The sequence below is a fragment of the Nitrospira sp. CR1.1 genome, assembly GCA_014055465.1.
Lineage (GTDB): Bacteria > Nitrospirota > Nitrospiria > Nitrospirales > Nitrospiraceae > Nitrospira_A.
In genome coordinates this window covers 1-57,671 of record WIAF01000006.1, presented here as the reverse complement: position 1 = coordinate 57,671, position 57,671 = coordinate 1, and the positions used below count along the sequence as shown (strand labels likewise).

The following is a 57,671-nucleotide window of genomic DNA, read 5'->3' as shown; positions in this document are numbered from 1 at the left end:
TCGCCATCGTTCAGGGGGAACCGGGATTTCGCTCTGCTCCTGGCCGACCGACGCCTCCCCTTATGCGAGGGCAGGCGGTCGGATCAGTCCGCTCTGGTGTGCCCGGATCAGCAATTTCTGGCGATTCGAGACACCGAGTTTGTCGAAAATACTCGTGAGGTGATGTCTGACCGTAATACTTGAGATGCACAGGCGATCCCCAATGTCTTTGTTGGACAGTCCTTCGCTCACCAACTGTACGACCTCCTGCTCCCTGTCCGTGAGTCCGTCCAGACGTTTAGGTAAGTTGGACTCGCGGGGAATCAGGGTAGGAAGATCCATCGGGGTGCGTAGGTTCTGTCGACCGTCATGTCTTTCGATACTCACACCCACGTTCTCCTCCGGCTTGGTGAGGTGGGCGATCGTGGTAATGAGCACCGTAGCGGGCTGTACCTTGAGCACAATCCCGTCGATACCGAAAGCGACTGCTTGACGGGTGCGCTCGATATCATCCAATCCGCTCAACAGAATGATCTTGATGGAAGGACGGGCGGCCCGAATGTTCCTCACGAGGTCTGGAATGCCCAGATCATTCTCTGTGTCCAGAATAGCGAGATCCGGATACTCAGTAGCCAGGATCCCATTCAGGTCTACCCCGTGACCTGTTTGGCCGACGAGCTTGATCCAAGTTTCTGCTTCAACGATCCGCTGCAAACCGAGACGCAGGAGGTAGTTGCTGCTGAAAATTGCCACCACTGTTTTGGCCACTGTTTCTCCGCTGTCGTTCATCACACCCCCTGACCGGCTCGCACTTTGTGTGGACTCTCGAGCTGGCTAGAATTATATACGTACAACATAGTGCAAACGTTACGCAGTGACCGCTAGGTTGAATACGTGATTGCGGGCACCTTCGACGGCGCATATTCGCATACCCACCGGGTGGCAGGCAATCGGTAAATTCCAGCACGCAACTGCCCCCAAAGGCTTACCCATATTCACTTTGCGCCGATTTCATGCCATCCTTACCGGAGCGCCCTGGACTGTACAATAGTGTGCGCACGTCAAAGTACTAGGATGTGAGCTGGTTTCATACCTAGGGTGCGTTGGTCTGATACGCGACCATGGGGAGAAATCAATGAGATAGCAATGGTTGCATTTTTCTGCACATTGTTGCCTGAGCATGTGAAGCCGGTTCTGACAGCACAAATGTATGGCAGGAAATTCTCTAGCAGAACTCCTCATCGGCACCAATGTCCGATGCGCCAGGACAAAGAAGCGTTTAAAAGAAGTGCGCGTTCATGGGACTCAGAGGGCGAAGCTATGGTAACTGCCTCCACTTTTGATTCTCGCGTCACAGTGCCGCTGTCTGAAGGGCCCTGCGCCGACGTTCATTGGTATGCCGTCAGCACACGTTCCCGGCATGAAAAAATGGTGCGGGACCGACTGGCGGGTATTGGTGTTGAACCGTTTCTCCCCTTGACAAGGACATTGAACCAGTGGTCGGACCGGAAAGTCTGGACAGAGAACCCGCTCTTTTCCGGCTACTGTTTCGCCAGGTTTTCACTCATGAACAGTCATGCCATTCTTCAAACGCCGGGCATTGTTCGAATCGTAGGTTCGGTCAGGCCGGAGCCCATTCCTGACGAGGAGGTGAAGGCAATCATGAAGTTGGCGGAAAGTGCACGTTCCTTAGAGCGTCATGATTACTTGACCGAAGGGGCTTGGGTGGAAGTGGTGCGAGGTCCTCTGACAGGGCTTCGAGGACAGTTGCTGAGAAAGGGAGGCCACGATTGTCTCGTCATTCGCGTGCACCTCATCCAGCAAGCTGCTACCGTCCACATCGATATGCGTGAAGTGATCCCAGTGCAATGAACCCTCCAGTCGTCTTTCTTTTTCAAGTTTCTTGGATGAAAGATAAGAAGATCTAGGAAGCCGCCATGGCGAAACCACAATTTACCCAAGATCAAATACTGACAGTCGTTCTTGAGATAAATGCGGAGCATGCGCTGAAGGATTTCGCGAGAAAGCATGGAGTGTCGAGGTCCACTTTGTATCGGTGGCGGGCAAAACTTGCGGATAAAAGAAAACCTTTGAGGGATCACCTTCGTTCATTGGAGATTGAAAACAGCCAGCTCAAAAGCCAAATTGCCGAGCTGTCGCTCGAGTACGCTTCACTTCGGACAGCCTTGGTGAGGGATTTATGAAGCGAGGAGACGGTGTTGATTGTCGCACCCTTGTTTGCCCTGCAATGAGGGAACTGCTCAAGTTCGGAGGGCTACAATGCGTTTCTTATATGCCGTAGTGGTAGGATTGTCGGCGGTTTTTTCAGTCGGGACTGCATTGGCACAGTCAAAGGCCAATGCGCCGGTGAAGACCGGGATTCAAGTTGCAGAAGCCTCGTCTTCGTCGGGCGGCGCCGGGCTTGGCGATAAGGTGGTTAATGCCACATCTCCGACGCAAGTGATAGAAAAACTTTCGAACATTGTCTCCGAAGAGTTTACCATCGGGGCAGAGGACGTTCTGGAAATTACTGTGTGGAGAAACCAGGATCTTTCGAAAACGGTTCAGGTCCGCCCTGACGGTCGGTTTTCCATGCCGGTAATACGCGACGTTGTGGCGGTGGGAAAAACACCCTCACAGCTTGCTGATGAAATCACTCGTAAGCTCAGAGAATATGTCCAGAATCCGGTCGTAGCGATCAGCGTGAAAGAGGTGAATAGTTATAGCATTTTCGTGCTCGGGGAAGTCGTCAAACCCGGCAAGTACCCCCTCAAGAGCAGGACGACATTGCTGCAGGGAATTACCATCGCCGGAGGCTTTACGCCGGTTGCGGCCAGGAATCAGGTGGTGGTATTTCGATTTGGGGAGAATGGAACAGGGATGCAAACCCTGACGTCCAGCTACGACGATATCGTGCTTCGCGGAGGGATTGGTCAAAACCTAGAGCTGCGAGCCGGCGATACGCTCGTTGTGCCAAGCGAAGCCATGGTTGTTTTTCCGGGTCATTCTCAGTAACAGGCGGGTGCCACAACGGGAAAGGATGCACTAGTCGTGATGCCGAGAGCAGCTCATCCAACTCTTCTGTTCTGGCTAGGCCTTTTCCTCACCCAGGTTCTATCAGGGTGTGCGTCAGGAGTGCTCGTCGAGCGCGAATATCCCACTCCTTCCGGATTCCTGCTTGGGCCAGAGGATGTGTTGGATATCACCGTGTGGAAGAATCAGGATCTTTCCCGTTCCGTGGCGATACGGCCGGACGGCCTGATCTCCCTACCGATCATCGGAGATGTCCAGGCGGCGGGGTTAACTGCAGACGCGTTAGCTCAACGGATCGCGGAACGTTTGAAGCAATTTGTCGCCAGTAATCCCGCCGTCTCTGTCAGCGTCAAGGATCTGAATAGCTACTCCATCTTTGTCCTGGGAGAAGTAGCGAAACCGGGTAAGTACCAGCTGAAATCGTACATTACCATCTTGCACGCGATCTCCATGGCCGGAGGCTTCACGGAATACGCCAAGAGAAACAAACTGCAGGTTGTCCGTACAACGCCAAACGGGGACCACAAGCTTCATGAAATTCATATTCCCGTCCGATATGACGATGTGGTGGCCGGGAAGGGTGAACCGGGCAACCTGGTGCTGCTATCGGGCGATACGGTCGTGGTTCCGTAGACGCCTGAAGGGGGATCCGTTCAGAGTCTGGCTGGCGACGTTGTTGGTCTCTTGGATCGCCGCTGGTTTCGGCGGCCTCGGCCCCCGAGTCGCCTCTGCCGAAACACGGGTCATTCCGTCCGTCAGCGTCACGGAGCGGTATGATTCCAATGTTTTTTTTGCTCCGTCCGCATCTGTTCCGGGGCTGAAACGATGGGATTTCGTGACGGCTGTGACCCCCATGGTGCAGGTGGTAGACAAAACACGAGAGGTCGAGACCACTCTCAATCTCGGCGGCAGCGGCAATGTCTTTGTCAATAATTCGAAACTGAATTTTTTTTCCGCGCAGGTCAACGGCTCAGTCAAGCTGGACGGGTTGGTTGGACAACTCATTCCCGGCTTGAGGCTCAGCATCTCCGATTCATTTGCCTTCACGCCAGAACAACCGAGCTTTGTTCAGGCTGGAATAACGTTGCCCACCGAGAATGTGTTTGCTAGAGGCATTCAAACGGTGCGTGCCAATCAGATTACGAATGCCACTTCCGTTGTCGCGTCGTATCCCATATCGCAGTCACTCAGCGTCCGCGGCGACTATGTGTATTCCATCTTTCGTGTAGGAAACATAATTTTTGAGCAATCCAGTGATGTTCCGGTGGTGTTTTTCGATACCGACTTTCAGCGCTGGTCTATCGGGCCAAGCTACCGGCTTCCGCACGGAGATCAAGTGAGCCTCAATTTCCAGACGACGACCGCTGATTTTAGACAGAAAGGCATTTTGGGAGGACAAGCCTTGAGTCAAAGTATCACGGCTCGAGGTCTCGAAGCGGAATATTCAACGGGTACCAAAAACTGGTCGGCGGTGGTAAGTGCCGGAACGACATTTCTCGAAGACGGAAGCGGTGGATTATTTTTCTTTTCGGGTAAGCTGGCTCTGTCCAGGCAGCTCAACCCTTCTACGCGAGTGTCACTCGACGTATCCAGGCAACTCGCTCCCGCATTTTTTGGTACGAGTGGAGCGCTGATCAGCACGGTGGTTGGAGCCAGCGTCAGCCGAGGTCTCGGCGATTCTTTCTCCGTGACCGGCAGTGCCAATTATGCCCTTAACCAGGCCACGCCCGTCGAGGTCGCGCGATTCGAGTCCTACTCAGGCACGGTCCTCATCAACTACACAGGCTGGCGGGATATCACACCATCTCTCTCTTATCAATATACTCATTTTGAAGTAAGCCAATCGGGTTTCGGATTTCTGGTTAACCGAAGTGTGGCCCTGTTGTCGCTCACGACAAAGTGGAAATAAGTCACTCGCACGAACTCCAACAGATTGTCTGATTAGCCGTTCCTCGCCCGGGGGGCTGTTAATCGACGCTTCGGACCATCAAATCGTTTGAGAAAGAAGTGCAGCCATGAGCTCATCGACAGAAACCCTTACAGCTGTGCCAAGAATCCGCCTGCAGCCATCGAATGGGTGGCGCGCACTGAATCTGCGGGAATTTTGGCAGTATCGCGAACTGCTCTACTTTCTCAGCTGGCGTGATATTAAGGTCCGATACAAGCAAACAGCCCTGGGTGCTTTATGGGCTATTCTGCAACCCTTCCTGACTATGCTTATATTCAGTTTGTTTTTTGGGAATCTTGCGAAGATGCCGTCGGATGGCATTCCCTATCCCATCTTTGCTTTTGCGGCCTTGGTCCCCTGGACGTTTTTTTCCAACGGGCTCACGCAATCGGGAAATAGTCTGGTACAGAGCGCCGGCATGCTCAAGAAAGTGTATTTTCCTCGCTTGATTGTTCCGATCTCCAGCATTCTCTCCGGTGTCGTGGATTTCCTGTTCGCTTTCCTGGTCCTCATCGGACTGATGTTCTGGTACGGAATCGCCCCGACAGCCAATGTCGTGTGGTTGCCTTTTCTCCTGCTATTGGCGTTTGGGACGGCTTTGGGTGTGGGGTTATGGTTGTCAGCGATGAATGTCCAGTTTAGAGATGTGCGCTACACGATTCCTTTCCTCGCTCAATTTTGGCTCTTCGCCACCCCCATCGCCTATCCCAGTAGTTTGCTCTCGGAGCCCTGGAGAACAATCTATGGCATCAACCCCATGGTAGGGGTCGTCGAAGGTTTCCGGTGGGCGCTGCTTGGAACCACAAGCGCTCCCGGTCCGCTTATCATCGTGTCAGCTTTGACCATGCTCACGATTCTTATCACGGGCATGTTCTATTTCCGGCGAATGGAAAGCACCTTTGCCGATGTGGTCTAGAAGGGCTTCATGAGCAAATTAGCCATCTGCGTCGAATCACTCGGTAAACAGTTCAGAGTCGGGACAGCCACCGGGTCTTACGGCACCTTCCGGGAAAAGCTGGTGGAGCTCGTGGGGGCCCCATTTTATTGGCTTGTCAGCCTTCTTGGTGGGAATCGGCAGGATGCCGGGACTGGCGAAGAGATCCTCTGGGCGTTGAAAGAAGTGTCGTTTCAAATCAATCGTGGGGAGGTGGTCGGCATCATCGGTCGGAACGGCGCCGGGAAGAGCACGTTGCTGAAGATCCTCTCCCAGATCACTGAGCCGACCGAAGGCTATGTGGATCTGTATGGCCGGGTCGGCTCCCTGTTGGAGGTCGGGACCGGTTTTCACCCAGAGCTCACAGGACGAGAAAATGTCTTCTTGAACGGCGCCATCCTGGGGATGTCTCGATCGGAGATCGAGAGGAAGTTCGACGAGATCGTCGCGTTTGCTGAAGTGAAGCGATTCATCGACACCCCCGTCAAACACTATTCCAGCGGTATGTGCGTTCGTCTGGCCTTCGCTGTTGCCGCCCATCTTGAGCCGGAAATCCTGATCATTGACGAGGTGCTTGCGGTCGGGGATGCGAGCTTTCAGAAAAAATGTCTCGGAAAAATGGAGGGAGTGGCGAAGGAAGGACGCACGGTCTTGTTCGTCAGTCACAACATGCTGGCGGTTCAGAATCTGTGCTCGCGAGTGATCTGGCTACACGATGGAAAGATCGTGCAAGATGGAAAGCCGGCCGACGTTGTCTCCAACTATCTGAGGATGTCCGCGTCGATGCTGACGGAACAGGTGTGGAACGACGTGACCCAGGCCCCAGGGAATCACAAAGTCCGCCTCCGCAAGATCAGCGTGCGAGGGTCTGATCGTAACAGACCGGACCAGCTCGGCATCGATCAGCCCTGCGAAATCGAGGTTGAATATTGGAACCAGCGCCCGCAGGCCGTGCTCCATGCCACGCTACATGTCTACACCGAACAGGGAATTCTCGCATTCACCACCGGGTCGGCGGAACAAGCCGCCACGGAAGACGGCGCAATGCCTGCGGGGCTCTTTCGCAGCGTGTGCCATTTGCCGGCCAACCTGCTGAATACCGGCGTTCACAGGATCGTGCTCCTGATCGTCGAAAACCGAAGCAGGGTGACGTATCGCCTTGAAGACGCTCTCTCCTTTGAGATGGTCGAGCTCAGTAAGCGCCACTTCGGATGGCAAGGTCGAGAGCCGGGTGCCGTTCGCCCTGTGCTCAGATGGACGACCATTCAGGTCCAAGCAGGCGAGCCCGTCAATATGACGCCCATGCCTCATTGAGGGGGACGCGGCAGGAGCGAAATTTCGCACCGGATCCTGAGATCCATGGGTACAGTGTCCCAGCGACAGGGATGCGACAATCGTGCAGCGCGCAGGTCAGTCGGTTGCCTCAATTCATCTCCACGTTTTCGGTCAGAAACATCGGCTGTGCCGCTGCCGCGCAACATGAATCACGTGATTCCTGAGTTTCCATGCCAGGTGAATGCCAGAATTGGGTTTACCTCTACAGGGTATGGTCATGCGGGTTACGCTGCATCCTTGGCGGGATTTGGCACCCCGCGCCATCTCCGACGCTCTGACGGGTGGATCCTCGAGCGGCAGATTCCTGGCACACCGTATCGAGATGCGATCGGCCCCTATCCGTTGTTCAGCTGCCGGGATTGGTCTCAACTTGCGCTGGACCTTGATGAAATCGGAACGGACCTGGTCAGCCTCATGGTTGTGCCTGCTCCGTTTGACAGGTATTCCCGCCCGCTCCTTGAGCAGTGCTTCGAGCAGGTAACTCCGTTTAAGTCGCACTATGTGACCGACCTTTCGCAGCCGCTGGAGCAGATCGTCAAGAAATCTCATCGGGAGACGGTGGCGCGCGCGACAAAAAAAGTGCAAGTGGCGCATTGTGTGGAACCGGTCGCGCAGCTCACGAAATGGATTGAACTGTTCGACGTGCTCGTCAAGAGGCATCACATCACCGGCATTCGCGCCTTTTCGCCTGACGCCTTTGCCAAACAATTAGCCATTCCCGGCATGGTGATGTTTGAGGCACGAGCGAATGGGGAAACCGTCGGACTTGATCTGTGGTATACGCAGGCAGACGTCGCCTATGGACATCTGGTGGCATTCAGTGAGCTCGGGTATGAATTGCGCGCGTCGTACGCCACCAAATGGTTTATGCTCAATCACTTTGCTGGGAAGGTGAGATGGGTCGATCTCGGAGGGGGCGCCGGCGTAAGTTCGAACGCGACCGACGGCCTTTCTATCTATAAAGGCGGGTGGAGCACCGGAACCGTGCCCGCATATCTCTGCTGCCGAATTTTTAATCATTCTCTGTACGATTCATTGTCCTCGGCATGCGGCGCCAGCGGCAGCAGCTATTTCCCGGCCTATCGAGCGGGCATTCCGTTCTGATTGTTCTCCATTCAAGAGGGCGCTGTCAGGACGGCATAGCCGCCGAGCTGCCTTTCTGAATCCTATAGGCTCTGATTGGTGCAACATTTCACGCACCCTGGGCCGTCGCACTACTCCCAACATCCTACCTGCCGGACAGTTCAGCGAACAGACGCCGTCAGAGACGGCGTGAACGGCGGGGGCCTGATATACAACCATAGGGAGGCCGGAAGGAGGATCCATAATGTCGTCCCGAGTGTCTGTTGATGTAGCCAGGTCGCTGCCGACCGCAGAGGAGTGTATTGCCTCAATCGAGCGCGATGGCTACTGTTATGTGCCGCAGATGTTCTCGCCCGAACAGGTGTCCATGGCACTGGAGCGGATTAAGTATTGGTTCGACAATACGCTGTCGTCCCAATCCGAGCGGATGCCGTATCTCAACAAAGACCAATCGATGGTGTACAACCTCCAGAGCAAGGACCTCGTTCTTCTTCGGATGGTGCTTGGCTGCGAGCTTATCGAGAAGGTTCTGATGCAGTTTCTGAATGACCGGTGGTTTACCTCAATCCCATCGGACGCGCCTAATTACATCCTACGATCCTTTCTTGCCCGAAGCAGCAATCACCAAATGCCCTTGCACATCGACTCGTTCATCCCCTATGCGGGTCCTCATGTTTTCATCATGCAGTGCGCGATCCCGCTGGAAGATCAGACGGAAGACAACGGGTGTACCGTGCTGATTCCGGGCTCTCACCTTTCGGGGAAATACTGTTCGCAAGACGCGTTCCCTTCCGCCGTGTCCATCAAGGCTCGCGCGGGAGATCTCGTCTTTTGGGACAGCCGAATCTGGCATGGAGCGCGTCAAAACACGAGCGGAGGGACGCGCTGGGCCATGATTGCTACATTTTGCCGTTGGTGGATTAAGCAGGCTTTCGACATCCCGGGCAATCTCCCCCAAGAACTCTATGATCAGTTGACCGAGCGCGAAAAAAGCGTGCTCGGGTACTGTTCAGTTCCTTATGACAACGAAAAGCACGGCATCGATATGAAGCGGAGCTATTCGTTGCTGCCTCAACAGGTGGTGGATTACCGCAGGTAAGCACATCAGGACAAAGAGGAAACGTACTATGTCAAAAGATCTAACAGTCACTTATGTCTCGCATGCTTGTCTCCGAATCGACGGCGAGTTTGGCTCGCTGTTGTGCGATCCCTGGTTTTTGAATGAGCCTGTGTACGACTACGCTCTCTGGAAGTTTCCCCCCGCGGTGATTCCACCCGAAGTCTTGCTGAAGGATCTCGATTATCTCTACATCACGCATTCGCACGAAGATCACTTTCATATCCCCTCAATCAATCGTATTCCCCGTGACATCCAGGTGTTGCTCCCTGAATATGCCAACCGGCCTTGCTTGCGCGCCCAACTGGTGGAACGCACCATGCGGGAAATGGGCTTTCACCGCATCAGGAAAATTCAGCCGTGGGAAACGATTCACCTTGCTGGAATGACACCGTTTACGGTCGTTCCTTCGGCGAAATCGCGGGCTCACGATTGGGAGAATTCCGGCTTCGTGATCGACCATCCCGGAACGCGTCTTATCAACATGAACGACAACTGTGATGACGAAGAGCTCTGTTCGGAGATCCACTCTCACTGGCCGACCTTTGAGATCGGCTTTGTCCAAACCTCCAGTGCAACGGTGTTTCCGGCCTGTTACCGTATGCCCCCGGAAGCCAAGGAGGAAGCCGCGCGGAACAAGTGCGAGACGTTCACACTGCACAAACGGTTAATCGAGATGCTTCATCTCCAGCGCATCGTCCCTTTCGCGGGGGACTTCGGCTGGTATGACGATCGGTACTTCAGCCATAATTGGCAGGGCCGGTCCACACCGAAGATCCTGGAGAATTGGATCCGCGATAACTATCCCGATCGGGATGTCGCCACGCTCTATCCATCCGACACCTGGTCCATCTCCACGGGTATTGTTCGCAATCATCCCGATGTTGATTGGGGGCAATATCTGGATTTCGTCAAAACGTGCAAGCAGAAACTTCAGAAGAAGGTGGATTACTACAACGCATGGATTGATGCATCGGATCGGAACAACCTGCTTCAGCGTTCGCGTCTGCATACGGAGACTATCAACAAGCATATTACGCAAGATGGCATTGTTTTCAGCGGCCGTTTCCGCGTCATCGTGGAGGGGGGCAACTCGAACTTTTCATTTGTGTTGAAAGCCAATCCTCAGGATGGATTTGCCATTGATTGGGAAGATACTGAACCTGTCGATCAGTCGATTTATGTGCCCGAGCGCCTCTGGGCGGCCATTCTAGAAGGCAAGATCATGTGGGGCATGTATCAATGGACGACCGAGATTAAGGAGCATGTGCCGTACAGACTCGATCTTGGCCGTTTCTGGTATTGGCTCGAATACAATCTCGATTTGGGTAACAAGAACTCCCAGGCCATCATGAACCCCAAGTTGTTCCCCTACTTGACCGGCCCCACGATTCGGCCGGAGTGGGGAACGGTTGAATTCGAAGATGATTGGGAGTTCCCATGGCTCAATCGAGAAGTAGCCTCGGGACAGGAGTCGGCGCACCAAAGCGCCTAGGTCCTGTTAGAGTCGGCAGACCGAAACAGCTGCTCCGTGCGCTGTACCTGTGGCCGTGCTAAGGAAGTGGCGCCGCTGGGAGCGGCGCCACTTCCCATCAACTGTGGGCGCTCCGTCGGTCATTCTAGGCGCCGACGGACGCCTCATCACCTTGTGTGGGGTCGTAGCATGGGTGGACGAGACAAGCGATTTATTTTCGTCGTTTCAACTTCGGGTTCGGTGATGAACCAGGTCCTGGCAAGCAAGGTTCTGCGCGCTGTGGTCCATTCCGTGGTCGCGGATCGACCATGCCAGGCTGTGGCGGAAGCGCAGGCTTGGGGACTGCCCGTGGCATTGTTTGAGGAAGGCTCACCGGAGACGTTCTGCTCCAGGTTGGCCCAGTACATGGAGGAGCACCACATCGACTATGTCATTTCCTTCTACACTCACTTCTACAGCAAAGCCTTCCGTGATGCCTATCGGGACCGCATTCTCAATTTTCATCCGTCGCTGTTGCCGGCGTTCAAGGGAATGGACGGATTTGGCGATGGGGTGGCCTATCACACGAAGATCATCGGGACGACCGTGGAGTTCATCAAGGATGTGATGGATGAAGGCAAGGTCATTATGCAGACCGCATGCACCGTGGATCCTGGATTGAGTCGCGCGGCGTTGCGTCACTGTATTTTCGTTCAACAATGCAAGACGCTCCTGCAGGTTGTGAAATGGCTGATTGACGACCGTGTGCGGGTGGATGGAGACCGGGTGACGATTGTCGAGGCCGGGTATCATGACCTCGAGTTTGTGCCAGCATTGGAGTGGCGGGAAGCGCTCGACCTCCAAGTGGCTCTCCCTTTTGGAGTGGCAGGGACGGCCACTCTAGTGACAGGTCGGTGAAGCACTATGCCTAAGCCGATCAGACCGGAGATTCGCTCCGATGTGATGGGGGGGGATGTCACGCCATATTCATGCCTGCTCTGCGGGGCCATAGAATGGGCCGAGCTGGTCGAGCCGCATCCCCGTCAGTCCGTTCGGGTTGACGGAGTGGTTGAGCCGCGGCCGCTCGGGAGGCGTCAGTGCAGAGGCTGCGGGGTCGGCTTTCGAATACCCAAAGAAGACCTGGAGGTGATGTACCGGCAGGACTTCGCATTGTACAGCAACCGGCCAGGCGCCGACGGGTTCAATCGTCAGCGGCATCCTGCGCTCGTCGATCTGATTGCTAAGTCGATACAGCCTCTCCGGCCTCGTCGAATTCTCGAAGTCGGATGCGGAGACGGCAGCACGTTGAGCGTCATACGGGAACTGTGGCCCGACGCCGAAACGGTGGGCTTGGAACCATCCCGCCGTGCCGCAGAAGCCGCACGAGCAAGAGGCCACTGGGTCATCGAGGGGATGGCGGAGTCGTCGTTGGATGAGGAGGCCGAGCAACGTTTCGATCTCATCTTTAGCATCCAAGTCATCGAGCACACAGCAGACCCGGTGTCGTTTTTAGCAGCGCAGGCTGACTATCTCGCACCCGGCGGAGTCGTGGTGACCATTTGCCCCAACGGGGCGGTGCCCCATGCAGAACTTATCCATGTGGATCATTTGTTCTCATTTAGCCCGTGTCATCTCGCGGCCGTGACGGCCCGGGCTGGGCTGATCCGCCATGGTGGGTATGAATTCTTTCTTGATGAGGCATGCGAATTCAATCAACTCGTGGTCGCAGGCAAAGCCTCGGATTCCAAGCCGGCCGAAATCGGCCTCCTCCCGCCAATCGGGCAGGATGAGGTGGACCGGCTGGAAGAGGCGCGGAACGCGTATCTGCGTTGTTGGTCCCGTCTTGAAGGCGAGCTGAGCAAACGGGCCGAACAGTGCGAGGCTCTCATTTGTTTTGGTACCGGTGGTTGGTCTGCCAATTTAGCCGGGTACGCGCCGGCCATATGGGAGCGTGTACGAGCGTCTACGGTCGATAACCCCGCGACAACTACCTACATGAATAAACCCGTCGTCGATTACACGAGCGTGCAGAAGCTGGAGCCGGACGCCGTCATTGTGGCAGTCAATCCTTGTCGACAAGAGATGGTCTCCCGACGACTGCGCCGGGACGGGTATCACACTATTCAGTGGAATGATCTGATCAAGAGATAGACTCGCGCTTACGGGTGCGGTGTCGTGACGAAAGGGGAGAACTGATGCAGGCCATAGCTTCCACTAGCGCTACTCTTCGAGCTACTTTCAATGATCAGGGCTATGTCCTCGTAAAAAACCTCATTCCTGAGGCCATCGGGAATCGAGTGTTGGAGGATCTGAGGCTTGCGACCACCCAGCTGCTGCAGTCCCGTGGGCTCCTCACTCCGGAGCTTGATCGTGGGGAGCTATTGGAGTTGCTTAAGGCGGTGTTCAGGTTCGACCTTAACCTGTATCTCAGCATTCTGCGTTTGGGCAGTAAGTTGCAGTCGGTCCATGCGTTGGCCTTGCATGAACGACTCATTCACCTGCTCAACGAATTGGGCTGCAAGGCGAGTGTCCTGCCCTGCGGAGTTGCTATCCATCTCGTGGCCGACGAGTTAAAGATTCCGGGTGGGTACTTCGGATGGGGTGCACACCAAGACTGGTCGTCGGCTCAAGGCAGTTTGGATCAACTGGTGTTGTGGACGCCGCTCATGGATGTGGGTAAAGACTTTTATCCCGTCGAAATCGTACCCGGGAGCCATAAGCTGGGCGTGTTACCCGGAGATCGGCAGAATGCCAATAACAGGGGGGCATTGATTACCATTCAGCCCGGTCTAGTGGACGAGAAGGATTTTATACCCGTCGAGATGAAGCGTGGTGATGTCCTGATGTTCTCGGGACTTCTGGTTCATCGGACCGGTAACGGGATTCGCAAAGGACTCCGCATCGCCTGCGGGGCACGTTTCGACAATGTTGAGGAACACACGTTTGTCGATCGTGGCTATCCCTGTGCCTTTCGCCTTCACGCCGAAACGCAGATCTTGCATCCGGGCTTCCCCACTGCTGACCAGGTGCATCGGCTGTTTCTGTAACCAGGCAGATGCGACAGCGCATACACCCAGTTGAGTTGAAGGAGGTGGGCATGAAGACATGGGGAGATCTGGCCATTTTCGGGGGGAAGCCGGCGTTCGAGAAACCACTCCATGTGGGGTACCCCAACATCGGAAATCGCGCGGCTCTGTTCGAGCGCATCAATGACATCCTGGATCGACGATGGCTGACCAATATGGGACCGTACAGCCAGGAGTTTGAGCGACGTATTTCGGAGATGCTCGGTGTCAAACATTGTATCGCGATGTGCAACGGCACGGTTGCGCTGGAAATTGCCATTCGTGCGCTCGGCCTTACGGGGGAAGTTATCGTTCCCTCCATGACCTTCATTGCAACGGTGCACGCGCTCCAATGGCAGGAGGTCACCCCGATTTTCTGCGATATTGCACCGGGTGAGTTCCATCTGGACCCGGAGAAAGTCGAGGCCATGATCACGCCGCGCACCACGGGAATTATCGGCGTGCACCTCTGGGGGCGCCCGTGCCACGCCGAGGCTCTGACTCGAATTGCCCAGAAGCGCGGGTTGAAACTCTTGTTCGACGCGGCTCACGCGTTCGGCTGTTCTCATAACGGACGCATGATTGGCAACTTTGGCAATGCGGAGGTGTTCAGTTTTCACGCCACGAAGTGTATCAATACATTCGAAGGGGGGGCGATCGTCACCAACGACGATGAGCTGGCGGAAAAAATTCGACTGATGACCAACTTTGGCTTCGGAGGTACTGACAAGGTTGTCTACATTGGGACGAACGGGAAGATGAATGAAGTATCCGCCGCGATGGGAATCACCTCCCTCGAGGATTTTGAGACGTTTATTGAGTTGAACCGATCAAACTATCAAACCTATGTCAGGGAGCTGACGGGGATCCGCGGACTCAGGCCGGTCATGTACGATGAACAGGAGCGCAACAACTATCACTATGTGGTCTTGGAACTTGATGAAGCCGTGACCGCCGTGAGCCGCGATCAAGTGGTGGATATTCTCCGCGCAGAGAATGTGCTCGCCCGACGATATTTCTATCCGGGCTGCCACAATATGGAGCCATACCGGTCGTACTTTCCATTGAGCCAGCTGTGGTTGCCGGAGACGGAACGTATGGCCAAACGGGTGCTGGTGCTACCTACCGGCGCAGCCGTCACTGCCGAGAGCATCAAGCTGATCGGACAGATAATCCGAGTGGTGGTTGGGAGCGGTCGGGAAATTCGCGATCGACTGAAGCACCTGCTTCCATTGGTCGAGCGACCGGTCGTGCAGGAACCGAAACAGGAATTACCCGCAGAACTTGAAGTCGTGCCACGGTGATAACTGCCCGGCACATGTTGGCAGGAAGTGGTGCCGAATCATGTTTGGTGTAGGCCATGGAGCGCTCCATTCTCGGTGAGGGGATTGGTCTGCCCCCTTTACCCGAGGAGAGGGCAGCGCGGATGGCAAGAGGCAATTCAGAGTCGTCGCCACTCGAGACCTTCGTGACCACCTGATCTCTCCTTGTAAGTAGATGGACCCTGTCATTGCGGAATCTTCAGCCTGCATGCAGGAGAGATCCACCGCGCCATGCTGTTTAATTCACTAGAGTTTCTGTTCCTATTCCTGCCAGCAACGGCGGCGGTTTTCTTCCTGATCGGCGGGTTCGGCCGCCGTCAGTTTGCAATTGCCTGGCTCGTCGTCGCGTCGGTGTTCTTTTACGGATATTGGAACGTTTCCTATGTCCCGCTCCTGCTTTTCTCCGTGGTGTTCAATTACTTCCTGGGAGAGGCATTACAGGCTGGGAAGAAAAAATGGATGTTGACAGGCGGCATACTGGTCAATCTTGGGCTCCTGGGTTATTTCAAATATGCAATGTTCATTGTTGAGAATCTGCGTTTTCTCCCGATACGCGATCTCCACGTGGTCCTGCCCATAGGGATTTCGTTTCTGACGTTTGAACAAATCGCCTATCTCGTAGACACCTACCGAGGTCAAACACCTCCAAGAGATTTTGTTCGCTACTGCTGGTTCATTACCTTTTTCCCTCGGCTGATCGCCGGACCTATTGTCCGGGCTCGAGAAATATTGCCGCAGTATGGAAGACAGTCATTTGGTGCGTTCAACACGACGTGGTTGGCTACCGGGCTGACGATATTCGTCATCGGTTTATTCAAGAAAGTCATCTGCGCTGATCACGTCGGCTCGTATGCGACCCACGTATTTCAAACTGCGGAACGAGGGACCGCAATAACGTTTCTTGAAGCGTGGGGGGGAGCGCTGGCGTTTACCTGTCAGATCTATTTTGATTTTTCTGGTTATTCCGATATGGCAATCGGCATTGCGCGCATGTTCGGGATTGTGTTGCCGCTCAATTTCGATTCCCCGTACAAAGCCTGCAGCATCATTGAGTTCTGGCGGCGTTGGCATATGACATTGTCGCGATTTCTTCGCGATTACCTCTATATCCCCCTCGGGGGTGACCGGAAAGGAAAAGTTCGACGATATGCGAATTTACTGATCACCATGGTTGTTGCCGGTTTGTGGCACGGCGCAGCCTGGACGTTTGTTGCATGGGGGGCGTTACACGGGGTCTATTTGTGTATCAATCATGCCTGGCGGTCAGTGCGAGCGTGGTTGGGACATGATCTCAGCCGGACTACCTGGTGGGGGCGTGGAAGCGGGAGATTCGCAACGTTGGGCGCGGTTGTCCTGGCCTGGATTTTCTTTAGGGCCTCAAGTTTTTCCGGTGCGCTGAATGTCCTGACTGGCATGGCGGGCATGAACGGGTGGGGCGGTATTTCCACGAGCCTCTTGGGATATTTCATTGCGCCGATCCTGCTAATGGTATGCCTGGTTGCGCCTAATACCCAAGAATTAGTGGGCCAAATCGAAGAAGTCTCACTCGACCAGCCGAGCCATGCGAGGTCAGAATATAAACCCTGGTTCTCGTGGAAGCCCAATTTGAGCTGGTCGATAGTGATAGGCCTGATGCTTTATCTGGCAATTGTGTCCCTGACTGAAGAGAGCGAGTTTATCTATTTTCGGTTTTAAAGCGCCGTGATGAAAGTGAGTCTGTTGAGCAATACGAGGGGGAGCCAAGAGCACGGTTTGTATCTGGTTGGTCTGTTGCAGTGTGTGGTCTTTGTCTATTTGATCACGATGCTTTTTGTCCATACTCAGAAAATGGTGATCCTGGAACGTGATTATCCGATGTGGCTCAATGCGAAACGGGTCGCAAGTTCTGTTTCACCGAGTCGACAGGATCTTGTCGTCATTGGAGATTCGAGAGCCAAGGCCGGATACATTCCCAATCTGGTTGACAAGAAATCGCTAAATCTGGCACTGACCGGCCAATCACCCATCGAGGGCTATTACCTCCTTGTGAATTATCTCAAAGGACATCCAGCGCCAAAGAATCTGCTGTTGAGCTATGCGCCCTATCATCTCACCATGGTCGATGTCTTTTGGGAAATGTCGGTCAAGTATGACTTTCTGAACTACGATGATTACCGGGAGGTGTGGGAGACTTCCCGTCGCCTGGAGGATAAGACGCTTGGCGACAAGAGTTTGAGATGGCAATACTTCTTCCTGCCCAGCAAATACTGGGGAAGCGTGAGACACGCGGTGAAGGAGCGAAGGTGGAAAACCAACGATGAGACCTATCGGACTGTTGTTCAGAGCAATGGACATTTTTACTACGGGAAAAAATCAGGCTCGATCGACCTGAATGAAGAGGCAGAGCTGAAAAAATTTGCGGCCTCCCGCTTATTGGACTCTTATCTCAATAAATTGATCGACCTTGCGCAATCAAATGGTATCGAGGTGTTTTGGTACACGATGCCATTTAACGACGAATCATGCAAAAATCTGCCGGACTCGTTCACCAGAGATTACGACGCGTATCTCTCCGCGCTGGAGTCGAAGAAGAGCGTAAAGGTAATTCAGAAGATCTCATGCCTGCCCAACACACTTTTTGGTGATAAGAGTCACTTATACTCGGGTGCAGATGCGAACACGCTGGCGATCCTGAAAGCCGTGTTTGACGTCTCTGCGATACGGCCCCTGTCGTAAGCAACCTGAAACATAGACCGTATCTTGGGTGACTACGGCGCAAAAGCGAGGAAAGCCAGGATGTTTGCATGGGTCAGTCCAAGTTCATTGAAACACATGGCGGTGTGAGGCGATGAGAGCCGGATTTGCCGAGCGAGATATCACACCGCCACGCGGTATGGAAATGCCCGGGGGATCGCGCCGGGTAGTCCACGAAGGACCGGCTCATGATCCCTGCAAGGTGCGTGCAGCGGTATTCGACGACGGCTCTGAGCAGGTTGCCCTGGTGAGCGTCGATGCGGTCATCGTGCCTCGAGGGCTCGTGCAATCCGCCAGAGCCCAGATCAAGGCCTGTTGCGGCATCCATCCGTCCTCGGTGATGATTGCTGCCACCCATTCCCACAGCGCGGGTCCGTTAGGTTTTTATGAGCCTGGTCAGTTCGATCGTGCAGCACCATGGATTCAGCGGCTCGCGTATGAGCAATCCGCCTGCGCGGATCCCGGCTACGTAAGACATGTGAGAGAGCAGATCGTATCAGCGGTGTCTGAGGCATGGGACAGTCGCGTGGAAGTCGAGTGCGGAGCGGCGAAGGGGTGTGAACCGAAGGCGGCTTTCAACCGCAGATTCCGTATGCGGAATGGACTCACGTACACGTTTCCGGGGCAGGGGAATCCGGATATCGTTTCGCAGGCAGGCCCGATCGATCCTGAGGTAGGCGTTCTGGGAGCATGGGACTGCGAGGGGCGTCTCCGAGGGTGTGTCGTCAATTATGCCTGCCATCTGACGAGCAAGCCGGGCGGTACCTCTGCAGATTGGGTGTTCTATCTTGAGGAGGTCATCCGCGCAGGTCTTGGTTCGGAAGTCGTGGTTCTGTTCCTGAATGGCGCCTGTGGCGACATTACCCCTGTTGACACGATGGGGCGATACCAGAACCAGATCGGTGAGAAGTGGGCTCGGCGCGCCGGTGCGCGCGTAGGAGCTGCAGCGATCAACGCCCTCCTGGATGCGGTTCCCGGGACATTGGCCCCGGTATCGACTCGAGTCAGGCAACTCGGCATTCCAAGGCGGCCACCGAGTCCGGAGAAGCTCGAACAGGCCCGCCGGCTACTGATGAACGGTGCCGCACAAGAACAGACTGTTGAATGGTATTTTGCGCGAGAAACAGTCCTCCTTGACGCTCTTTTGCAGCGAGAACCTGAAGCCGACGTAGAGCTTCACGCTATGCAGATCGGTCCGGCCGTACTCCTGGCTTGTCCGGGAGAGCTGTTCTGCGAATTGGGACTTAAGCTGAAAGCGTCCAAGCAGTTTGCATTTGTGTTTCCCGTCTCCCTCGCCAACGGATTTTGCGGATATCTCCCCACTATCGAGGCGATGAGCGCCACCGGGGGTGGTTATGAAACACGATTGACGAGTCATTCCAACCTGGAAATCGGGGCGGGTGAAAAAATCGTGGAGACCCTTGGGGCAATGGCTGCTGATCTGACTCCGGGCCCTCTGCCGGAACTCCCCTGTCCGCCTGGTTTCACAAAGGCTTGGAACTTCGGCAACGTGCCGGCCGAATGCTGACAACGTCCTGCCAGGCCGGTGCAAGTCGTGAGATTCATCGAGAGCGCACAGAAGACCGCGGACTAGGCTTCCGGCGATCCAGTGAGGTGTGAGGTGCGAATCAGTGTGGCAGGCGGTATCCTCCTGGGTCTGGTGCTTGGGGTGGCCTGTATCGGTTTGTATGCATGGCGGCACGAGGACACGTCTGATTTTGTGACCGACCTCATCATGGTGTCGATGCGCGACGGAGTGAAATTGCAAACGGCTGTCTGGCGTCCGATGGGGGAGGGGCGTTATCCGGTGGTCTTGAGCCGCGGATACAATACGACGGGACCAGCCCTCGCTAAACCGTTTGTCGATGCGGGTTATGTCTACGTCGGGCAGGCAACCCGTGGGCATGCAGGCTCGGAGGGAGAGCATGGTGTCGCCGATCGCTTCTTTGCCGACGCCCGTGACGGATACGATACGTTGACCTGGATCAGCGAGCAACCATGGTCCGACGGCCGGATTGCCATGTACGGCAAGTCCTACTGGGCTGGAACACAGTGGCTGGTCGCGGTCGAACAGCACCCGAATTTGAAGGCCATTATCCCGCAAGTAATGAATGCCGATGTCTGGCAGTGCGGCTACCGGTGTAATGGGGCACTGTCGTTGGCGCTCACAGCAGGAGGAAGAGCCTATAGCAAAGACAGCATGGCAGAAATTACCGCTCTCGGCTTGGAGACCTTCTTTCGCCATCTCCCGCTTATCACGATGGACAAGCGGGTTGGGGGTACGCGCCTCCGTGGCGCCCGTGAACTGTGGGAGCAGTATGTACGCCATTCCACGTTCGATGAGTACTGGCAGGCCATCACCATTCGCGGAGATGGTCAGGACGGCAAGTATCGAAAGATCAACATTCCCGTCTATCTTATGGGCGGATGGTACGACTACTATGCAGGCGCTGCGTTTACCAGCTATCAACAGCTTCGGAAGGCCGATCCTACGAGAGATGTGCGGATTGTGATCAATCCCTCGGATCATTTGAACCGTGTGGTGAGCGGCCGGGAGTTCGGGGACCATGCCGGAAAGGATGAAATCGCCCTTGCCACCCGATGGTTGGATTACGTGATACGCGGGATCGACAATGGAGTGAGCGCCGAACGTCCGGTCAAAATCTTCGTCATGGGCATCAACGAGTGGAGATACGAGCAGGAGTGGCCCCTGGCGCGGACCCGGTATACAAAGTATTACTTCCACGCCGCAGATGGCGCCCGCCTCGGGACACTCGACACGCGCCTCCCGGGCAATGAGCCACCGTCTACTTATACGTATGATCCCGATGACCCGGTTCCGACCTTGGGTGGGAACCACTCCGTCATCGATCGTGAGTTGGCATCGATCATCCGGGCTGGGACGGTGGATCAGCGGCCGAATGAAGGGCGATCCGACGTATTGGTTTGGTCCAGTGCGCCCCTCGCGCAACCGGTGGAAGTAACCGGGCCGATTGTGGTCACGCTGTTCGCTTCATCCTCGGCCCCCGATACCGATCTTGTTGCCAGATTGATCGATGTGTATCCGGATGGGACCGCCTATAATCTGACCGAAGGAATCCTTCGCGCGCGTTTTCACCGCTCCATTTATGGGGAACCGGAGCTTCTGGTGCCGGGAACCATCTATGAATTTACGGTCACGCTGCAACCGACGAGCAACGTCTTCCTGGCCGGACATCAAATCCGGCTCCATGTCACCAGCAGCAATTTCCCTCTCTGGGACCGGAACCCCAATACCGGACACCCTCAAGGGATGGATGCCGAGATACAGCCGGCTACGCAACGGGTCTATCACGATCGCGCGCATCCTTCGCACCTGGTACTGCCCGTGATTCCCGCCTCAACTGATTCGACCGCCACCCGACTACCGGGTGGAATGGAGGTGGGCTGACAATCATGGCGTTTGAATTGATGAAACAATCAGGTTGGTATGAGCGCATTGTTCGTCCGCTCGTCTGGGCTCCCGTCTTCGCCCACCGTCGGTATCGAGCGGCGAAGTGCGCACGGTTGTTCGAGAAGCTGGCGATCGAGGACGGTAAGTTGCTGGCTCATGTCCGCGCTCAAAAAGAGCATGAGTACCTGGGAGAGCGGTCGCCGCTGGTCAGCATCACCACGCCGACGTACAACCGGGGGCAATTGGTGGCGGAAAGCACCCTGCCGGCCGTCCTGGCGCAGAGCTATACGAATTTTGAATGGTTGATTGTGGGCGACCACTGCACCGACGATACCGTGGAACGCATGGCGACGGTGAAGGACCCGCGGGTGTCGTTTTATAATCTGCCGACGCGTCCTCAGTATCCCAAGAACAAAAGGAAGCGGTGGATGATCGTGGGCACTAAGGCGAACAACCTCGCGCATCAGATGGCCAAGGGCTCGTGGATCTCGCATCTCGATGACGACGATGTGTATACACCGGATCACATAGAACAACTGTTGACATGCGCATTGACCGGAAATCTTGAGTTCGTCTGGGGCCGGTCTCGAGTGGAACTCCAGCCCGGCACATGGGAAGAACGGGGTGCGGCTTTCGGTGCGGACGGAAAGAGCCCGGGATATGTGTCCCATTCCACTGTGCTGTACCGGAAGTACCTCGACCAGGTTTTTCCCTATGATCCGCAGACCCCCCTCAAACTCAACATGGGCGGCGACGCATTCCGGTGGAGACGAATGGTCAACGCCGGTGTCCGCGTCGGGTTCGTCGACCGTATTGTGACCTTGATTCCGCTTCGTCCGGGAGAGGCAGTCCGTACCATTTCGCTGCTCGACTGACCGGACTGAGGTCCTGCCGAGATCTTTCCACGCGTTTGCTTGGAGAAACGATTTTGCCGGCGTTCGCCGGTTAGACCACAAGGACCGCTTCTTGTCCATCATGACTGACCCGTGTCTCATTATCGGTGAAGTGGGGCAAGCCCACGACGGAAGCCTGGGGTTGGCCCATGCCTATATCGACGCGATTGCCAACGCGGGGGCTGATGCGGTCAAATTCCAGACACATATTGCGCAAGCAGAGAGCACGCCGGGTGAGCCCTGGCGGGTGAAGTTCAGTCGCCAGGATGCCACGCGCTACGACTATTGGCGACGCATGGAATTCTCAGAAGAACAATGGCAAGGTCTTCGCGCCCATGCTGCGGATCGTAGGGTGAAGTTCATCAGTTCACCGTTTTCACTGCCTGCCGCTCAGATGTTGCAACGTGTAGGGTTGGATGGGTGGAAGGTCGCATCAGGGGAGATTACCAACCGCCCGCTGCTTGAGTTCATGGTCGCATCCGGCATCCCGATCCTGCTATCGACGGGCATGAGCGCTCTCTCGGAAATCGACGAGGTCGTCGGGTTTTTGGAGACACATCAGGCGCCTACCACCCTGCTTCAGTGCACGACGGCGTATCCCTGCCCACCGGAAAAGATCGGCCTGAATCTTATTCCGATGTATCGGGCCCGGTACCGCTGCCACGTCGGGCTGTCGGACCATTCAGGGACTATCTATGCCGGCCTGGCAGCAGCAGCAATCGGGATCGAAGCACTCGAAGTTCACGTGACCATGAGTCGGGAGATGCCCGGGCCGGACGTGCCGGCGAGTGTGACCGCCGATGAACTCCGTCAGCTTGTCGAAGGGATCCGGTTCATTGAGAAGACCCGAAATCACCCTGTTGATAAGGATCAAATGTCGGAAGAAATGCGGCCGCTCAGGCGCCTCTTTACCAAAAGCGCCGTGGCGATGTCGGACCTTCCTGCCGGAACGATTCTTTCATCCGAACATCTGACGTTCAAGAAACCTGGTACAGGGATTGCCGTCGAACGAGTCGGAGAGATCCTGGGGCGCAAGCTGCGACGGATGGTCCCGGCAGATACACTCTTTTCGCAGGATGATTTCGAGCCATGAGGACCCCTGTTCTAGATGTCCCGCCCGGGCAGTATCGTATTCTCAACCTCGAGCCCGAAGGATACTGCGGAGAAGCGCGTGCGGTCCTGGCGCGGTTAGGCGAGATCAACGACGGGCCGCTGTGTCGGCGCGAACTGCTGGAGCGTATCTCAGCCTATGACATTCTGATCGTCCGGCTACACCATCAGATCGATCGGGAAGTGTTCGAAGCGGGCAAGAATCTGAAAGCCATCGTGTCGGCGACAACCGGCCTCGACCATATCGATCTCGAGACGGCAGAGGCACGGAATCTTCCTGTCCTCAGCCTGAAAGGCGAACAGATTTTTCTGAGCACCATCACCGCGACGGCTGAGCACACCTGGGGATTGTTGCTTGCCCTTATGCGACGCATTCCTGAAGCGATCGATTCCGTCCAGGCTGGACGATGGAATCGAGACGCTTTGAAGGGACACGATCTGGAAGGAAAACGGCTCGGCATTGTCGGTTTCGGGCGGTTAGGAAAGCAGGTTGCGATCTACGGATCAGCCTTCGGGATGCGTGTCGCCGCATACGACCCCTTCATCGACACCTGGCCGACAGCGGTTCTGCGCAAACCGTCTTTGCTTGAGTTGCTTGCAGAGAGCGATGTGGTGACCATTCACGTCAATCTTCATCCGGGCGCTGTGAATCTCATCGGCAGAGCGGAATTGGCCGCGCTTCCAGGAGGCGCTGTGCTGGTGAATACGTCGCGAGGGCAGATCGTGGATGAAGCGGCCCTGCTGGATGCCCTCGTTGCCGGACGGCTTAGCGGAGCGGCGCTGGACGTGCTTGCGGAGGAACGCCGCCACGACATCCGTTCAAACAACCCGCTGCTGGTGTATGCCAAGCAGCAGCGTAATTTGCTGATTACTCCCCACATCGGAGGAGCCACTCATGAAGCCATGTGTAAAACGGAAGTGTTTATGGCTCATAAATTGACTCAATTCCTCCACAACCTCCCGGCCTAACGGAAGCCGGATCGGAGTCATTATGCGGAAAGTGTGTGTCGTCATCACTGCTCGGCCGAGTTATTCCCGGATCAAAACCGTGCTTCAGGCGATCAAGTCTCATCCGGATCTTCAACTCCAGCTCATCGTTGCCGCGTCGGCTCTGCTGGAACGGTACGGCGAGGTTGTGAACGTCATTCGCGCCGACGGCTTTCAACCGGACGCAATTGTCTACATGGTGCTGGAAGGCGAGAACCTGATCACGACCGCGAAGTCGACCGGTTTAGGCGTCGTCGAACTTGCCACGATCTTCGACAATATCCGCCCCGATGTCGTGATCAGTGTCGCGGATCGCTTTGAAACGATCGCGACAGCCATTGCCGCATCCTATCTCAACATTCCGGTGGCGCACGTGCAGGGCGGAGAAGTCACGGGATCGATCGATGAGAAAGTCCGGCATGCAGTGACGAAGCTCTCTATGCTGCATTTCGTCGCCAATCGGCAGGCGGCAGACCGGGTGATCCGCATGGGAGAAGACCCGGAGATGGTCTTTATCACCGGCTGTCCTTCCATTGATCTCGCTGAACGTGTTCAAGGCTCCATGGATAATGGCTTTGACCCTTTTGCGGGTTATGCCGGAGTCGGGAACCGCTTCGACGCGCGCCAAGGCTACATGGTGGTCATGCAACATCCAGTCACCACCGAGTATCGCGATTCTGCATCGCAGATTCACGAGACGATTTCTGCCGTCAGGACGTTGAACCAGCCGACCTTCTGGTTCTGGCCCAATGTGGATGCCGGTTCGGATCAGATCTCGAAAGGCCTGCGCCAGTTCCGCGAGACCGGGGAGACATCGCAGATCTATTTTTTCAAGAATATGACACCGGAGGATTTCCTCCGACTTCTCGCCGGCGCCCGTTGTCTCGTAGGAAACTCCAGCGCGGGGATCAGGGAGGCGTCGTATCTTGGTCTTCCGGTGGTCAACATCGGAAATCGTCAGCAGGGCAGAGAGCGAGCGAGGAACGTCATCGACGTCGGATATAACGCTGCCGAGATCGTGGAGGCTACCGAGAAACACCTGGCCAATGGCCGGTATCCCTCTAGTCCTCTATACGGCGACGGCAAAGCAGGCGAGCGTATTGCGCAAATTCTGGCCCGGGTCCCGCTGACCGTAGAGAAGAGGATTGCATACTGATGGACAGGACCCAGAAAGTACTGGCAGTGATTCCGGCTCGGGGCGGCTCGAAAGGGGTGCCTCGCAAAAACATTCGGTCCGTCTGTGGGAGGCCGCTGATTGCCCATACCATTGAACATGCCCGCGCAGCGCAGCATCTGTTCCACCGCATCATTGTGAGTACAGATGATGAGGAGATTGCGGCGGTGGCAAGAGCGTATGGGGCGGAGGTGCCATTTCTCAGGCCGGCGAATCTGGCTCGCGACGAGTCACCTATGATTCCCATGCTCCAACATGCGGTCGAGTTTATTGAAAGACAGGATGCGGTCCGTATGGATTGGATTTGTCTTCTCCAACCGACGGAACCGTTTCGTACGGTTTCGGATCTTGAGCAGTGCCTCCGTTTGGGGATGGCGGGCGGTTGTGATTCCGTCATCAGTGTGGTGCGGGTTTTTGCCACACACCCCATCCTGATGAAGCGCATCGACAATGACGTCCTCCTGCCGTTTTGCGTGGAAGAGAAGGAAGGCACCAGACGGCAGGATTACCAGCCGGCGGCGTACATGCGTAACGGATCGGTCTATCTGACCAGGCGGGGCGTCTTGATGGAGCAGGGGTCCATTTGGGGCCAAACGATTCGTCCCTACGTGATGCCTCTGGAACGATCGGTGAGTATCGATACAGAACTCGATCTCAAGCTGGCCGAACTCATGATGTCGGAGCAGATCGCCCTAGAACGAAGTGGAAATCTCTAACATGTGTGGCATTAGCGGATACGTCGACTCAGAGCGAGTCGCCTCTGATCGCACGATTCAACTCATGACCCGTCCCCTCGCGCATCGCGGGCCGGATGGGGAAGGCGTGTGGGTTGAATCTCGCGTGGCACTTGGCAACCGGCGTCTGGCCGTGCTCGATCTCTCCTCCCGCGGTCACCAGCCGATGATAAGTCACGATCGTCGTTACGTCATGACCTACAACGGAGAGGTGTACAATTATCTCGAGTTGAAGTCCGACCTTGGGAGGTCATTTGAAACAGGAACTGACACGGAAGTTGTCCTTGAAGCCTTTGCCCGGTGGGGGCCCGACAGTTTCCACCGGCTGAACGGAATGTTCGCCTGTGCGATCTGGGACCGTCTTACCGAGCGATTGTTGTTGGTCAGAGATCGTTTCGGGGTCAAGCCGCTCTACTATGCCGAAGTGGACGGTACGCTCTATTTTGCGTCGGAGATCAAATCACTCGCAGCGGCTGGCGTCCCCTTGGAGCCCGACCAGGACACCTGGTTCGCCTACCTCCGCTTCGGTGCCTATGATGACGGTTCCGGTACCTTCTTCAAGGGTATCAGGCGGGTCCCTCCTGGCCATTATCTTTCCTGGCAAGACGGCCGTATTGAGCTACATCGCTGGTATGACCTTCCGGAACGGGTGAAGTCATCCTGGCCGGACGAACGTTCGGACAGCATTGTCGGCGAGGAATACCACCGGCTTCTCCAGGATGCTGTGCGAATTCGGTTCCGCTCAGACGTCCCCGTCGGGGTCTGCCTCAGCGGTGGCCTGGATTCCTCGACGCTGGTTGCGCTGTTGAAGGAGCTGTTCGGTTCAGGCCAGGATATCCAGACCTACCACTTCGCCTGTGGTGATGCCGCCTACGATGAAACACCATGGGTCAGGAAATTGCTCGCAGAAACCCGCTATCCGCTCAACATAGCGTATCTTGCTGCGGCTGAGATCCCCGACCTCGCCGAAGAAGCGATCCTTTCTCAAGAGGAGCCGTTCGGGGGATTTCCGACCTTGGCGATGATTCAACTCTTCAAGCTGGCCAAGAGTTCCGGAACAACGGTGCTGCTGGACGGGCAGGGCCTCGACGAACAGTGGGCAGGGTATAGTTACTACGCACAAGGCGCAGGGAGTGCCTTATCAGGATCCATGCCCGTCCAGGGATCTCTCAATGGGTCGACCAGCCATGGGTGTCTCTCAGAGGCCTTCACCTCGCTGCGGCCTCGGCCGGTCTATCCGGAACCCTTTCGAGGCCGGCTGTCGAACCTTCGTTATTGCGATCTCCGGTATACGAAACTTCCGCGGGCATTGCGTTTCAACGATCGAGCTTCCTCACAAGCGTCCTGCGAGTTGCGGGAACCGTTTCTCGATTACCGGTTGGTTGAACTGGCCTTCAAACAGCCTGATCATCGTCTCATCCGCCACGACCAGCACAAATATCTCCTCCGGGAAATCGTTCGCCCGCTCCTGCCGAAAGACTTTGCTGAGGCTCCGAAACGGCCCGTGCAGACACCACAGCGCGAATGGTTGCGAGGGCCCCTCCGGGACTGGGTGGAGAGTTGTCTGGCGCATGCAAGCGTCACCCAGAGCGGATGGTTTGACAAGATTCGTCTGCATGAGTCATGGGAGCGATACCTCCGGGGCGAGAGCGACAATTCTTTTTATGTGTGGCAATGGATCAGTGTCGCGCTCAATCACCATCTGATTGAATCGATGAAAGCCGCTCACAAGACGTAGATCGCTTCGGATCGCACCCGTTGCCTGTTCACCCTTGTGCCGTCCGGCGACACCATTGAAACAGTTGTGATCAACGTGAGACAGATCAGGTGAAGACACAGAGAACCGCCGTCATTCTTGCGGGATCCGAGGGACTCGGTCTCGCCGCCGCGCAATGCCTCGGGGAGGAAGGACATCGCGTTGTTATCTTCTCGCGCTCCAGGGAGAAGCTTGATGCCGCGCGGACCGGCTTCATCAAACGCGGTCACGACGCGCTCATCTTTCCCGGAGATCTGGCTTCATCCGACGATCTCGAACGGCTGTTCGGTTTTGTAGAAGAGCGCTTCGGCGGTACCGACATCCTGGTCAATAACACAGGTGGCCCCAAGCCAGGGAATATCCTCGATCTGCCCGATGACGCCTGGCGTACGGCATTTGACGAGCAGGCCATCTCCCTGATGAGAGCAATCCGGCGCGTCGTACCGGGCATGCGCGCGCGCCGGTGGGGGCGCATCATCACCATCGCGTCGCTGTCTGTGAAAGCTCCGATCGAAGGGCTGGATCTTTCCAACTTCATGCGCGGCGGTCTGGCCGCAGTGCACCGCACACTTGCCCGCGCGCTTGCTCCGCATGACGTCAACGTCCATATGGTATTGCCGGGCTCCATTATGACTGCCCGGTCACGTTCATTGATTCAGAAAAGGGCCGATAGTCTTAAGACCTCTTTCGACGAGGCACTTTCCACCTCAATCGGGCGCATCCCGAAAGGGCGCCTGGGGACGCCGGAGGATGTCGGCCACGTGGTCGCCTTTCTCGCGTCGGAACGCGCCGCCTATCTCACCGGAAATTTCATCCGGGTGGATGGCGGCATGTATGCGGGGCTTGACTGATGCTGACACCTCCGTTCACCGCTCTCATCAAGCATCTTGCTGCGAGTTATGCTTCGCTCGGGCGTCCGGTCAAGCTCGCCCCGCTCACCTTTGAGTTTCAAGTCAGCAATAATCTGTTCGAATACTCGGCGACCGGCGGGCGGTTCCTGTTAAAGGTGATGGCTCATCCCCAGGCTCTCTACGGGCAGCAGGGGGTGGCCGAGCGGCTCGAGGTCGTGGGTCAGGCGGTATTCGAGCTCCATCGTGCCGGCCTCCCGGTTGAAGAGATCGTTCGTGGTGACGATGGGTGCTTCGTTCATCGTTACCAGGGCCATCTCTTACGTCTCTATGTGTTCAACAATGGCAGGGTATATGCCGACCCGGAATTGGACCCCCGACGCAGTGCGAGTTCGCTGCGTAGACTTCATGCCGAAGGACTGGCTTGCCTCAGCGAGGAAACCAGAAAGAGGATGAGTGGTTTTCACAAGGCGTATCCCCTTCGTACGACCGCAAGCGAGGTGCCCACGCTGCAGGGATTTCTTAAGGACCAGGCCCCGGCTCGCCAGGCCTATGCCCGGATTCTCGACCAGTGGGATATTGTCGAGTGGGCCGTGGAACGAACGCTCAGCGATCGTCCCAGTTTGCCGCCTAACGAGTGCCTGGTCCACACGGATTTCCATCCGCGGAACGCGCTATTCAATCACGATCGAGACCAGGCGACCATGATCGATCTCGACAACATGATTATCGACCGGCGGCTGCCTTGTCTGGGATTTAGCATTGTGCGGTTCGCCTTTTTGCAGCGCGAGCGGAGCCCCGAGGTCTTGCGGAAGGCCATTGCAGTATTTGCGGGGGCGGAGCATCAGAAGCCGGAATTTCTTCATGACTTACACCATGCGATGGTGGGCATTGAAATCGAAAAGGTGTTGCGGATCCTGCATCGGGTAAGAACGACGGGTGAATACACCTGTTTCATCGACAACATCTGTCCGCTCCACCTGGCAAACATCAAATTTCTCAAGGCGAGTGGCGTCTGTGCGTGAAGACCGGATCGCACGAATTAGTTGGGAAGGAACGGTCTGGTACGCTGCGCCGGATGAAACCGACCTGGTGCTCTTGTCCGGATCGCCGCTCGACGGGTTCACGAAGACAAACAAGCGTGTCGCCGCAGCAAAGGTCCGGTTCCTGCCGCCAGTCCCTGCGACGAAACTGGTCGGGATCGGCGCCAATTTTCCAGGGGAGGAGCCGCTGGGGCCTGATCCTTACCCATCGTTCTTTATTAAACCGCCGTCATCGTTCACGGGTCACCTGACAACCATCGAGCTGCCCCCTGTCTTTCGATCGGTCGTCGCAGAAGGAGAGCTAGGGGTGGTCGTGCGGCGGCGATGCCGGAACCTGACCAAGGACGAGGCGCCGGGTGTCATCTTAGGGTGGACAGTGGTCAACGATCTTTCAGGTCGTGACAGCACCCTCCGTGTGGTTCCGCCTGCGGTGAAGAAGTCTGCGGATGGGTTCGCACCGATGGGTCCCTATCTGAATCTCGACTCCACGATCCGTCCGTTCACTCTCCTCACACGGCGGAATGGAGAGGTCGTCCAGCAGGGTACGACCGCAGCTATGAGATTCGGCGTGGTGGAGTGCCTGGTTTACGTATCGAGCATCATGACGCTGGAACCCTACGACGTGGTGGCCCTGGGCACCCCGCCGCCAAAGCCGGCCGTAGTTCCGGGTGATGAGGTGGCCGTCGAGATTGAAGGAATCGGACGGTTGGTGAATCGGATCGCAGCCTGCGGAGCATGCGGGCACGCCACGGCAGAAACCGTGTAAAGGGGAGACGATGAAAGTATTGTTCGCGGGACTCGGTTCAATTGGCCAACGGCATGTCCGGAACCTTCGTGCGCTGATGGGCGAGCAGGTCGAGATCCTCGCCTATCGGGCTAACGGCGATAGCCCTGTCCTCAACGCAGACATGACCGTAAAGCAAGGCGCTACCCTGGAGTCGACGTACAACATCCGATCCTTTTCGAATCTTGATGACGCCTTGGGTCAGAAACCGGATGCAGTGTTCGTGACGAATCCCAACAGCTTGCACCTGTCAGTCGCCTTGGCGGCAGCCAAGGCGGGATGTCACCTGTTTATCGAGAAGCCCCTCGCTGATTCTCTCGATGGGGTCGAGGAGCTGATAGAGATTGTCGAGCGCAAGAACCTGACGGCCTTTGTGGCCTATCAATTTCGTTTCCATCCGGGGTTGCGCTGGATCAAGAATCTGCTCGAAGAACGCCGTCTCGGGAGGCTCGCTGCCGTCCACATCGTGAACGGGGAGTATCTTCCGGACTGGCACCCCTATGAAGACTACCGGCAAAGCCACGCCGCGAGGAGGGCCCTCGGGGGAGGGGCGCTCCGCATTCAAACACACGAATTCGATTATGCCTTATGGCTGTTCGGAATGCCTCGCCGTCTGTACGCCGTCGGAGGACACCTCAGCGGGCTCGAACTCGACGTCGAAGATTCCGTCAGTGTCCTGCTGTCCTGTGAGGATCGCGGCGGAGTCTTTCCAGTGCACATTCACCTGGACTACCTGCAACGGCCTGCGCAGCGAGTTTGCGAAGTGATCGGAGATGCCGGGAAGGTTCACTATGACTTTTATAGCAATCAGGTGGTCTTTCATGACGTGAAGTCACGAACGACTCAGCAGATCCAGTTCCGCGGGTTTGAGCGCAATCAGATGTTTGTGGATGAACTCCGCCATTTTCTTGCCTGTTTACGGGGCGAAACTCAGCCGCTGGTCGACCTGCGGGAATCAGTCCGCAGCCTCCGGTTCTCTCTCCTGGCCGACGAGTCGCTTCGTGGGGGCGCCCCCGTGGCCTTCGCGCCCGATCAACGGACCACGCTCGCCGACAACCACTGAATCCTGGCGCTTCAACTGAACGTGGAGACGCCTCCGCTCCAAGGACTCCACGCAACCCGGAAATCAGGCAACGATATGATGCCGACGATGCTCCAAGAAACAACCGCGTTCCGTTGTCCCGTATGCTTGGCTCAGGAAACGGCCGTTGTCCGGCCGTACCGGAGCGGAGCGACGCAATCGCGGGGCCCTTTTTCTGGACTCTCCATCCGGTCGTGCGAACAGTGCCATGCCGCCTTTGCCTGCCCATTGCCTCAAGAGAACGAGCTTGAAGCGTTTTACGCGGAAAATTATCGGGCGGAGCGGGGACAGAGCGGCGACGACACCCGCCCCGATGCCTGGGATGGCGGTTCCGTGAGGGCCCGTGCGCAAGTCGAATTTGTCCTGGAATCTCTGAGGGTAGTGGGAAGTTGGCTCGACATCGGGGCCGGCCATGGATTGCTGCTTGACGAAGCCCGCCGGCAACAGGTTGCCAGAACAGGGGCGATCGAACCCGACCTACGCTGCGGCAGGCAGATACAGGAAGCAGGGCATCACCTGTACGCCAGCCTCTTCGAGACGAGGACTTTCTGGGATGTGGTCAGTTTTTCCCATGTCCTGGAACATTTGACGAGACCCCGTCAATTTCTGAAGGATATTCAGCGCCTCCTGACGCAACAGGGACACGTGTTCTGCGAAGTGCCGAATGAGGAACACTTATCTGAATCGCCGCTGGACCTTCCCCATCTGCTGTTCTTTACGCAGGCATCCTTGATTCGGCTTTTCCAGGAGAGCGGCATGACGATTGTTGCCGTGTCGAGTTGCGGGCGGACAACGCCCGAAACCGGATGGCGCCATATCATGAGAGAAGGCGCCCGGCGCGCCTCGCAGAAACTGTTCAATCACCCTCCGCACTGGATCGATCGGAGGGTGCATCCTCACTTTCACTATCACGAAGACCGGTCAGCAGGCGCCTGGATTCGCCTGTTGGCGAGAAAGGCCTGATGGATCCGACGATACTGGCGCTCATACCGGCGCGGGGCGGCTCGAAAGGCGTCCCTCGCAAGAACATCCTCCCGATCGCGGGAAAGCCGCTGATCGCCTACTCGATCCTGCAGGCGCTGGCGTCGAAATGGATCAAGCGAGTCGTGGTATCGACGGATGATCAGGAGATTGCCCAGATCGCACGGGAGTGGGGAGCCGAGGTCCCATTCATCCGTCCGGAGTGGTGCGCAGGAGACGCGTCACCGGATATCGATGTGTTTCGCCATGCGCTGAACTGGTTCTCAGAGCAGGAAGGGTACTCACCCGAGTTGGTGGTTCATCTTCGCCCGCCGGGGCCCGTTCGTCGCGTCGAGCACATCGACGAAGCCATTGAACTGTTGCGGTCGCACCCCGAAGCGGATGCGGTCCGCTCGGTGAGTGTCGCCCGTCAGACCCCGTACAAAATGTGGCACGTGAACTCGGCCGGTCAGTTGCAGCCGGTGCTTCGGATCGAAAACGTGCCGGACTGCCAATCGCTCCCGCGACAACAGTTGCCGGTTGTGTATTGGCAGAATGGATACGTAGATGTCATCCGGCCCCGCGCCATTCTTGAGAAGCAGTCCATGTGGGGAACGTGTGCGCTGCCCTATATCCACAACGAGGAATTGCTGGAAGTCGATTACCCGGAGGACATCCCTGCAGTTGAACAGGCTCTCCATCAGATGCAATACGGCGGCGAGCGCGTTACCGCACAAGGGATGCGTCATCCCGTCTGAATTACATACGCCGGCGGCCCGGTACCGCCGCTCCGCACGATTCGACTCTCTGACCGACCATTCTCTCTCATCACGATGCGCGTCACCCGATTGATGAGCCTTCTGGCCTACTATGGATTCGCGAGGCATTTGCCGGCCTCGGACAACAGTTATGGCAAGTGGGCACGGGTCCTCCGCCGGGCGACCTGCCGCGGGTTGTTTGCACAGATGGGACGTGGCGTCAACGTGGAACAGAAGGCCTTCTTCGGCGACGGACGCAATATCCGCATCGGAGACTATTCCGGCCTCGGCATTAACTGCCGATTGTATGGTCCGGTCTCCCTGGGGAAGCACGTCATGATGGGACCGGATGTTATCATTATCACCTCGAATCACAAGTCCGACAGGCTGGATATCCCGATGACGGCGCAGGGTGGCACCGGCCCTGATCCCGTCGTCATCGGTGATGACGTGTGGATTGGAACGCGGGTGATCATTTTGCCCGGCGTCACCATCGGCCACGGAGCCGTGCTCGCCGCAGGCTCGGTTGTCACGAAAGACGTCCAACCCTATGCCGTTGTGGCCGGCAATCCGGCAAAACTCATTCGCTATCGCAATGCCCAGTTGAAGCCCGCCTGCAGTGACAGTTCCCGGGAACAGGGCCTGTACAAGGATAATTAGGATCGAGGTGAGGCCTCCACGATCTTCGGACCCGTGGATGTAATCGCCGAAGAAGTTGCTGGACCATCAGTTCAGCGCCAATCCATGCGTTGTCCGTTATTCTTCAAGTCACAAACAGCCGACACACTTATTTTTTACAAAGGAGGGGTACGATGAGCCGCACTGTTCAGATAGGGAAGTTTTCAGTGGGTGAGGGGCAACCCTGTTTCATAGTTGCCGAGATCGGGATTAATCACAATGGAAACGTTGAGATCGCCAAGAAGCTTATCGACACCGCGACGCTTGCAGGCTGCGACGCCGTCAAATTCCAGAAGCGGACGCTTGAGATCGTCTATACGCCTGAGGAACTGAGCAAACCTCGCGAAAATCCTTTTGGAAAGACCAACGGTGATCTCAAGCGCGGGTTGGAATTCGGGCGCGAACAGTACGGAGAAATCGATCGCTACTGCAGGGAGAAAGATATTCTCTGGTACGGGTCCTGTTGGGATGAACCTTCGGTCGACTTCATGGAGCAGTTCAACCCGCCCTGCTACAAGATCGCTTCAGCAAGTCTGACCGACGACAATCTATTACGGCATCACCGGAGTTGCGGCAGGCCGCTCATTATTTCGACTGGAATGAGCACCATCGAGCAGATCGATCATGCGGTCGAAGTATTGGGGACCAATGATCTCATTATTCTTCATTGCACGAGCACCTATCCTTCGTCGGTGGAAGAATTGAATCTGGCAGCCCTGCAGACGTTGCGCGAGCGGTACGACGTCCCGATCGGCTACTCGGGTCACGAAGTCGGCTTAGCCACGTCGGTTGCCGCAGCGGCGCTGGGAGCCTGCATGATCGAACGCCATATCACGTTGGATCGGGCTATGTGGGGAAGCGATCAAGCGGCTTCGATTGAGCCGCAGGGTGTGTGGCGTTTGGTAAAGGATGTTCGGGCCATCCATAAAGCTATGGGCGACGGCAAGAAGTGCCTCTACCCGAGCGAGGTGCCGGTGATGAACAAGTTGCGTCGAGTGGGCCTCTGATCCGTTTCGTCACACGGGAGAAGACATCTGATGAGCTCAGGGAATCTTGCGGATGCCGGCGTCCGCGCTCGGTTCGACCTCTCCGGCCGGGTCGCGGTCATCACCGGAGGCGGAGGCCTCTTGGGTGCGCAACACGCGCACGCGATCGCGGAGATGGGAGGGACGCCGGTCCTGATCGATATCGACACGCGCCATGCGCAGGAAACCGCTGAGCGCGTGTCGAACAAATACGGCGTTCCGGCCGTCGCGCTCGCTGCAGACATCACGCAGCCGGAGTCGATCCTTGGAACCGTCCGGCAGGTGACCAAACGGTTCGGACAGATCGATATTCTGATCAACAATGCCGCCCGCAATCCGAAACAAGAGCAACTCAAGGGCGCGAATGAGGGGAGTTCCAGACTTGAGGAATTTTCGCTGACGAGCTGGAATGAAGACCTTGCCGTGGGGCTCACAGGCGCATTTCTGTGCAGCCGGTTGATTGGCCAGGACATGGCGAAGCGCGGCAGGGGCGTGATTCTGAATATCGCTTCCGATCTTGGAGTCATCGCCCCTGATCAGCGTATCTATCGCCGCGCGGATCTGCCGGATCATCAACAACCAGTAAAGCCCGTCAGCTATTCTGTCGTCAAACACGGGTTGATCGGATTGACCCGATACCTCGCCACCTATTGGGCTGAACATGGAATTCGGGTCAATGCCCTGTCCCCGGGAGGTGTCTATACCGGGCAGGACCAAGAATTTGTGGCTCGTCTGACCAGCCTGATTCCCCTTGGGCGGATGGCCCGACAGGATGAATACAAGGCTGCAGTCGTGTTTCTCGTGTCGGACGCGTCGTCCTATATGACGGGCACGAATATGATTATGGATGGAGGACGTACGGTATGGTAACCACAATTCGAGTGCTTGCATTGGACATTGATGGGGTACTGACGGATGGCACGGCGTCCCTATCCGAATCCGGTGATGAAGACAAACGATTTTGCTTTCAGGACCTTGACGCCGTGACGCAAGCGAAACGCGCCGGTCTTACGGTCGCCTTCGTGACTGGCGAGGACACGCCATCCGTCGATCGATTGACGCGCCGTTTCAATTGCGATCTGGTGAGGCGGGGAGTGAAGGAGAAATTGCTCGCGCTGGAGGGGCTCGCGCGCGAGTTGAACGTCAGGCTCGATGATTTCTGTTACGTCGGCGACGGGGACCGCGATGCTTCAGCGCTGCGGCACGTCGGGTTGGGACTGGCTCCTCTGAACGCAACACCGTCGGCCAAAGCCGCTGCGCATCGCATCCTGTCCAAACCCGGTGGAGCGGGGGCCGTTGCGGAAGCGTGTGGCCTGATACGCCAGATCCACATGTTTGAGGAAAATGCGGGTGCCCTGGAAAAGGATATGTACGCGATCGTCAAGAACAGCCTCGAAGCCCATCAGCGTCTCCTTGAGCTGTCGTTGCCGACACTGGTGAAAATCATGCAGGCTTTCGTGCGGACCATCCGTTCCGGGAATAAGATTCTGCTGTTCGGAAACGGCGGCAGCGCCGCAGATGCCCAGCATGTGGCCGGTGAATTGGTGGGCCGTTTCTTGCGTGAAAGCGAGCCCTGGCCGGTCATCGCCCTCACCACGGATTCCTCGATTCTCACCGCTGTCGGCAACGACTGGGAGTTCGCTGATGTGTTTGCCAGGCAGGTCCGCGCTTTGGCCAAACCGGGAGATCTCGTGGCAGGCATCAGCACCAGCGGCCGATCCGCAAACGTGATACGTGGTTTGCAGGCGGGGCGGGCCAAAGGGGCCGCGACGATTGGATTTACCGGCGCCAGCGGGGGAAGCCTTGCGGAGCATGCCGATCTCTGTTTCCGGGCGCCGGCCGATTCGACGCCACGCATACAAGAATTGCATCTGCTCGCCTGGCATACGATCTGCGAGATGGTCGAACGGGAACTCCTGCGAACCGTCTGAATGTGATGATTCATCTAATAAGTCTGTTCTCATGAGCATCATTATCGGCTGCGACAGTTTCTTGGCCTTGCGTAACGTACGGACCGGCGAGCTCGGCCGCTGGCTGGCCGGAACGAAAATACAGGTCTGGGTGGATCCGAACAAATTGCCCGGTTCCCTTGCGGCCAAGCCGGAAGGGACGTTCATAGAGGCGCTCGAGGAGTTTGACGTTCGACATGATCAGGCATTGGACCGGTTGCATTCCTCCGTGGGTTTTGTGCGGAAGTGTTATCAGGATCCGTCCACGATGTGGGCCGACTTCCTGTTCAGTTGTTATCGCCACAACAGCACAAAACCGTTGCGCCGGGTCGCCAGCATCAGCCGGGCAGCGGGTAGGTTCGGGCGGTTCTGGCTTGCGGGACGATGCGGCCTGGCTGAACGCTGGCGCGCCAAATTCTCCCAGACCTTGCGGAAACATCCGATCACTGAGGCCTACCGACGACGGTTGCGGAAGGCGGGGGCTACCGTCGTCGCAAGTTTTTCGCCCGAGGGGGCGCGGGAGATGGCCCTCGTCGAGGCTGCCAACTCTCTCGGCATTCCTACTCTCGTCATGATCCGCTCCCGCGACAATCTGCAGCACAAAATTCCTTATCTCCCCTTCGCCGATCTTTATCTGGTGTGGTCGAAAGTGGCGCGAGACTGCCTCTTGACCATGTATCCGGAAACCTCTGCCGATCAGGTTCATGTCACGGGCGCGCCGCAATTCGACCACCATCTCGATCCATCGCTTCGCCTGACGCGAGAGGAGGTATTCTCGCTGATCGGACTCGATCCAAGCCGCCCCCTCATTCTCTACACCATGGCCACGCCCACGGTTATTCCTCATGAGGTTGCGATTGCACAGCACCTGGCCGATGCCGCGCACGCGGGCCGGTTTGCACGCGGGGCACAGCTGCTCGTCCGCGGCCATCCCAGAATGTTCGGGTCAAACCTCAAGCTCCTGGAGAGAGAATACCCGGAGGCCCGCAGCTATCCACGTCCGACCCAAGTGGAATATGGAGGGGGGGAACATGAAGCCCACCTCGTGCGGCATATCCTCGACGAGGAAACCATGCACCTCTCTCTCCTGGCGAACCAGGACGTGCAAGTGAATGTCTGTGGAACGATGACCATCGACTCGGCCATTTTCGACAAGCCGACGGTTAATGTGTACTACGATCAGCTTCCAGGCATCCCTGAGGCGCTGTCGGTGCGGCGTTTCTACAAGCGCTCTGATACAAAACAGATGATGTCCTATGGCAGCTCACAGTTGGCCGATGATGGAGAGCACTGTATCGATCTGATCAATCGTTACCTGGAGGATCCATCTTTGGAGGCCGAGGGGCGCCGGCGCGCCCGTGCCGAAGATTGCGGTCCGCTGGACGGTCAGGCCGGTAGACGCACGGCCGAATTTCTGAAACAGCTGAGCAAGCACCAAGCACCCTCCACGGGAGCCTATGACTACACAGCAGAATCTCGATCAACGGTATCTTGAGTTCGCGGCGAACACGCGTCGGGTCTTCGAGCGGTTTCCCCAACTTGAGCCGTTGCGTCAATTCATCTTTAGGGATTTGCTGGTCCAGCCGAGACCCTTTGGCTGGCGTGAGTCCGCGAAGCAGTGGCTCCGCCCTCTGGTCCGCCGGGGGCACAGCGCCGGCGCGTGTCGGCCATGCGATATTTTGATCTGGATCGAGGGAACCCGTGAGGTGATTCGTGAATCGTTGTTGCCCGTATTTCACGAGCTCACCTCCCGCGGCGAGAATGTCCGACTCGTCTCGATGAACGGTCCCGCTGATCTGCCTCCTTCCTCTGTGACGCTTCGGTTCCCGAGTGTGTTCTTCCTTCCCGCCTGGACGAAGCAGGCCTGGGAGGCCCTTTGCCAGGCAGAGACGAATCTGGCGCAACCGGCGCTGGCCCGTTGGTTCTTCAACGCCTGCGCCGATGTACAGGGCCTCCTGAATGAAGTGGATCAGATTCTTGATGCCACCAGGCCTCGTGTGGTCGTCACGGCCTCCACGCAATTGATCGGCGGAGCCGCGCTCTTGGTCTCTGCCCAGGCTAAACAGATGCGAACTGTCCTGTTGCAACACGGTGTGCTGCAACCGTTCTATATTCCGATGCTGGCCGACCGGATGTGCACCTGGGGACGGTCCTCCAGTGAAACCCTCACCAGCCTGGGCACGGATCGCCGACGGCTGGAGGCGCTCGGGAGCCCGAGACACGATGCTATGCGGCCGGCCCCCAACGGCCAGGCAAAGCGGCAGCTGCTCAGGAGTCTGTCGCTTGAAGACAAGCCGACCATTGCCTTCTTCTCCAATGGCAACGATCTGTCCCGGAATGGATCAGCTCCGGGCGAATGCGTGCAATGGCTCGAGGCCGCAGCGGAACGATACCGGGGCCGGATCAATATCATTGTGCGCCTCCATCCGAACGAGGATGGGTCGCTCTATCGTCCAAATTCGCATCTGGTGATCACAAAGGATTGTCCTGAGTTTGCGCTCCTCTTGGATGGTTGTGATTGCGTGGCTTCGCTCTGTTCCACCGCCATGCTGGACGCGTTGTTGTACCAGAAGCCGGTCTGGCACTTTCACGCCGATGGTTGGCCGGAGTTGGCAACGAACTGGCAGGAAGGCCTGGCTCAACGAATCGGTTCAGCGAATCAGCTTTGTGCCATGATCGAGCAGGCGCTCCAGGGTAAGGCACTGCAGGATCACGCACCCAATCTGGCTGAAACGGTCTTTGTCAATCACGGGCGTGCGACACAGGCGGTCGCCGATTTTCTCGTGACCCAGGCCGATACCTGTACCGTCATGTGATCGAATGACTCCATGACACGCCGAAACGAGTTCCGATGAAGCAGGGATTGACCAGAGTCATACGGGGTCCGTACACGGCATTCCGGCTGTTCCTGGACCGCATTTGTACTCCCGTCTGGCTGCGCTGGCTGGGGGTGACCTGTGGCCAGGGCTGCTCCTTCATCGGACGGCCGATCATTACCTTGGCTCCCGGGGGAACCATTGCTCTGGGAGAGGGAGTGCGTGTCTTCAGCCGCGTGAATAGCAACCCGGCCGGGCTGCCTCATCCGACGATTCTCGCCGCACTGACGCCGGAAAGTGTGATTGCCATCGGGAAAGAAACTGCCGTGTCAGGGGCGTCAATCGCCGCTCGGGTTCGGGTCACGATCGGCCGCCATGTCATGATCGGGGCAGGGGCCTGTATCTGGGACACCGACTTTCATCCCGTCGATCCCTACCAGCGGCATCAGCATCCGACGCATGCAGCACGGTGCGCTCCGGTCATGATCCATGATGACGTGTTTATCGGCGCGCGTGCGATGATTTTAAAGGGGGTGACCGTGGGGTGGGGCGCGGTCATCGGCGCCGGCGCAGTGGTCACCAGGGACGTCGGAGCCTGTCAGATCGTGGCTGGCAATCCCGCCGTGGCCGTAGGGTCATCGCTTTGTAAGAATGAACGGGTGCGGGAAGATCCATGAAGATCGTTGTGACCGGCTCAAGCGAGCTCATCGGTTCGGAGGTGGTGCGATACGTTGACGCCCTGGCGTGGACAACATGCGGGCCGGGTTTTTCGGACGGGGAGGAGACACCGGACGGAAGCAGATGCGGCTCGAAACCCAGTGCCGCAACTTCCGCCACCATGAACTCGATATCCGCGATCGCGCTGGCGTGCTTTCCTTCATTGAGGAACTTCGCCCAGGCACGATCGTGCATGCCGCGGCCCAACCGAGTCACGACCTGCTTGCCTCCCGGCCCTTCGACGATTTCGATGTCAACGCGGTTGGCACGCTCAATCTTCTTGATGCAGTGCGGCGCTATGCGCCATCCGCCATCCGCCATCTTCGTATACATGTCGACCAACAAGGTTTACGGTGACGCACCGAACGGTCTGCCGTTGGTGGAGCTTTCGTCGTGTTGGGAGTACGCCGAAGCCGGCGATCGTGGTGGCATCCGAGAAGATATGCGGATCGATCAATCCAAACACTCTCTCTTCGGCGCGTCGAAGGTGGCGGCTGACGTGATGGTGCAAGAGTACGGACGATACTTCGGATTATCCACCTGCTGCCTGCGGGGCGGTTGCCTGACCGGCCCGAACCATTCGGGAGTAGAGTTTCACGGTTTTCTCAGTTGCCTGGTGAAGGTCAACCTGACCGGCGGCCTATACCGGATCTATGGGTATAAAGGCAAATAGGTCCGTGACAACAGTCATTCGTACGATGTGGCGAGGTTCATCCATCACTTCATAGAGAAGCCTCGGTGCGGCGAGGTATACAACCTGGGTGGCTGGCGGAACAACTCTTGTTCGATCCTGGAGGCGTTCGAGATGGTCGAACAGATCACGGGGAAATCCATGACCTATGAGTACACCGACAGGAATCGGGAAGGAGACCACATCTGCTACATCTCGGACCTCTCCAAGATTCAAACGCACTACCCATCTTGGGCCCTCACGATGACATTACCGGCGATCCTGGAAGAAATCTGTTCCTCTTGGAAACAACGACTGGATACCGGCCTTTCTGTGCCCTTACTCTCCGAGAGATGATCGTATCCTGTCTGTATCGAACAGTTTGACTCTCTTTCTGGTCAAGAGGAGGCCATATGAACGCCCAGGACACCACGTATGTCAACAATGAGGCCGCATCGAGAAGTGGTGAGCAGATCGACTTCTCGTTCGGAAAGAATTGGCTGGCTTACGTCTCGGGACTCGAGGAACGACATATTACGGCGGCCCAACGTTCGTTTGTCGAATCCACCGGGCTGACAAGCCTCGCCGGGTACAGCTTTCTTGATGCCGGATGCGGCAGCGGACTATCCAGTCTCGTGGCTTCTCGTCTCAACGCGGAGAAGGTCGTCTCGTTCGATATTGACCCCAGTTCCGTGGCATGCACCGAACAACTGCGATCGCGATTCGCGCGGGATGCCAGCAGATGGGAAGTCCATACGCACTCTTTGCTCGACCGCGACCTGCCGTTGAAGATCGTGCCGGCGAATATTGTCTGTTGTTGGGGAGTCGCGCATCATACGGGAAGTATGTGGGAAGCCATTGATCATGTCGCGGGGTGCGTCGCAGAGGACGGCATGTTGCTTCTGGCGATTTATAATCGCACGAAACATTCCGGCACATGGCTGACTATCAAGCGCATCTATAACTGGGCGCCGGCGCCGATTAAAAAATTGTTGCTCCTTGGGTTTCATACCAAGACCTTTACCAGCCTGATGCTGCACGGCCAGAATCCGCGTCGCTTTCTCCAGCAATATGTCAAAAACCGGGGCATGAGCTATTTTCGTGATGTCGAAGATTGGCTGGGTGGCCTGCCGTATGAGTATGCTTCGGTCGATGAGGTACGCTCGTACCTGGCTCCAAAAGGCTTCGATTTGATACGGATCAACCATGCCGCCTCCCACGGCTGCAATGAGTTTGTGTTTCAAAAGCTAAGCGCACAGGGCCGGAGGTGAGCGGGATGGGAAAGGTGCTGCTTATCTCGTGGGGTGTTCCTCCGGAGACAACAGGGTCGGCGATCATCGTCGGAAATTTGGCGAAACAGTTCACCCATGAGGAAATGATCGTCGTCGGGGAAAAACCTTCCGAACGGCCTTCGGTGGGCTGGAAGGAGGATTGGCCTGAAATCGTCTATATAACCCGAGGCTGGCCACCAGCGAGACGAGGGGCAAGGTGGTGGCGACGATGCCAGCTCCCGTTGTTATTGTTCCGGAGTTGGTATCTCGCCAGGAAACACCGGTGTACCAACATCCTGGTTGTATTTCCGAACGAAGAGTTTCTGTTTGTCGGGTATCTCACGGCAAAACTGACCAAAGCGCACCTCTATCCCTATTTCCATAATACCTTTGTGGAGCAGTGCGCTTTAAACAGTGTCCATCACCGAATCGCGCAATGGCTGCAATCGCGCGTTTTCGACGAAGCGGATCACATTTTCTTGATGAGTGAAGGCATGGTCGAGCTCTATCGTGAACGGTATCCGGAGGTGCCATGCTCAGCGTTGCTTCATTCTTTTAATGAAGACATTCCCGAGTTTGTTCCGCAGTCCGATCCGGCGTCACCGGTTCGGTTCGTGATGTCCGGCAACATTAACGCCTCCTGCACGGATGCGGCGACTCGCGTTTCGTCCGCCATTGCCCGGATCGATAGTCGGCTGACCATACTTTCCGGATCTCCGAAACAGTATCTGGATGAGCTCGGGATACTTCGCCAGGGGGTTCACTACGAAACGGTGTCCCGAGATCTTGTCCTCAGTCGTCTCAGCGAGGCAGATATCGTGATCCTCGCTCATGGCTTTAAGGGAAGCTTGTCTGAGGAAGAGTACCGCACGATTTTTCCGACGAAGACGATCGAGTACCTTATTTGTGGGCGTCCGATCCTGGCCCATGCTCCCCCCGATTGTTACCTGACGCGTTTTCTGCGCAGGCATCAATGCGCGCTGGTTGTCGACACCCCTGAGGAAGAGGCCGTCCTGGCGGCCGTTCGGCGCCTGCGCGAGGAGGCCGATCTGCGGACCTCGCTCGTCCGGAACGCCCTTCAGACTGCAAGACTATTCCATGCACCGGTTGTGGCGGCGGGTCTGCGCACCATCCTCGAGAAGAACGACAGAAAGTTGTACCAGTGACAACTATGTCAACCAGCGCAGTGCGGAGCAACGCCTGGAGCGGCGCTCCTACATCGGGCCTTGAACAAGGTCTTATTTTTCTGGCCATTGTCGCATTGCCCACGGAGAACCATTTCCTGTTCATTCCCGGCTTCAGCCTTCAATTTATTCTGTTCGGCATCATTGCCGTCTATGTTGCGTGGAATCGATTTCCTGAACTTTTGAGGACAGTCGGACATCCGGCATTAATAGCCGCGTACCTCTTTTTGACCGTCGGTTTTCTGCTGGAATGGACACACCCTCATCACAGTTACGATGAGTTGCTTCGTGTGGCCCAAATGGTCATTGGAGCGATTTTGCTGGCCTCTCTCTGCAGGGACCTCCCGGCCCTCAGGATGGCCTGTTATGGATATCTGGCTGCCGGATTGTGGTTATCGATCCTCTTGTTCATGACTTCCTACGGCGCGCTCAACGCGGCGACGGCGACCGATTTTCAGCAGGCCTCCCAGCTTCGCGCCGCGGCCTTTGAAGACAACCCATTGCAGGCCAATTTAAATAACATGGCCTTCGGCGCAGCGCAGGCGTCCGTTATCGCACTGTCCTGGGGATTGGTCACCCGGGCGACGCTCCCTCGTGGCTTCTTTATCGCCAGTGGACTAATTTGCCTGGTGGGCGCCTTCCTCCCCCTCTCGCGGAGCGGCGTCGCCATTGCCATCGCTTCCTGCGCGACGGTGATGTATGCCTTCGGCCTCAGGCATGGGAAGGGGATTCTCATCGCAGTCCTCCTCGTAGGGGCTGTGCTGATGTGGGTTCCCCAGGCGGTCTGGTCTCGCATGTCCTTCACGTTTGAGAAGCACGAAGGTAAGACGGAAGGGCGAGCCCTTGTATACGGGGCAGCCATCGATCATTTGCCCGAGTATGTCTTGACTGGTGTCGGCGCCGGAAATTTTTGGACACATTGGGGCCGGCGCACCGAATTTGCGAGCGATAGCGGCCGGGTCAGCGGGGCTCATAACTGTTTCATGCAGGTGACGCTGTACTGGGGTATCTTGGGGCTCATGGCGTTCCTATTGATCTTCTGGCAGACCTATCGTTGCCTCCCTCGCCATTCCAATCGAGAAGCGGCTGCCTTGGCCCTCGTTGGGATCGGTGTCTCCATCATGCTGTTTTCCATGGTGAGCCATAACATTTATGCGAAGGAATTTACGCTGGCCTTGGGCTTGCTGGTTGGCGCTCATCGCTGGATATGGCCGCAAGGCATTGTCTCTCCGTCATTCGGCACGGAGCGGCGAACTCCTCTCTATAGAACCTCCTAGGGTTTGGCCGCCACCGGGCTTACCGATGGGGGCACAGATGTTATCTTCTGTGCCGCAACAGGCCTGTCACGTGATCCAGCACACGCAGCGGCGGGAGAAACTGCGGGGGATGCTCAGTCTAGGACCGGCGTGCAGGGTCCGCATTTGACACTTCCGATCTCACTCAGGCTCACGGTTGTCTTGAAAACACGGAGTCCTTCATCATGATGTTGCTGCGCCAATCGACCCATCGCATGACGGTCCAATATCACCCTCGTGTCGGGTTCTTGTATGTGCCTGGTTTGAAGGCCCGTATTCCGAACGAATTGGGCGGCTACTTCGTCAAGACGAATTCGCTCGGCTTCCGGTCAGAGATCGAATTCTCCAAACCGCGCAATGGCCGCCGCCGCGTCCTGTTCTTCGGCGATTCCTATACGGCCGGGGACGGGTGTGACAACCACCAACGTTTCCCGGAACGCCTCGGCGAAGAACTTGATGTCGAGGTATATAACTATGGGATGTCCGGGTCCGGAACGGATCAGCAACTGTTGATTTTTGAAGAGTTTGCTCGTGAAGTTGAAGCGGATCTGATCGTGCTCGGCATTACCGTGGAGAATATCCAACGGATCACGGTCGCCCACCGGGAGTCCATCGATCGTGTGACCGGGAAACGCGTACTCGTACCGAAGCCCTACTTCACGCTGGACGAAAACCACCTGCAACTGAACCACGTACCCGTCCCCTTGGATCGACCGGGCGTCGACACAGCTCAAATGACTGCCGATGCTCGAAACGGTCTCGCCCGATGGGTCGATCGGTCCAGTAAGTTCTATCGAAGTTTGCCATGGTTGAATAGGGCCGGAGAGTCCATCCAAAGCCGGCTTCAGAAAGTACGGGGGCATCTTCTCCGAAAGAGCGGATTTCAGCCGTACCAAGGATACACATCGGCGGGACATGATGGCTGGAAGTTGATGCGGGCCATCATCGAGCGTTTTCACGCGAACACATCTGCCATCCCGCTCCTAGTCGTCCCGATTCCAACCTATTTCTTTTACCTCCATGGCTTGAAGCCGCTGTATCAAGATCTGTTCAATAGTCTGGAAGCGCCTGAGCGGGGGCTGCACGTGACCGATGTGACTACACGCCTGGCTGCATTGCCTGAGGAGATACGGGAGCGTCTCAGCTTTCGCCATGACAGCCATTTTTCACCATTCGGCCATGAGCAGGTTGCACACCTGCTGAAGGAAGACATTCTGGCGCGCGGACTTCTGCCTCAACCGGCCAAGAACAAGCCTGTGAGCCGGTCTCTCCAGACGGCGCCGGTCAGAAAGCCGACATACATCCTCGGACTGTCCTGCTTCTATCACAACTCCGCCGCAGCGCTGATCAAGGACGGCGAGATCATTGCCGCTGCGGACGAGGAACGCTTCAGCCGCATTAAGAACGATCGTGGGTTTCCGCATCTCGCGGCCAACTATTGTTTGGAGGAGGGAGGGATTCATCAGAGCGACCTTTCGTCGGTCGTGTACTATGACAATGCCTCTCTCACCTTCGAGCGCATTCTGCATACCTTGCTGGCCATCGCACCGAAAGGGGAGGAAGCCTGGTTGCGCGCGATCCCCTCTTGGGCTCGATACAAACTCCATCTGCCGCAACTGATCCGCCGCTATCTCCGCTATGACGGACTGATCCTCAATGAGATGCACCACCGTTCTCACGCAGCCAGTGCGTTTTATCCCTCGCCCTTCAAGCGCGCGGCGCTCCTGGTGGTTGATGGGGTCGGGGAGTGGGCGACTGCCTCGATCGGTGTCGGGACGGAGAACGGCCTTCAGATCCTGAAGCAGATGTGTTTCCCCCATTCCCTGGGACTCTTGTATTCCGCGTTCACGCAGTTTACCGGTTTCAAGGTTAACGAGGGTGAATACAAAATGATGGGGCTCGCCCCGTACGGTGAACCAAAGTACGTCGACACGATCCTCAAAAACCTGGTTGATTTGAAGGAAGATGGGTCACTGGAGTTGAACCTGGAATACTTCGCTTTCCTATCAGAACCGACCATGACGAAGCCCCGGTTCGGTGATCTGTTCGGAGGCCCGGCGCGGGAGCCTGAATCGGTGATTACTCAGCGGGAGATGGACATCGCCCGTTCGATTCAGGTGGTCACCGAGGAAGCAATCCTTCGCATGGCCAGGCACGCCCATACACTCACAGGTGAAAAGTACCTCTGTATGGCAGGAGGGGTTGCGCTGAATTGCGTCGCCAACGGTCGACTGCTACGAGAGGGTCCGTTTGAGGATATCTGGATCCAACCGGCAGCCGGTGATGCCGGCGCGGCGTTAGGGGCGGCTCTTGACGCCCACCATAATTATTTCGACCGGCGACCTTCGTCCATCGGCAAAACACGTTCACCGCAGGGGGGCTCCTACTGGGGGCCGGAATTTTCCGACCGCGAGATTCAAGGGTTTCTGGATACACACGGGTATCCGTATCGCACCCTGTCCCGTGACGAGCGCGCTGGTACGGTAGCCGCTCTCTTGGAAGAGGGGAAAGTGGTCGGACACTTCTCAGGCAGAATGGAGTTTGGTCCACGTTCCCTGGGAGCCCGCTCAATTTTGGGTGACGCCCGCAACCAGGACATGCAGGTGACCCTCAATCTCAAGATCAAATACCGGGAGTCCTTCCGTCCCTTTGCGCCGACGGTCCTGGCCGAGAAGGCCGGGGAATATTTTGATTTGGACGGGGAGAGCCCCTACATGTTGTTGGTAGCCCCCGTCAGGGAGGGCCGACGCAAACCGGCGCCTCGAGAGACTGGTAATAGCAATCTCCTATCGATCGTCAAACAAACCCGAAGCGACATCCCCGCCGTGACGCACGTGGACTACTCGGCCCGTGTTCAGACGATCCGTCGGGAGGATCATCCCCTCTACTACGATGTGATCGAAAGCTTCGAGCAACGGACCGGTTATGCGGTCATTGTGAATACCTCTTTCAACGTACGGGGCGAACCTGTCGTGTGCACACCTTATGACGCCTACCGTTGCTTCATGCGAACCGAAATGGACGTGCTGATTCTGGGCAATTGCTTGCTTATGAAGGGCGAGCAGCCCGGGTGGCCGGAAACAAAGGGGCATTTGGAAAAGCAGGTTGGGTCCTTGCCTCAAAACACGCCTGACGGATTCATGAAAGGGCTGCGACAGATTTACCAACGACAGTTTTCACCGATCGCTCTGGCGCCGTCGGGGCAGCGCTTTATCCGGATTTCGACAGTGTGGTCGCGAGGCGCTACCAATTGGGCTGATGTCACCGATGACCAGTCGCCGAAGGCAATCTTCTCCATCCCCGCGGGGATGGACTCGCCAAAACTCAACGCTGAAATCATGGCTCGAGCAATCAGCGAATCCTGGACACCGGGGCCGGTCACCGATGCCCTGCAACCGGTGCTTGTCAGTCTGCTAAAGCTCGGGCAGGAGTTTGCGACAACGGAAACCCTCGAAGAGGATGTGTCGGATTCCGTGTACGTCATGTTCTGATTACCGGCATGCCGGTCCTGGAAGATACTCACCGGGCCTATATTCTCATTGCCCCTTCAGGCCATTTCGAATCGCACGGGGATCAAAACCGTCTCATGCAACCTCGAATCCTCTACCTCATAGGCCAGCTACGGTTGGGCGGATATGAGCGGCAGCTCTACTATCTTCTCAAGGCTATTGACCGTCAGCGTTACAGGCCTGCCGTGGCGGTGTGGAATGCCGCGCAGGGCACTGCCTTTGCTGAAAAAATTAAGGCCTTGGGAGTTCCCCTCTATACGTTTTCTGAGCACCTTGCCGTCCACGAAAAAATGATGGGGCTGCGCCGGTTGGTGAAGGCGCTCGCTCCGGAAGTTGTGCATTCGTACAGTTTTTATACGAATTTTCCTGCCTGGTGGTGCACCCTCGGCACCAATATGATCTCCATCGGATCCATCCGGAACAATTTCCTGAGTGATCGCCAGCAAGCCGGCAATATCCTTGGACGTTTAAGCGCCCGCTGGCCCTCAATTCAGATCTGTAACAGTCTCGCAGCCAAGCAGGCGGTCGCAGAGGCGGCTGGGCCGTTCAAACCTTCGCGGTTGAGCGTGGTGCCTAATGGCCTGGATATTCAACATTTCAAGGCGACGTCAGATCTTCCTCGAACGCCGCAGTTGCTTGCCGTAGGCAGGCTCTACCCTCAAAAGCGTTGGGACCGGCTCGTGGAGGCCGTTGCACAGGTTCATAAAAGAGGGCTCTCTTTCCGTGTCCGCCACGCCGGTGAAGGGCCCTTGCGTCAGGCCTTGGAAGAGCAAGCCAAGGGTTTGGGAGTGCAGCACTTGATCGAATTTTTGGGCGTCCGGCAGGATATTCCGAACCTGTTGGCGCAGTCGACTTTCTTGGTTCACACGGCTGATGAAGAGGGATGCCCGAATGTCGTGATGGAAGCGATGGCCTGCGCCCGCGCCGTCGTCGCCACCGATGCAGGCCATTGCCCGGCTCTCGTGGAACATGGAAAGACCGGATTCGTCGTCAAGAGGGGAGACGAACACAATCTTGCGGACTGCATTGCGACGTTGATCGAACATCCTGATTTGGCCCTCACCATGGGGCAGACCGGACGCGTGAAAGTTGAACAAGAGTTCGGGCTCAACCAACTGGTCGATCGCACGGTTCGCACGTACGCAGAGGCCGGTTGGAAAGTTTAGGCGCAGCCTGATCCCTGTCGGGTGCAGGCCCCTATCGTATCACTCTGAAGCAATCAAGATAGAGAGCGTTCAAAGATGTGTGGAATTGCCGGGTGGTTAGGGTCCGTTTCCGATGGACAGCAGTCTGCCACGCAAATGGCGCGGGCGCTGAAGCATCGTGGACCTGACAGTCAGGGGGTCCGATCCTGGCCGGGCGCGACGCTCGTCCATACACGACTCAGCATCCTTGACCTCTCCCAGACCGGCGCTCAGCCGATTGCGAATCAAGACGAAACGGTGTGGGCCGTCTTCAATGGTGAAATTTACAATCATCGTGACCTTCGACGCGAGCTTGAGTCCCGAGGGCATGTGTTCAGAGGGCGATCGGATTCCGAGGTTCTGCCGCATCTGTATCAGGAGGAAGGACCGGGATTCGTCTCCCGCCTGCGCGGGATGTTCTCTCTGGCGATTTTCGATGTTCGAGCACAAACGTTGTTGCTCGCGCGGGATCGCTTCGGCATCAAACCATTGTTTTACGCGCAGGCTCCTCACCGCCTGGCGTTCGCCAGCGAAATCAATGCTCTCCTTACCTTGCCGGGGATCGATGACCGGCCTGACCGGCAGGCCCTGTACGATTTCGCGGCTCTCTTGTACATTCCTGCGCCGGAAACATTCTACAGGGGCATTCGCGCGCTCCAGCCTGGCGAAGTGTTAGAGGCGAGGCTGAGCCATGGCGATGTATCATGGAAAACGCGAACCTTTCATCAGTGGACTATCAATCCCGATCCGGCAATTACGGCGGTGCAAGCCATCGATCGCACTGATGCCTTGCTGACGGCTGCCGTTCAGCGGCAGATGGAAAGCGACGTGCCTCTCGGCGCGCTGCTCAGCGGAGGTATCGACTCGTCCCTCGTCAGCGCCGCCGCTCAAGAAGCGGCGAACAGATCCCTGCACACATTCAACGTACGCTTCTCAGAACAGGAGTACGACGAGACCTGGGCCGCCGTGGCCGTCGCCCGGCATATCGGCAGCGACCATACCACCTTGGATATGGATGAGATGCGAGGCACCTGGGATCATGTCACCGGCCTTCTGCAGCACGCAGGTCAGCCCTTTGCAGATACCTCTATGTTCGCAGCTCATGCCGTGTGCCGGCTGATGCGGCAACATGTGACCGTGGCGCTGTCCGGAGACGGAGGGGATGAGGCATTCGGCGGCTATAACACGTTTTGGCAGATCGCCAGGATCGCGCGATTGCAACGGTTGCCGGCTCCCCTGTTGCATGCGGCATCCCTTCTGCTCACGCCTGCGGCCGGATTAGGGATGGTTCCGCACAGGCTGTTGCACCGTCTGCGAGAGTTCGAGAATGCCGACGATATCTCCGTGATGCAGAATCTCTTTTCCTGGATCCGTGAAGACGAGCACCGCCGTCTTTGTCTCGATGAGGGAAAACAGCTGCCCATCCGGAGATTTTTCGAACCGAAGCTGGAGATTGCTCTTCCCCGAGGCGCCTCCCGCCTGGAGCGATTGTCCGCGGCGACCACAGAAACCAATCTCCGGCTGGTGCTTCCCAACGATTTCCTCTTTAAAGTCGACACGGCTAGTATGAAGGAAAGTTTAGAAGTTCGAGTGCCGATGTTGGACGAAGACCTCTTCGCGTTCGGGCTCACACTTCCGCATCGCCTCAAGGTGAGCGGCAGGACATGCAAGCTGGTCTTGCGCGGAGTGGCCGATCGGCGCCTCCCGCCTGCGGTGGCCCGGAAACCCAAGTGGGGCTTCTCCATTCCGATCGACACCTGGGTCGATGCGTCCTTCAAGGCGCGCGTGAGGGAGACACTTCTCGGGCGGGAGAGCAGGCTGCCTGACGTGTTTCGTCCGGAGGCCTATCGCCCCATCATTGAGGCCTTCTGTGGCGGACTGCTCCATCCCGACATCTCGCGGCAGGGTCTGTACCAAAGGGTCGTCATGCTCCTTTCCGTTCACCTTGCGTTAAGCAGCAAGTCCCATCCGATAGCGCTCGACTAACGTGGTGGGGAGCTCGGTGTTCGACTTGTTTACCCGGAATGTCACGGATGGGGCCTACGACTTGTGTGGCAATTGATCAGGAACGGCCAGGGCGAGGCCAACCGGAGTGCGTTCCCGATCATTCGGGCTTACTCCAACCGATCCCGCCGTACCGATAAACCTCTTGGCTCAGAGGACATAGATACCACGATGCGTGCTGTTTGTTTGATGTACCACGACATCATTGATTCCAATGCGCTTGAGGGAAGCGGATTTTCAGGCGTCTCCTCCAGCCGATACACCATAGAGCGAGTGGAGTTCGAGGCCCACATGGCCGCCTTGAGCAAGCATGTGAATGGCGGACCTTCACTGGCCCCGGATGTCCTGCAGGCCTGGCCGGAGAGTCCTTCCGTGATGTTGACCTTCGATGACGGAGGACGGAGCGCCTACACCACAGTCATGCATGTATTGGAGCGATACGGATGGAAGGCGCACTTCTTTATACCGACCGACTGGGTCGGACAACCACACTTTCTGAAGCCGGAACAGCTCCGGGCATTAAGAGCCAGGGGACATGTGATCGGCAGCCATTCACGCTCTCATCCCTCGATGATCTCCTCGCAAGCTTACGGCGCCATACTCAGGGAGTGGACCGACAGTGTGAAATGCCTCTCGGACATCCTCGGCGAGCCGGTGACCACGGCATCCATTCCCGGCGGCTACTATTCTCAAGAGGTCGCGGAAGCCGCTTCCGCCGCCGGCATTCGCGCCCTTTTTACCAGCGAACCCACCGGTCGTAGTCACATGGTTGGAAACACCAGAGTCTTCGGGCGGTATGTGATCCGGCGCGGAATGACCCCTGAACGGCAGGCCCGACTTATTCAAGGCCGGTATCTGACTCGAACAAGGGAACACGCATTCTGGATGTTGCGGAAAATTGCGAAGACATTCGGCGGGGAAGTCTACCTCAAGCTGAGAGCACTGACGCTGCACTGCTTGCAGAGTCGAGGGACTATTGTTAGCCGGAAACCGTTTTTTTGAGAAATTCCGATAAGGGTCCGACTCATCCTATGCGTGTGTTAATGGTCATCGCGCCCATGCCCGGCACCAACCTGCCGACCGTCTGGGCTAAACGCCAGATCGATTCTCTGAATGTGCTCGGCGTCGACGTCGACACCTATGTCTTCCACAACAGACGCTCCTTGTCGGGACTGATCAAAGGTGGTCTGGCCCTGCGGCGAAAGGCTCGCGAGTTTGGTGCCGATCTTGTGCATATTCATTTTGGAGCGGCTCAGGCGGTTGCAGGAGTGCTCTGTGCGGGGAAGCCCGTGATTCTTTCCTTCTGTGGAAGTGACCTTCTTGGCAACTACGATGAACAGGGACGCAGAACCTGGTCGGGCATCCTGTCCGGTATTCTCTCCCGCCTGGGAGCCCTCGGCTGTCGTCGAGCAATCGCAAAAAGCGAGGAACTCAAACACGCCCTTTCCTTGGCTCTATTGCGGCAGAAGTGCGCAGTCATCCCGAACGGAGTCGATCTCGATGTATTTCAGCCTGTTTCCCAGGGAGAGGCACGCGCGAGGCTCGGGTGGAATCATGAGGATCCGGTGGTCCTGTTCATGGATCGCAAGGGCGCCTGGGTCAAGGACCCAGAGCTTGCGCATGCCGCCTACCAGAAGGCGCGGGGAACGGTGCCCTCGCTGAGAATGCATGTCCTGGAACATGAGCCTGCTGAACGCATGCCGCTCTTTTTTTGCGCGGCTGATGCGCTGCTACTCACATCCCGGCATGAAGGATCGAATAACACCGTCAAAGAGGCCCTTGCGTGTAATCTCCCGATCGTCGCCACCGCCTGCGGCGATACGCCGGAGAGATTGCAGGGTGTAACCTGGTCCTACATCTGCTCTCGCGAGGCACAGGAACTCGGCGAGCGACTCGCTACCATCGTGACCGTACGAGAGCGAAGTAACGGCCGCCAGAATATTCGCGATTTGGCGGTCGATCGCGTCGCCCTTCGGATAAAAGCGTTATACGAAGAGGCCCTGGTCGGTCGTCAGGATCGGGGAACACTGAGGGTACATTGCGAGTGATTCTCCGTCTGGTCCCTCTCACCCGGGACCCGGTGAGAGGCTGCTGAGCCGTATAAGGTTTTCTGCATTGCGCGAGCGGTGCTGTTGAATGGCCGACTCACTTGTCAAACGTGCTATACCCATGAACAAGGTATCCCCAATCGGTGCTGCATCGACGACCCCTACCCTGGACGGGTATGCTTCGGCGTTGGCGAGGAGCGGAAGACGGGTGCTGCCTGGATTGCCTGGCACTTTCTGGATCAGGTACGAATCGTACGCCATGATGCGGGTCCCGACATTCGCGCTGAGGCCACCGTCTCCGGATGAGTTACGCAACGTTCTGCGACGCAGCCGGTCTACTGTGGCAACCTATCTCGTCGAACCGGACAAGTCCCATCCGGCAAATGCCTGGTTGTATGTTTGCCACGACAGATCCTACCGTCTGGAGAATCTCGGTGTCGCAGGCCGGCGGGATGCCAGACGGGCCGGCAGGAGCCTTCGGATAGAATTTGTGGATTGGCCGACGGTAATGGCTCATGGCTTTACGGCCTTCAGCGAGACCCGCACGCGTGTGGGTCTTTCAGATGGGACGTTCGAGCAATTCCAGAACAGGTTTCGCCAGTTCTCCCTCAATCCCTTTCACTGTGCCGTCGGGGCGTGGCAAGACGATTCCCTGGTGGCCTTCATGACGCTGGTCGTCGTTGACGATTGGGTGGAGATCGAAGGCAGTTTCTCCGCCGATGGCTCTCGAACCTTGTGCCCGAACGACGGTCTGGCACACTTCGTTCTGAGTCATTTTCTGGTCAAGCGTGGCTGTCATACGGTCAGTTACGGTCTCAGCTCCATCCAGGATGCGCATCAAGCAGAAGGACTACACAACTATAAGAAGAAAGTTGGCTTCGACGCCCGGCCGGTGCACAGGGCATTTCTCCTGCATCCGGTCCTGCGACCGTTTGCGAGTCCGCTGATGTTACGCGGGGCTAAAATGGTCAGTAACATGCTTCCGCACAATCGACTGCTGAAAAAAGCCAGCGGCGTGTTGGGGGCGCTGGCTGAGAATTCAGATGCTGCATCGAGGTCATAGCAGACGACCCCCATGAATATCTCGACACAACCTCATCGCTGCTACTCAATAAGTTCCAGCCGTTCCAGGAAGATCCTGCACGGCATCGGGTTCAGGCAGCATACAGTTGAGCCATTTCCCACGACGTCACGCTGAAATAATCTCAGCCTCCGATCCCTAACGGCGTATTGTTTAGCGCAGATGCGATTCAAGACAGCCATCGGGAAGGCTAATCTATCGCCCGAAGTGCTCCTGTTCGCCATAAAATAACCTTAGCGCTTCGCCTATTTGGATGCAGTTCATCGTGTCTATCATGATTCGAAATATTCTTGTCCTCACGATACCGTCTTGCGTCGTTCTTTTCCTGTTCTTGGAGTTCACTGCGACCTTTGTTGTGCCGGCAGCACAGTTTCCCTCTTACTACTACGACCCGGCCGATCTCATCCTCAGGTTTTCGACGACGGATCTTCGCGAGGGTGTCTTCACTATGGGGACGATGGCCCAGCAACGCGCTAGATGGCATATCAACAATCGAGGATGGAATAGTGCGGTTGATTTCGAGGAAACCAAACGCAGGCCGCGCATTGCGATCATCGGCGATTCTTATATCGAAGCGCTTCAGGTCGATGTAGAGACTTCACTTGCCGGCCGCTTGAGCGAGCTTGTCTCCCCGCAAGCGGAGGTGTACGCCTTCGGTATTTCCGGCGCACCGCTTAGTCAGTATCTTCAGATGGCTCGTTATGCCCGCAAACATTTTGATCCCGATATTCTGGTGATCACAGTCGTTCATAACGATTTTGACGAATCGCTCTGTTCGATTAAACGTCAGGCAGGGATGCTGTGTCTCGAAGATGACGGGCAGGAAATACGAGAGGCTGCAATCGAACCATACCAGCCAAATCAGATGCTTCGCGCGGCGAAATGGAGCAGCGTTGTCCGTTACGCCGCTACGAATCTACAACTCGCCTCCCGGTTGCGTGGCTTGTTCTCCAGCAAACGAACCCAGCAAACCTACAATGCCAATATTGATGTCGAACAGGCGAATGCCAGCAAGGTTCGCATCCAAAAAGCCACGGAGTATGTGCTCCGGACCATGCAATATGAGAACGGTAGCAAACCGATCGTTTTCATGATGGATGCTCCACGCCGGGACATTTATGCGGGCACTTTGAAAAACAGCTCCGTGGTATGGCTGAATGAGCTACTAAGGGCCGCATGTGAGGCAGTCGGAGTCCACTTCATCGACTTGACGGATGAATTTTCGCGACAGTTCGGTGTGACGCGCGTTCATTTCGAATCGGAGTACGATTGGCACTGGAATGAGACGGGGCATCGCACCGCAGCGAGCGAGCTGCATAAGCGACTAGGAGCTCTCGGATTGATTTGATCGTTCAGTTGCGCATGAACGGACTGCATCCATGATGACTCCGGAGGGAAAACAGCTGAGGCTCAGGAGCCGACTACGGGGTCGGCTCCTGAGTGAGGATCCCTCAGATCTCGGACATTTTGCTATCGGCTTCGTTATGGCGTTCCCCCTGAGAGAATGGGCCAGCCGCCGACCTGCGCCGGGCTTGAGATAATCGCGCCTGTTCCATTACGGACATCGCCGACAACGCGGGTGTCGACCGCGTCCCGTGGCTGCGCGCCAGACCGCCCCAGCACCTGTTCATAGGCTTGTAAGGCACTTATAGTCGTCGTTTGCGGGTAGGGGTAACGCACTGATTGCACGGCGATCCCGCCATTGTCCCCCCAAATAATAGCAGTTTCCGGCGCGGTTCCTGTCTGGCGGGAGCGCCCCACATTGTCCAGGACATAGATGCCGGATTGAGGACTATAGGTCATGCTTCCGATCGTGCGTATGACGTTGTATGTCAGATTAAATGGAATGCCGGACGGGCCGTCCTTCCAATAGTTGCCGACCATGTTGATTTTAACTGGCCCGTAGAATGGGGCAATCTGGGCACTCGATCCGTTGCCGTTGTAATCGACATTATTGACGAAATCGATCTGCCCGCCGGTGGCATTTGGGAACCGAATAAAGTTGTGGGCGTTCAGCGTTCGGATTACCGAGAGCGTTTCCTTGTTTCCCGTGCCGACCAGCAAGCCACGGCTGCCGCAGTTGTTGCAAGCAGGTCCGCTCGTCAGCCCCTCGCTGATTATGCTGTCTTGGATTGTTACGTTGTAGGTCCCGTTGATGACGGCGATCAGGTCATCCGTGCCCCAGCTCACGGAACAATGATCACAGATATGGTCGTGTGTGCCGGCTCCGGTTTCAGTACTCCGATAGGTAATTCCGTTGGCGTTCATCCCGCGTTCGATCCACGACCTCGCCCCTGGTCTGATGCGAAGATGCCGGATGATGGTGTGATTGGCACGCACGTCAAGACCTCCGTCCTTGAGCGCCACCGGCGCGGCACTGCCGTCGATGGTCAGGTAATCATGGCGTACGGTGATGTCGTAGGTGCCGAGGCTGATCGTCCCCGCCATGCGCAGCACGCAAGTCCGGGGGCCGGTTTCGACTTCGGCACATTGCCTGAGGCTACCAGGCCCATTGTTGTTCAAATTCGTCACATCGATCGTACGTCCGCCACGCCCGCCCTGCGCACAGCGGCCGAAACCTTCCGCACCCTCGAAGGCAAGCGGCGCCCCGTTCGGGCAGGAACCGCCTGTCGAGGAGGCCGGTGGCGGACGTACGATCGATGTGACGAATTTGAAC

48 protein-coding genes and 1 pseudogene are annotated in these 57,671 nt (G+C 56.8%); 48 read left to right on the top strand and 1 reads right to left on the bottom strand.

Features of this window, described 5'->3' with window-relative positions:
- Positions 1-60: 60 nt before the first annotated feature.
- Positions 61-768, bottom strand: a complete 708-nt coding sequence (locus GDA65_11975) for a response regulator (GenBank protein MBA5863412.1) — start codon at positions 766-768, stop codon at positions 61-63.
- A gap of 357 nt (positions 769-1,125) precedes the next feature.
- Here GDA65_11975 and GDA65_11970 point away from each other — a divergent pair, with 357 nt between their 5' ends.
- The 48 genes and pseudogenes from GDA65_11970 to GDA65_11735 all read left to right on the top strand — a co-directional run bounded on the left by GDA65_11970 (position 1,126) and on the right by GDA65_11735 (position 56,342).
- Positions 1,126-1,851: a UpxY family transcription antiterminator gene (locus GDA65_11970; GenBank protein ID MBA5863411.1), complete on the top strand. Its 726-nt coding sequence runs from the start codon at positions 1,126-1,128 to the stop codon at positions 1,849-1,851.
- Between the two features lie 65 nt (positions 1,852-1,916).
- Positions 1,917-2,183 (top strand): transposase, encoded by a 267-nt coding sequence (locus tag GDA65_11965; protein MBA5863410.1) that lies wholly within the window; start codon positions 1,917-1,919, stop codon positions 2,181-2,183.
- A gap of 76 nt (positions 2,184-2,259) precedes the next feature.
- Complete coding sequence (locus GDA65_11960) at positions 2,260-2,994, top strand: hypothetical protein (protein MBA5863409.1); 735 nt, start codon at positions 2,260-2,262, stop codon at positions 2,992-2,994.
- A gap of 39 nt (positions 2,995-3,033) precedes the next feature.
- Positions 3,034-3,645 (top strand): hypothetical protein, encoded by a 612-nt coding sequence (locus tag GDA65_11955; protein MBA5863408.1) that lies wholly within the window; start codon positions 3,034-3,036, stop codon positions 3,643-3,645.
- 220 nt (positions 3,646-3,865) lie between these two features.
- Positions 3,866-4,921, top strand: coding sequence for a hypothetical protein (locus tag GDA65_11950; GenBank protein ID MBA5863407.1), 1,056 nt, complete (start codon positions 3,866-3,868; stop codon positions 4,919-4,921).
- 106 nt (positions 4,922-5,027) lie between these two features.
- Complete coding sequence (locus tag GDA65_11945) at positions 5,028-5,876, top strand: ABC transporter permease (GenBank protein ID MBA5863406.1); 849 nt, start codon at positions 5,028-5,030, stop codon at positions 5,874-5,876.
- Positions 5,877-5,885: 9 nt separating this feature from the next.
- Positions 5,886-7,208: an ATP-binding cassette domain-containing protein gene (locus GDA65_11940; protein MBA5863405.1), complete on the top strand. Its 1,323-nt coding sequence runs from the start codon at positions 5,886-5,888 to the stop codon at positions 7,206-7,208.
- Positions 7,209-7,253: 45 nt separating this feature from the next.
- A complete protein-coding gene (locus GDA65_11935) occupies positions 7,254-8,333 on the top strand; it encodes a GNAT family N-acetyltransferase (protein MBA5863404.1) in 1,080 nt (359 codons plus the stop codon).
- Between the two features lie 223 nt (positions 8,334-8,556).
- Entirely contained in the window at positions 8,557-9,411 is an 855-nt protein-coding gene (locus GDA65_11930) for a hypothetical protein (protein MBA5863403.1), read from the top strand.
- Between the two features lie 28 nt (positions 9,412-9,439).
- Complete coding sequence (locus tag GDA65_11925) at positions 9,440-10,924, top strand: hypothetical protein (protein ID MBA5863402.1); 1,485 nt, start codon at positions 9,440-9,442, stop codon at positions 10,922-10,924.
- Between the two features lie 168 nt (positions 10,925-11,092).
- Complete coding sequence (locus GDA65_11920; GenBank protein MBA5863401.1) at positions 11,093-11,800, top strand: hypothetical protein; 708 nt, start codon at positions 11,093-11,095, stop codon at positions 11,798-11,800.
- Between the two features lie 6 nt (positions 11,801-11,806).
- Positions 11,807-13,033: a methyltransferase domain-containing protein gene (locus tag GDA65_11915; GenBank protein ID MBA5863400.1), complete on the top strand. Its 1,227-nt coding sequence runs from the start codon at positions 11,807-11,809 to the stop codon at positions 13,031-13,033.
- 44 nt (positions 13,034-13,077) lie between these two features.
- Positions 13,078-13,929, top strand: coding sequence for a hypothetical protein (locus GDA65_11910; GenBank protein ID MBA5863399.1), 852 nt, complete (start codon positions 13,078-13,080; stop codon positions 13,927-13,929).
- A gap of 50 nt (positions 13,930-13,979) precedes the next feature.
- Positions 13,980-15,251 carry an aminotransferase class I/II-fold pyridoxal phosphate-dependent enzyme gene (locus GDA65_11905; protein ID MBA5863398.1) on the top strand — a complete coding sequence of 424 codons (1,272 nt, stop codon included), beginning with the start codon at positions 13,980-13,982 and terminating at the stop codon, positions 15,249-15,251.
- A 249-nt stretch (positions 15,252-15,500) separates the two neighbouring features.
- Positions 15,501-16,964: an MBOAT family protein gene (locus tag GDA65_11900; GenBank protein ID MBA5863397.1), complete on the top strand. Its 1,464-nt coding sequence runs from the start codon at positions 15,501-15,503 to the stop codon at positions 16,962-16,964.
- Between the two features lie 6 nt (positions 16,965-16,970).
- Positions 16,971-17,984: a hypothetical protein gene (locus tag GDA65_11895; protein MBA5863396.1), complete on the top strand. Its 1,014-nt coding sequence runs from the start codon at positions 16,971-16,973 to the stop codon at positions 17,982-17,984.
- Between the two features lie 112 nt (positions 17,985-18,096).
- Positions 18,097-19,530 carry a hypothetical protein gene (locus GDA65_11890; protein ID MBA5863395.1) on the top strand — a complete coding sequence of 478 codons (1,434 nt, stop codon included), beginning with the start codon at positions 18,097-18,099 and terminating at the stop codon, positions 19,528-19,530.
- A 93-nt stretch (positions 19,531-19,623) separates the two neighbouring features.
- Positions 19,624-21,432 (top strand): CocE/NonD family hydrolase, encoded by a 1,809-nt coding sequence (locus GDA65_11885; protein MBA5863394.1) that lies wholly within the window; start codon positions 19,624-19,626, stop codon positions 21,430-21,432.
- 5 nt (positions 21,433-21,437) lie between these two features.
- The gene (locus GDA65_11880) at positions 21,438-22,310 is read left to right on the top strand and encodes a glycosyltransferase (protein ID MBA5863393.1); all 873 of its coding nucleotides are present in this window, start codon (positions 21,438-21,440) and stop codon (positions 22,308-22,310) included.
- A gap of 100 nt (positions 22,311-22,410) precedes the next feature.
- The gene (locus GDA65_11875) at positions 22,411-23,421 is read left to right on the top strand and encodes an N-acetylneuraminate synthase (GenBank protein MBA5863392.1); all 1,011 of its coding nucleotides are present in this window, start codon (positions 22,411-22,413) and stop codon (positions 23,419-23,421) included.
- Complete coding sequence (locus GDA65_11870; protein MBA5863391.1) at positions 23,418-24,407, top strand: hydroxyacid dehydrogenase; 990 nt, start codon at positions 23,418-23,420, stop codon at positions 24,405-24,407. Before GDA65_11875 ends, GDA65_11870 begins: the two co-directional genes overlap by 4 nt.
- Before the next feature lie 22 nt (positions 24,408-24,429).
- Positions 24,430-25,581 (top strand): UDP-N-acetylglucosamine 2-epimerase (hydrolyzing), encoded by a 1,152-nt coding sequence (gene neuC, locus GDA65_11865; protein MBA5863390.1) that lies wholly within the window; start codon positions 24,430-24,432, stop codon positions 25,579-25,581.
- On the top strand, positions 25,581-26,315 hold the full coding sequence (locus GDA65_11860; protein MBA5863389.1) for an acylneuraminate cytidylyltransferase family protein: 735 nt from the start codon (positions 25,581-25,583) through the stop codon (positions 26,313-26,315). The genes neuC and GDA65_11860 overlap by 1 nt, the downstream gene beginning before the upstream one ends.
- 1 nt (position 26,316) lies before the next feature.
- Positions 26,317-28,071, top strand: a complete 1,755-nt coding sequence (gene asnB / locus GDA65_11855) for an asparagine synthase (glutamine-hydrolyzing) (protein ID MBA5863388.1) — start codon at positions 26,317-26,319, stop codon at positions 28,069-28,071.
- Positions 28,072-28,160: 89 nt separating this feature from the next.
- Positions 28,161-28,940: an SDR family oxidoreductase gene (locus GDA65_11850; protein MBA5863387.1), complete on the top strand. Its 780-nt coding sequence runs from the start codon at positions 28,161-28,163 to the stop codon at positions 28,938-28,940.
- The gene (locus tag GDA65_11845) at positions 28,940-29,962 is read left to right on the top strand and encodes a phosphotransferase (GenBank protein MBA5863386.1); all 1,023 of its coding nucleotides are present in this window, start codon (positions 28,940-28,942) and stop codon (positions 29,960-29,962) included. Before GDA65_11850 ends, GDA65_11845 begins: the two co-directional genes overlap by 1 nt.
- Entirely contained in the window at positions 29,877-30,746 is an 870-nt protein-coding gene (locus GDA65_11840) for a DUF2437 domain-containing protein (GenBank protein MBA5863385.1), read from the top strand. The genes GDA65_11845 and GDA65_11840 overlap by 86 nt, the downstream gene beginning before the upstream one ends.
- A gap of 10 nt (positions 30,747-30,756) precedes the next feature.
- A complete protein-coding gene (locus GDA65_11835) occupies positions 30,757-31,827 on the top strand; it encodes a gfo/Idh/MocA family oxidoreductase (GenBank protein ID MBA5863384.1) in 1,071 nt (356 codons plus the stop codon).
- 75 nt (positions 31,828-31,902) lie between these two features.
- Positions 31,903-32,808: a methyltransferase domain-containing protein gene (locus GDA65_11830; protein MBA5863383.1), complete on the top strand. Its 906-nt coding sequence runs from the start codon at positions 31,903-31,905 to the stop codon at positions 32,806-32,808.
- Positions 32,808-33,563, top strand: a complete 756-nt coding sequence (locus tag GDA65_11825) for an acylneuraminate cytidylyltransferase family protein (protein MBA5863382.1) — start codon at positions 32,808-32,810, stop codon at positions 33,561-33,563. The genes GDA65_11830 and GDA65_11825 overlap by 1 nt, the downstream gene beginning before the upstream one ends.
- A gap of 75 nt (positions 33,564-33,638) precedes the next feature.
- Positions 33,639-34,223: an acetyltransferase gene (locus GDA65_11820; GenBank protein MBA5863381.1), complete on the top strand. Its 585-nt coding sequence runs from the start codon at positions 33,639-33,641 to the stop codon at positions 34,221-34,223.
- Positions 34,224-34,375: 152 nt separating this feature from the next.
- Entirely contained in the window at positions 34,376-35,248 is an 873-nt protein-coding gene (locus GDA65_11815) for an N-acetylneuraminate synthase (protein MBA5863380.1), read from the top strand.
- A gap of 30 nt (positions 35,249-35,278) precedes the next feature.
- Positions 35,279-36,136, top strand: coding sequence for an SDR family oxidoreductase (locus GDA65_11810; protein MBA5863379.1), 858 nt, complete (start codon positions 35,279-35,281; stop codon positions 36,134-36,136).
- Complete coding sequence (locus tag GDA65_11805) at positions 36,130-37,197, top strand: SIS domain-containing protein (GenBank protein ID MBA5863378.1); 1,068 nt, start codon at positions 36,130-36,132, stop codon at positions 37,195-37,197. Before GDA65_11810 ends, GDA65_11805 begins: the two co-directional genes overlap by 7 nt.
- A 31-nt stretch (positions 37,198-37,228) precedes the next feature.
- Positions 37,229-38,710, top strand: coding sequence for a hypothetical protein (locus GDA65_11800; GenBank protein MBA5863377.1), 1,482 nt, complete (start codon positions 37,229-37,231; stop codon positions 38,708-38,710).
- On the top strand, positions 38,673-40,031 hold the full coding sequence (locus GDA65_11795; protein ID MBA5863376.1) for a hypothetical protein: 1,359 nt from the start codon (positions 38,673-38,675) through the stop codon (positions 40,029-40,031). The genes GDA65_11800 and GDA65_11795 overlap by 38 nt, the downstream gene beginning before the upstream one ends.
- A gap of 35 nt (positions 40,032-40,066) precedes the next feature.
- A complete protein-coding gene (locus GDA65_11790; GenBank protein ID MBA5863375.1) occupies positions 40,067-40,708 on the top strand; it encodes a hypothetical protein in 642 nt (213 codons plus the stop codon).
- Positions 40,705-41,775, top strand: a pseudogene (locus GDA65_11785) (NAD-dependent epimerase/dehydratase family protein). The gene GDA65_11790 and the pseudogene GDA65_11785 overlap by 4 nt, the downstream one beginning before the upstream one ends.
- A 56-nt stretch (positions 41,776-41,831) precedes the next feature.
- Positions 41,832-42,689 carry a methyltransferase domain-containing protein gene (locus GDA65_11780; protein ID MBA5863374.1) on the top strand — a complete coding sequence of 286 codons (858 nt, stop codon included), beginning with the start codon at positions 41,832-41,834 and terminating at the stop codon, positions 42,687-42,689.
- Between the two features lie 5 nt (positions 42,690-42,694).
- Positions 42,695-43,855: a hypothetical protein gene (locus GDA65_11775; protein ID MBA5863373.1), complete on the top strand. Its 1,161-nt coding sequence runs from the start codon at positions 42,695-42,697 to the stop codon at positions 43,853-43,855.
- A gap of 5 nt (positions 43,856-43,860) precedes the next feature.
- Complete coding sequence (locus GDA65_11770) at positions 43,861-45,150, top strand: hypothetical protein (protein MBA5863372.1); 1,290 nt, start codon at positions 43,861-43,863, stop codon at positions 45,148-45,150.
- Positions 45,151-45,353: 203 nt separating this feature from the next.
- A complete protein-coding gene (locus GDA65_11765) occupies positions 45,354-48,659 on the top strand; it encodes a hypothetical protein (GenBank protein ID MBA5863371.1) in 3,306 nt (1,101 codons plus the stop codon).
- 8 nt (positions 48,660-48,667) lie between these two features.
- Positions 48,668-49,843 (top strand): glycosyltransferase, encoded by a 1,176-nt coding sequence (locus GDA65_11760; protein ID MBA5863370.1) that lies wholly within the window; start codon positions 48,668-48,670, stop codon positions 49,841-49,843.
- Positions 49,844-49,918: 75 nt separating this feature from the next.
- Positions 49,919-51,847, top strand: coding sequence for an asparagine synthase (glutamine-hydrolyzing) (asnB, locus tag GDA65_11755; protein ID MBA5863369.1), 1,929 nt, complete (start codon positions 49,919-49,921; stop codon positions 51,845-51,847).
- A gap of 189 nt (positions 51,848-52,036) precedes the next feature.
- A complete protein-coding gene (locus GDA65_11750; GenBank protein MBA5863368.1) occupies positions 52,037-52,867 on the top strand; it encodes a polysaccharide deacetylase family protein in 831 nt (276 codons plus the stop codon).
- A 29-nt stretch (positions 52,868-52,896) separates the two neighbouring features.
- The gene (locus GDA65_11745) at positions 52,897-53,913 is read left to right on the top strand and encodes a glycosyltransferase (protein ID MBA5863367.1); all 1,017 of its coding nucleotides are present in this window, start codon (positions 52,897-52,899) and stop codon (positions 53,911-53,913) included.
- A 121-nt stretch (positions 53,914-54,034) separates the two neighbouring features.
- Positions 54,035-54,976: a hypothetical protein gene (locus tag GDA65_11740; GenBank protein MBA5863366.1), complete on the top strand. Its 942-nt coding sequence runs from the start codon at positions 54,035-54,037 to the stop codon at positions 54,974-54,976.
- A 271-nt stretch (positions 54,977-55,247) separates the two neighbouring features.
- A complete protein-coding gene (locus tag GDA65_11735) occupies positions 55,248-56,342 on the top strand; it encodes a hypothetical protein (protein MBA5863365.1) in 1,095 nt (364 codons plus the stop codon).
- Positions 56,343-57,671 lie beyond the last annotated feature (1,329 nt).

What these genes read in the sequence shown, in the direction of transcription:
- GDA65_11975 (MBA5863412.1), bottom strand. Translation starts at nt 768, where the DNA reads ATGAACGACAGCGGAGAAACAGTGGCCAAAACAGTGGTGGCAATTTTC.
- GDA65_11970 (MBA5863411.1), top strand. Translation starts at nt 1,126, where the DNA reads ATGGTTGCATTTTTCTGCACATTGTTGCCTGAGCATGTGAAGCCGGTT.
- GDA65_11965 (MBA5863410.1), top strand. Translation starts at nt 1,917, where the DNA reads ATGGCGAAACCACAATTTACCCAAGATCAAATACTGACAGTCGTTCTT.
- GDA65_11960 (MBA5863409.1), top strand. Translation starts at nt 2,260, where the DNA reads ATGCGTTTCTTATATGCCGTAGTGGTAGGATTGTCGGCGGTTTTTTCA.
- GDA65_11955 (MBA5863408.1), top strand. Translation starts at nt 3,034, where the DNA reads ATGCCGAGAGCAGCTCATCCAACTCTTCTGTTCTGGCTAGGCCTTTTC.
- GDA65_11950 (MBA5863407.1), top strand. Translation starts at nt 3,866, where the DNA reads ATGGTGCAGGTGGTAGACAAAACACGAGAGGTCGAGACCACTCTCAAT.
- GDA65_11945 (MBA5863406.1), top strand. Translation starts at nt 5,028, where the DNA reads ATGAGCTCATCGACAGAAACCCTTACAGCTGTGCCAAGAATCCGCCTG.
- GDA65_11940 (MBA5863405.1), top strand. Translation starts at nt 5,886, where the DNA reads ATGAGCAAATTAGCCATCTGCGTCGAATCACTCGGTAAACAGTTCAGA.
- GDA65_11935 (MBA5863404.1), top strand. Translation starts at nt 7,254, where the DNA reads ATGGGTACAGTGTCCCAGCGACAGGGATGCGACAATCGTGCAGCGCGC.
- GDA65_11930 (MBA5863403.1), top strand. Translation starts at nt 8,557, where the DNA reads ATGTCGTCCCGAGTGTCTGTTGATGTAGCCAGGTCGCTGCCGACCGCA.
- GDA65_11925 (MBA5863402.1), top strand. Translation starts at nt 9,440, where the DNA reads ATGTCAAAAGATCTAACAGTCACTTATGTCTCGCATGCTTGTCTCCGA.
- GDA65_11920 (MBA5863401.1), top strand. Translation starts at nt 11,093, where the DNA reads ATGGGTGGACGAGACAAGCGATTTATTTTCGTCGTTTCAACTTCGGGT.
- GDA65_11915 (MBA5863400.1), top strand. Translation starts at nt 11,807, where the DNA reads ATGCCTAAGCCGATCAGACCGGAGATTCGCTCCGATGTGATGGGGGGG.
- GDA65_11910 (MBA5863399.1), top strand. Translation starts at nt 13,078, where the DNA reads ATGCAGGCCATAGCTTCCACTAGCGCTACTCTTCGAGCTACTTTCAAT.
- GDA65_11905 (MBA5863398.1), top strand. Translation starts at nt 13,980, where the DNA reads ATGAAGACATGGGGAGATCTGGCCATTTTCGGGGGGAAGCCGGCGTTC.
- GDA65_11900 (MBA5863397.1), top strand. Translation starts at nt 15,501, where the DNA reads ATGCTGTTTAATTCACTAGAGTTTCTGTTCCTATTCCTGCCAGCAACG.
- GDA65_11890 (MBA5863395.1), top strand. Translation starts at nt 18,097, where the DNA reads ATGAGAGCCGGATTTGCCGAGCGAGATATCACACCGCCACGCGGTATG.
- GDA65_11880 (MBA5863393.1), top strand. Translation starts at nt 21,438, where the DNA reads ATGGCGTTTGAATTGATGAAACAATCAGGTTGGTATGAGCGCATTGTT.
- GDA65_11875 (MBA5863392.1), top strand. Translation starts at nt 22,411, where the DNA reads ATGACTGACCCGTGTCTCATTATCGGTGAAGTGGGGCAAGCCCACGAC.
- GDA65_11870 (MBA5863391.1), top strand. Translation starts at nt 23,418, where the DNA reads ATGAGGACCCCTGTTCTAGATGTCCCGCCCGGGCAGTATCGTATTCTC.
- neuC (MBA5863390.1), top strand. Translation starts at nt 24,430, where the DNA reads ATGCGGAAAGTGTGTGTCGTCATCACTGCTCGGCCGAGTTATTCCCGG.
- GDA65_11860 (MBA5863389.1), top strand. Translation starts at nt 25,581, where the DNA reads ATGGACAGGACCCAGAAAGTACTGGCAGTGATTCCGGCTCGGGGCGGC.
- asnB (MBA5863388.1), top strand. Translation starts at nt 26,317, where the DNA reads ATGTGTGGCATTAGCGGATACGTCGACTCAGAGCGAGTCGCCTCTGAT.
- GDA65_11845 (MBA5863386.1), top strand. Translation starts at nt 28,940, where the DNA reads ATGCTGACACCTCCGTTCACCGCTCTCATCAAGCATCTTGCTGCGAGT.
- GDA65_11835 (MBA5863384.1), top strand. Translation starts at nt 30,757, where the DNA reads ATGAAAGTATTGTTCGCGGGACTCGGTTCAATTGGCCAACGGCATGTC.
- GDA65_11830 (MBA5863383.1), top strand. Translation starts at nt 31,903, where the DNA reads ATGATGCCGACGATGCTCCAAGAAACAACCGCGTTCCGTTGTCCCGTA.
- GDA65_11825 (MBA5863382.1), top strand. Translation starts at nt 32,808, where the DNA reads ATGGATCCGACGATACTGGCGCTCATACCGGCGCGGGGCGGCTCGAAA.
- GDA65_11820 (MBA5863381.1), top strand. Translation starts at nt 33,639, where the DNA reads ATGCGCGTCACCCGATTGATGAGCCTTCTGGCCTACTATGGATTCGCG.
- GDA65_11815 (MBA5863380.1), top strand. Translation starts at nt 34,376, where the DNA reads ATGAGCCGCACTGTTCAGATAGGGAAGTTTTCAGTGGGTGAGGGGCAA.
- GDA65_11810 (MBA5863379.1), top strand. Translation starts at nt 35,279, where the DNA reads ATGAGCTCAGGGAATCTTGCGGATGCCGGCGTCCGCGCTCGGTTCGAC.
- GDA65_11805 (MBA5863378.1), top strand. Translation starts at nt 36,130, where the DNA reads ATGGTAACCACAATTCGAGTGCTTGCATTGGACATTGATGGGGTACTG.
- GDA65_11800 (MBA5863377.1), top strand. Translation starts at nt 37,229, where the DNA reads ATGAGCATCATTATCGGCTGCGACAGTTTCTTGGCCTTGCGTAACGTA.
- GDA65_11795 (MBA5863376.1), top strand. Translation starts at nt 38,673, where the DNA reads ATGACTACACAGCAGAATCTCGATCAACGGTATCTTGAGTTCGCGGCG.
- GDA65_11790 (MBA5863375.1), top strand. Translation starts at nt 40,067, where the DNA reads ATGAAGCAGGGATTGACCAGAGTCATACGGGGTCCGTACACGGCATTC.
- GDA65_11780 (MBA5863374.1), top strand. Translation starts at nt 41,832, where the DNA reads ATGAACGCCCAGGACACCACGTATGTCAACAATGAGGCCGCATCGAGA.
- GDA65_11775 (MBA5863373.1), top strand. Translation starts at nt 42,695, where the DNA reads ATGGGAAAGGTGCTGCTTATCTCGTGGGGTGTTCCTCCGGAGACAACA.
- GDA65_11770 (MBA5863372.1), top strand. Translation starts at nt 43,861, where the DNA reads ATGTCAACCAGCGCAGTGCGGAGCAACGCCTGGAGCGGCGCTCCTACA.
- GDA65_11765 (MBA5863371.1), top strand. Translation starts at nt 45,354, where the DNA reads ATGATGTTGCTGCGCCAATCGACCCATCGCATGACGGTCCAATATCAC.
- GDA65_11760 (MBA5863370.1), top strand. Translation starts at nt 48,668, where the DNA reads ATGCCGGTCCTGGAAGATACTCACCGGGCCTATATTCTCATTGCCCCT.
- asnB (MBA5863369.1), top strand. Translation starts at nt 49,919, where the DNA reads ATGTGTGGAATTGCCGGGTGGTTAGGGTCCGTTTCCGATGGACAGCAG.
- GDA65_11750 (MBA5863368.1), top strand. Translation starts at nt 52,037, where the DNA reads ATGCGTGCTGTTTGTTTGATGTACCACGACATCATTGATTCCAATGCG.
- GDA65_11745 (MBA5863367.1), top strand. Translation starts at nt 52,897, where the DNA reads ATGCGTGTGTTAATGGTCATCGCGCCCATGCCCGGCACCAACCTGCCG.
- GDA65_11740 (MBA5863366.1), top strand. Translation starts at nt 54,035, where the DNA reads ATGAACAAGGTATCCCCAATCGGTGCTGCATCGACGACCCCTACCCTG.
- GDA65_11735 (MBA5863365.1), top strand. Translation starts at nt 55,248, where the DNA reads ATGCAGTTCATCGTGTCTATCATGATTCGAAATATTCTTGTCCTCACG.